At 61.9% G+C, this 57,671-nt stretch carries 43 protein-coding genes and 1 pseudogene (1 of these 44 running past the window's edge); 29 read left to right on the forward strand and 15 right to left on the reverse strand.

Going from position 1 to position 57,671, the window contains the following annotated elements:
• The first annotated feature begins 280 nt into the window (after positions 1-280).
• Entirely contained in the window at positions 281-511 is a 231-nt protein-coding gene (locus tag CK215_RS26750; protein WP_095832698.1) for a helix-turn-helix transcriptional regulator, read from the forward strand.
• An 83-nt stretch (positions 512-594) separates the two neighbouring features.
• On the opposite strand, the gene CK215_RS26755 is transcribed toward CK215_RS26750, so the two are convergent.
• Positions 595-852: a hypothetical protein gene (locus CK215_RS26755; protein WP_095832699.1), complete on the reverse strand. Its 258-nt coding sequence runs from the start codon at positions 850-852 to the stop codon at positions 595-597.
• A 324-nt stretch (positions 853-1,176) separates the two neighbouring features.
• On the opposite strand from CK215_RS26755, the pseudogene CK215_RS26760 reads away from it, so the two are divergent.
• Positions 1,177-1,621, forward strand: a pseudogene (locus CK215_RS26760) (MucR family transcriptional regulator).
• Between the two features lie 132 nt (positions 1,622-1,753).
• Here the strand turns inward: CK215_RS26760 and CK215_RS26765 are convergent.
• Positions 1,754-2,194, reverse strand: coding sequence for a hypothetical protein (locus CK215_RS26765; protein WP_095832700.1), 441 nt, complete (start codon positions 2,192-2,194; stop codon positions 1,754-1,756).
• 96 nt (positions 2,195-2,290) lie between these two features.
• On the reverse strand, positions 2,291-3,202 hold the full coding sequence (locus CK215_RS26770; RefSeq protein WP_141245546.1) for a hypothetical protein: 912 nt from the start codon (positions 3,200-3,202) through the stop codon (positions 2,291-2,293).
• Positions 3,203-3,350: 148 nt separating this feature from the next.
• Here CK215_RS26770 and CK215_RS26775 point away from each other — a divergent pair, with 148 nt between their 5' ends.
• The 9 genes from CK215_RS26775 to CK215_RS26820 all read left to right on the forward strand — a co-directional run bounded on the left by CK215_RS26775 (position 3,351) and on the right by CK215_RS26820 (position 21,493).
• Positions 3,351-3,578 carry a helix-turn-helix transcriptional regulator gene (locus CK215_RS26775; protein WP_245418835.1) on the forward strand — a complete coding sequence of 76 codons (228 nt, stop codon included), beginning with the start codon at positions 3,351-3,353 and terminating at the stop codon, positions 3,576-3,578.
• A gap of 399 nt (positions 3,579-3,977) precedes the next feature.
• Positions 3,978-4,649, forward strand: a complete 672-nt coding sequence (locus CK215_RS26780; RefSeq protein ID WP_095832702.1) for a response regulator transcription factor — start codon at positions 3,978-3,980, stop codon at positions 4,647-4,649.
• A complete protein-coding gene (locus CK215_RS26785; protein WP_095832703.1) occupies positions 4,639-6,009 on the forward strand; it encodes a HAMP domain-containing sensor histidine kinase in 1,371 nt (456 codons plus the stop codon). The genes CK215_RS26780 and CK215_RS26785 overlap by 11 nt, the downstream gene beginning before the upstream one ends.
• 200 nt (positions 6,010-6,209) lie before the next feature.
• Positions 6,210-7,511, forward strand: a complete 1,302-nt coding sequence (locus CK215_RS26790) for a tetratricopeptide repeat protein (RefSeq protein WP_095832704.1) — start codon at positions 6,210-6,212, stop codon at positions 7,509-7,511.
• Positions 7,512-7,562: 51 nt separating this feature from the next.
• A complete protein-coding gene (locus tag CK215_RS26800; RefSeq protein ID WP_141245547.1) occupies positions 7,563-15,227 on the forward strand; it encodes a hypothetical protein in 7,665 nt (2,554 codons plus the stop codon).
• A 150-nt stretch (positions 15,228-15,377) separates the two neighbouring features.
• Positions 15,378-17,537, forward strand: a complete 2,160-nt coding sequence (locus CK215_RS26805) for a type I secretion system permease/ATPase (protein WP_095832707.1) — start codon at positions 15,378-15,380, stop codon at positions 17,535-17,537.
• Positions 17,534-19,063 (forward strand): HlyD family type I secretion periplasmic adaptor subunit, encoded by a 1,530-nt coding sequence (locus CK215_RS26810; protein WP_095832708.1) that lies wholly within the window; start codon positions 17,534-17,536, stop codon positions 19,061-19,063. Before CK215_RS26805 ends, CK215_RS26810 begins: the two co-directional genes overlap by 4 nt.
• A 1,235-nt stretch (positions 19,064-20,298) precedes the next feature.
• Entirely contained in the window at positions 20,299-20,451 is a 153-nt protein-coding gene (locus tag CK215_RS26815; RefSeq protein ID WP_095832709.1) for a helix-turn-helix transcriptional regulator, read from the forward strand.
• 49 nt (positions 20,452-20,500) lie between these two features.
• The gene (locus CK215_RS26820) at positions 20,501-21,493 is read left to right on the forward strand and encodes an IS481 family transposase (RefSeq protein WP_095832710.1); all 993 of its coding nucleotides are present in this window, start codon (positions 20,501-20,503) and stop codon (positions 21,491-21,493) included.
• 191 nt (positions 21,494-21,684) lie between these two features.
• Here the strand turns inward: CK215_RS26820 and CK215_RS26825 are convergent, their stop codons facing one another.
• From CK215_RS26825 to CK215_RS26880, 12 genes are all read right to left on the reverse strand, one after another.
• On the reverse strand, positions 21,685-23,124 hold the full coding sequence (locus CK215_RS26825) for a hypothetical protein (protein ID WP_170950410.1): 1,440 nt from the start codon (positions 23,122-23,124) through the stop codon (positions 21,685-21,687).
• Positions 23,117-23,584, reverse strand: a complete 468-nt coding sequence (locus CK215_RS26830) for a DUF5681 domain-containing protein (protein WP_095832712.1) — start codon at positions 23,582-23,584, stop codon at positions 23,117-23,119. The genes CK215_RS26825 and CK215_RS26830 overlap by 8 nt, the downstream gene beginning before the upstream one ends.
• Positions 23,574-24,920, reverse strand: coding sequence for a DNA modification methylase (locus tag CK215_RS26835; RefSeq protein ID WP_095832713.1), 1,347 nt, complete (start codon positions 24,918-24,920; stop codon positions 23,574-23,576). The genes CK215_RS26830 and CK215_RS26835 overlap by 11 nt, the downstream gene beginning before the upstream one ends.
• A gap of 256 nt (positions 24,921-25,176) precedes the next feature.
• The gene (locus CK215_RS26840) at positions 25,177-26,040 is read right to left on the reverse strand and encodes a hypothetical protein (protein ID WP_095832714.1); all 864 of its coding nucleotides are present in this window, start codon (positions 26,038-26,040) and stop codon (positions 25,177-25,179) included.
• Between the two features lie 595 nt (positions 26,041-26,635).
• Positions 26,636-28,294, reverse strand: coding sequence for a glycerol-3-phosphate dehydrogenase/oxidase (locus tag CK215_RS26845; protein WP_245307593.1), 1,659 nt, complete (start codon positions 28,292-28,294; stop codon positions 26,636-26,638).
• A 2-nt stretch (positions 28,295-28,296) separates the two neighbouring features.
• Entirely contained in the window at positions 28,297-29,064 is a 768-nt protein-coding gene (locus CK215_RS26850) for a DeoR/GlpR family DNA-binding transcription regulator (protein ID WP_095832715.1), read from the reverse strand.
• Positions 29,061-30,587, reverse strand: coding sequence for an FGGY-family carbohydrate kinase (locus tag CK215_RS26855; RefSeq protein WP_095832716.1), 1,527 nt, complete (start codon positions 30,585-30,587; stop codon positions 29,061-29,063). The genes CK215_RS26850 and CK215_RS26855 overlap by 4 nt, the downstream gene beginning before the upstream one ends.
• A gap of 77 nt (positions 30,588-30,664) precedes the next feature.
• Positions 30,665-31,537 carry a DeoR/GlpR family DNA-binding transcription regulator gene (locus CK215_RS26860; RefSeq protein WP_095832717.1) on the reverse strand — a complete coding sequence of 291 codons (873 nt, stop codon included), beginning with the start codon at positions 31,535-31,537 and terminating at the stop codon, positions 30,665-30,667.
• A 144-nt stretch (positions 31,538-31,681) separates the two neighbouring features.
• Entirely contained in the window at positions 31,682-32,629 is a 948-nt protein-coding gene (locus CK215_RS26865) for a D-ribose ABC transporter substrate-binding protein (protein WP_067326966.1), read from the reverse strand.
• A gap of 115 nt (positions 32,630-32,744) precedes the next feature.
• Positions 32,745-33,797, reverse strand: a complete 1,053-nt coding sequence (locus CK215_RS26870) for an ABC transporter permease (RefSeq protein WP_067326969.1) — start codon at positions 33,795-33,797, stop codon at positions 32,745-32,747.
• Between the two features lie 20 nt (positions 33,798-33,817).
• On the reverse strand, positions 33,818-35,356 hold the full coding sequence (locus tag CK215_RS26875; RefSeq protein ID WP_067326972.1) for a sugar ABC transporter ATP-binding protein: 1,539 nt from the start codon (positions 35,354-35,356) through the stop codon (positions 33,818-33,820).
• Positions 35,353-36,009 carry a DUF2291 domain-containing protein gene (locus CK215_RS26880; protein ID WP_095832718.1) on the reverse strand — a complete coding sequence of 219 codons (657 nt, stop codon included), beginning with the start codon at positions 36,007-36,009 and terminating at the stop codon, positions 35,353-35,355. The genes CK215_RS26875 and CK215_RS26880 overlap by 4 nt, the downstream gene beginning before the upstream one ends.
• 768 nt (positions 36,010-36,777) lie before the next feature.
• On the opposite strand from CK215_RS26880, the gene CK215_RS26885 reads away from it, so the two are divergent.
• The 18 genes from CK215_RS26885 to CK215_RS26970 form a co-directional block, all read left to right on the forward strand.
• Positions 36,778-38,370 (forward strand): FGGY-family carbohydrate kinase, encoded by a 1,593-nt coding sequence (locus tag CK215_RS26885; RefSeq protein WP_245418837.1) that lies wholly within the window; start codon positions 36,778-36,780, stop codon positions 38,368-38,370.
• Between the two features lies 1 nt (position 38,371).
• Positions 38,372-39,889, forward strand: a complete 1,518-nt coding sequence (locus CK215_RS26890; RefSeq protein WP_095832720.1) for a glycerol-3-phosphate dehydrogenase — start codon at positions 38,372-38,374, stop codon at positions 39,887-39,889.
• Positions 39,889-40,821 carry a TIM barrel protein gene (locus CK215_RS26895; protein WP_095832721.1) on the forward strand — a complete coding sequence of 311 codons (933 nt, stop codon included), beginning with the start codon at positions 39,889-39,891 and terminating at the stop codon, positions 40,819-40,821. Before CK215_RS26890 ends, CK215_RS26895 begins: the two co-directional genes overlap by 1 nt.
• A 41-nt stretch (positions 40,822-40,862) precedes the next feature.
• The gene (locus CK215_RS26900) at positions 40,863-41,825 is read left to right on the forward strand and encodes a sugar-binding transcriptional regulator (protein ID WP_067326986.1); all 963 of its coding nucleotides are present in this window, start codon (positions 40,863-40,865) and stop codon (positions 41,823-41,825) included.
• 7 nt (positions 41,826-41,832) lie between these two features.
• A complete protein-coding gene (locus CK215_RS26905) occupies positions 41,833-42,600 on the forward strand; it encodes a triose-phosphate isomerase (RefSeq protein WP_095832722.1) in 768 nt (255 codons plus the stop codon).
• An 11-nt stretch (positions 42,601-42,611) separates the two neighbouring features.
• Entirely contained in the window at positions 42,612-43,067 is a 456-nt protein-coding gene (locus CK215_RS26910) for an RpiB/LacA/LacB family sugar-phosphate isomerase (RefSeq protein ID WP_067327218.1), read from the forward strand.
• A gap of 110 nt (positions 43,068-43,177) precedes the next feature.
• The gene (locus CK215_RS26915; protein WP_095832723.1) at positions 43,178-44,185 is read left to right on the forward strand and encodes a dihydroxyacetone kinase subunit DhaK; all 1,008 of its coding nucleotides are present in this window, start codon (positions 43,178-43,180) and stop codon (positions 44,183-44,185) included.
• Between the two features lie 4 nt (positions 44,186-44,189).
• Positions 44,190-44,798 carry a dihydroxyacetone kinase subunit DhaL gene (gene dhaL / locus CK215_RS26920; RefSeq protein ID WP_067325515.1) on the forward strand — a complete coding sequence of 203 codons (609 nt, stop codon included), beginning with the start codon at positions 44,190-44,192 and terminating at the stop codon, positions 44,796-44,798.
• A 408-nt stretch (positions 44,799-45,206) separates the two neighbouring features.
• Positions 45,207-46,229 (forward strand): ABC transporter substrate-binding protein, encoded by a 1,023-nt coding sequence (locus CK215_RS26925; RefSeq protein WP_067325517.1) that lies wholly within the window; start codon positions 45,207-45,209, stop codon positions 46,227-46,229.
• Between the two features lie 73 nt (positions 46,230-46,302).
• On the forward strand, positions 46,303-48,786 hold the full coding sequence (locus CK215_RS26930) for an ATP-binding cassette domain-containing protein (RefSeq protein WP_095832724.1): 2,484 nt from the start codon (positions 46,303-46,305) through the stop codon (positions 48,784-48,786).
• Positions 48,783-49,823: an ABC transporter permease gene (locus CK215_RS26935; RefSeq protein WP_095832725.1), complete on the forward strand. Its 1,041-nt coding sequence runs from the start codon at positions 48,783-48,785 to the stop codon at positions 49,821-49,823. The genes CK215_RS26930 and CK215_RS26935 overlap by 4 nt, the downstream gene beginning before the upstream one ends.
• 109 nt (positions 49,824-49,932) lie before the next feature.
• Complete coding sequence (locus CK215_RS26940; protein WP_067325526.1) at positions 49,933-50,760, forward strand: phosphogluconate dehydrogenase C-terminal domain-containing protein; 828 nt, start codon at positions 49,933-49,935, stop codon at positions 50,758-50,760.
• A 242-nt stretch (positions 50,761-51,002) separates the two neighbouring features.
• A complete protein-coding gene (locus CK215_RS26945; RefSeq protein WP_067325557.1) occupies positions 51,003-51,944 on the forward strand; it encodes a D-ribose ABC transporter substrate-binding protein in 942 nt (313 codons plus the stop codon).
• 81 nt (positions 51,945-52,025) lie between these two features.
• Positions 52,026-52,691 (forward strand): DUF2291 family protein, encoded by a 666-nt coding sequence (locus CK215_RS26950; RefSeq protein ID WP_067325529.1) that lies wholly within the window; start codon positions 52,026-52,028, stop codon positions 52,689-52,691.
• A complete protein-coding gene (locus CK215_RS26955) occupies positions 52,688-54,232 on the forward strand; it encodes a sugar ABC transporter ATP-binding protein (RefSeq protein WP_095832726.1) in 1,545 nt (514 codons plus the stop codon). Before CK215_RS26950 ends, CK215_RS26955 begins: the two co-directional genes overlap by 4 nt.
• Positions 54,229-55,293, forward strand: coding sequence for an ABC transporter permease (locus CK215_RS26960; RefSeq protein WP_067325535.1), 1,065 nt, complete (start codon positions 54,229-54,231; stop codon positions 55,291-55,293). Before CK215_RS26955 ends, CK215_RS26960 begins: the two co-directional genes overlap by 4 nt.
• A gap of 2 nt (positions 55,294-55,295) precedes the next feature.
• Positions 55,296-56,330 carry a Gfo/Idh/MocA family oxidoreductase gene (locus tag CK215_RS26965; RefSeq protein ID WP_067325539.1) on the forward strand — a complete coding sequence of 345 codons (1,035 nt, stop codon included), beginning with the start codon at positions 55,296-55,298 and terminating at the stop codon, positions 56,328-56,330.
• Positions 56,327-57,671 carry the 5' portion of a hypothetical protein gene (locus tag CK215_RS26970; RefSeq protein WP_095832727.1) on the forward strand. It continues 560 nt past the right edge of the window, so the window shows 1,345 of its 1,905 coding nt (coding positions 1-1,345); it begins with the start codon at positions 56,327-56,329; its stop codon lies off the right edge, out of view. The genes CK215_RS26965 and CK215_RS26970 overlap by 4 nt, the downstream gene beginning before the upstream one ends.

A 57,671-nucleotide genomic window follows, 5' to 3' on the forward strand; every position in this document is an offset into this window, starting at 1 on the left:
ACACTGTCCTTGAATTTCGTCTGGCTGGCTGGCGCCCATTCCGAGCCGAGGGCAGCGGACCATACCCGCGCTTCCAGTGGCAGAAAGCGATTCGCAAACATCGTCGCCAAGTCTGCCTCCTTGATCGGCCCGCGCTGCGTTCCGTTTTCTTCATAGTACCAGTCAGTCATGCGTCCCCCGAGGTGATTTTCAAATGGGCTGGATTTGCCAAGCGACGGTCGGCGAGGAATGACGAGTATACTCCGTGGAATATACTCTGCAACTGGCTGCTGTACGTCTCATGGACATACGCCAGCTTTTTGCCCGGAATCTTCGCGCGGCCCGAGAGGTAAAGGGGCTCTCGCAGGAGGCGCTTGCCTATGAGGCAGGGCTCGATCGAACCTATATCAGCTCGCTCGAGCGCGGCCGCTACTATGCGAGCCTGAAGGCGATCGAACGGATCGCCAGGGTGCTGGAGCTCGATCCAGCCGAATTGCTGCGCAAGGACGAGGCATCCGCGCGAAGCCAGTGACGACTTGCGACAGGCCTGATCGAGTGTATCGGCGCCGCTCTGCTTGCAGTTTACCGACGGCAGTGTTCGCTCGCACAACAGGTTCATTGTGGCCGCGCCTCGCTCGCGAAGGCGGTCATGGCCTCTCGCCACATTGAGAGGATCTTTTCGACCGCCTCTCCGCTCAGATGGGCGAGCGGAGCAAGGGCAATGGGTTCGACTTGATCGGCCGTAGTGCTAAGGGCGTGGAGTATTGCTACCAAACCCTCAAGCGTTCTGAGCTCCGGCTCGATGTCGAATAGATGCTGGCGAACTACGTCGATTGCGACTTTGTCTTCTGACTTGTCTCGTTTCCTGGCCATCGTGGGTCTCGCTTCGTCACGAGACCAATGCTTGCTAATAATAGGAAGTCCAGTCGGATTTATATCGAAACCTCGGTATTATTGTAAAAATATCCAACCAGATGCGCAAAGGTCAGTACTGAACATGCGCTCGGAACCTGAGCGCCGTCGTCAAAGCGATCGAATGTATGGAGGGAGTTCTGCTCGTATGCATTTGTATATTCTTCGGCGTGCCTATGAAGGTGTATTAACTGCCGGCAGGCGTTGACGATAACCCTGTTTGTCTCTTATTCAGAAATGAACAAATGTATCGCATGCAAATCCTGCAACCAAAGGAGCCGGCCGTTGTCTGACGAAAGCCAACCCAATCTGATCGAACTCACGGCCGACATTGTCTCAGCCTATGTTCAGAAGAACGCCCTGCCGGTTGCGGGTCTGCCCGATCAAATTGCGAATGTGAATTTGGCTCGCTCAAATCAGAAACCCCGCTGCCTCGGAACAAGAGGCGCAGAAGCCAGCGGTTAATCCGAAACGGTCTGTGTTCCCGGATTACATCGTCAGCCTGGAGGACGGCAAAAAATACAAATCTCTCAAGCGCCACCTCCGCACGGCCCACGACATGTCGCCGGAGGAGTATCGTGAGAAGTGGGACTTGCCTAAGGACTATCCAATGGTCGCACCGAACTATTCGGCGGCGCGCTCTGCCTTGGCAAAATCGCTAGGGCTTGGGAAGAAAACAACGTCGGTTCCCGGGAAGAAGGCAGCGACGAAGCGGAAAGCCAAGGTATAGATCTGTTTGACTAGTTGATAACCGGCCGCTCGAGAAGGCTTGGGCGACCGCTTTATCTGGTAGGTTTGGGGGTCTTAGATGTGGTCTGGCGTCTAATGAAGCGGGACGCGTCGGCCCCGCCTACCGTATTGCCTAGATGCCGCTTGGTGCCGGCCGGTAGTGACCGTCACGATCGATATCGACGTCGAGGTCGCCGAGTTCGAACATGGCGCGCACCAAGTCGATGCGGGAGGTTGTCATGATGCGCGGATCGGCCAAGAGCAGGAACCGGTTCGTTTTGGGAAAGAAGTTCACCCTGCCGCGCGGCCAGTCCTCGTATTCGGTGGATAGAAGCGCGCCGCTCACGTTCCTTGCCCGCAGCCACGCTGGTCCGCGTGCTTTCATATTCTCCCAGAACTCGTAGTGCCCGCCAGGATGGGTGAGGGCCTCGCCGTAGGTCTCCGCATTGGTCAATTCGATACCGTCACCCAAGATCGCGTCCTCTCCAGGTCGGTTGGGAACGATCCAGAAGAAGCCAACCTTGCCTTTTGGCGCGCCTTGCTGAGCAAGGGTGTTGGACTTGCGTGTTTCCATGTCATCTTTCTTGCCGGCAGCCGGACTAGAGATCTGCCTTCCCCGCCGAGCGGCTTCAGCCTGTGGACTGGACAGGGTTCTGCCCCAAACGCTCGGCTATGGCTCGAGCGTCACCATAACTTGACCATCATCCATCATCTTGATGCTGTAATCGATGTTTCGGTCTCCAATAACGCCTTGCGATTGCAGCAAGGGGATTGCCAGTGGGCTGATAGGCGGACTGCCTGAAGCGTCCAGATTCGCCGCCACGACCGCTGAACAGGAGTAGCCATTCAACAACTCCCCTTCGGTGCGTACAGCTTTGACGGTGAAGATTAGCTTATGCGGCCTCACCGGTATCATCGCGTAGATCTGTCCAGGGTCTAGAGGAATTGACGCCACGAGGTTTGAAACGGTCTCCTTCACCGCATCTGCGCTGCATTTAGGAAGTTGACCATTGGGCTGTTCGTCGACTGCGGTTTGGTCGGTGCCGTCATCTGCCTCGTTGTCGTCGCCGCTATCATTGGGGGTCGCAGCTTCTGGCTCTGCTGCGGTAGTAGTAGGCGTATCTGGCAAGCCCTGCTCGGCCCCGACAAACACTAACGAGCCCGCATCGCCATTTGCACAATGGCCATCGAACGCCAGAAGGGTAGCGGGATCGTTTTCTGCAGCTGCCTTGTAGAGCGCCGCGCATTCCAGGTCGGGGTCAAAGGGGTTGTTGGGCAGACACAGTTGCTCCATGCCGCCAGAGTTAGGTCTCACCTCCCACGTCGCCTTGGTCTCTCGATTGTCGAGGCGGTCCTGGTAGATGGCCACGCCGTCGGGCTGCACCCTTAAGCGCACCTTGCCGAAGTCCACGGTGGGATGTCGGGCTGCCCACGTCGAGACGTCGAACCGGGGCATCCATTTTCCTTTTACGAAGAAATCCAGGTGAACGCAGTTCTCCTCGGCATGCGCGACAACGGGCAACATTGCGAGAAAAACTGCTGCACCAATTGCTAGGCCGCGATGTCGGATCTCGTGATCCATGCAATAACCTCCACCACGCCCAGAGATCGCTGAGCCCGAATGCACCCAGTAGCTAGCGCAGCAAAGCGCTTGGCGTGCGGGGCAAGTCAAGTAAAAATGTCCCTTATCGTCTGTAGACTGATCAGATGCATAACTGAATGTCGCCGACGTGGACATTCGGAAACGCCTCGGTCGAAATCTGCGGCGCCTGCGCAAGGCTAAAGGCCTGTCGCAGGAGGCATTTGCTGACGATGTTGGCATCCACCGCACCTATATCAGCGACCTCGAGCGGGGCAGGCGAAGTCCACAGTCACGATCGTGGAAAAGCTGGCGGTTTACCTATCCGTTAGGCCCGGCGAACTGTTGGACGAGTAGTGCGCGGTCGCGGACAACCTGATAGTATCAGAAAGGCGGCCGGATTTCGCTGCGGGACGGCCGCTATGCGCCTCATGTCGGTCATCGGAATCGGCCCTTCACCGCCTAAAAGCAGACATCTTGGGTAACCGCGATGTGGTTGCGCACGTGAGCCGGGCAGCATGGCTAATGATGCCCAGCACAGCCGTCGGACCTTAGGTCGTGACCGTCGAGGGTATCCGTCAGCGAATGGAAGGTTCAGGTAGCGGCCTGATAATACGCCCGTGCGCCTGGTATTCTCAAGTGTGGTTTGGCTACAGTTCACAGCAGTCATTCACGGATATGTGTCCAACATGCCTGCTGCAAGTATCAACGGAAGCTTGTGACGCCGTTGACTTGGCTGCGCTGTCCATTCAGCTTGCCTGCCTTGCGGAGGTGATACGTGGCGAGGCTTTTGGTCCTTGAGGATGAGCGCACGTTGGCGCGGCATGTCCAGGCCACGCTGGAGCGGTCAGGTTATGCGGTCGACGTCGTGGATACCGTCGCCGGTGGTATGCATGCGCTCGGCGTGGCCGCCTATGACCTTTTGGTTCTCGACAGACAATTGCCGGATGGTGACGGCTTTCTGTTGCTGGACTTTGCCCGTCAAACCAGGCTGGCCATTCCAGTGCTGTTCCTGACGGCGCGTTCGGGCCTTGACGACCGAGTCGGGGCGCTCAATCGTGGGGCAGACGACTATCTTTGCAAACCTTTCGAAGGCGCTGAACTTGTTGCGCGCGTGGGTGCGCTGCTGCGTCGCCCGCGAGAAGTAGTCGTTTCGACGGTTGAAGCCGGAAACATCGTCCTCGATAAGGCAACGCATTCGGCGATGGTCGGCGGCAAACCGCTGATGATAGCCCGAAGGGAAAGCATGCTTCTGGAGCAACTGGTCTGCCGCTCCGGCCAGGTCGTCACCCGGGAGATGCTGGACGCCAAGCTTTTCGGTTTCGGGGACAGCGCATCGCCCAATGCGATAGAGGCGAGCGTCTACCGGCTGCGTACCGCGCTCGGCAATCTGGGGGCGGATCGGCAGATCCACACGGTCCGCGGCATCGGGTATTGTCTTGCGCCTTAGCGAGCGCCTGTTTGGCTCGATCGGGTTTCGCCTGAGTCTACAGCTCTCGCTGCTGTTCATACTCTTTGCGGCGGCTTGCGCCTTGCTGATCGGCTACCAGTTGTCCAACATCGACGAGACGGCGAGATCGCTTCGTCTGCAGCGCCAGGCGCGTGAAATCAGCCAGGCCCTCCGCCTCGGTGATGGAACAACCCCTGCCGTGGACTTGCCCGCGGATCGCAAAGCTCCCTATCAGGGTGATGCACCGGCTTTCTTCTACGCACTGCGCGACAGAGCCGGCAATCTCGTCATAACGTCCTCGAAGGCTCTGCAGGACAGGTTCGGCCCGCAGTTTATCCGCGAGATACCCTTTGGCGAAACCGACACGGAAGGCAGGGATGGGCTCGACAATGCCTACTACTTCCTGACGCAGCCGGTGGATGCGGCGGGAGAGAACCTGCTTCTGATCGTTGGGCAGCATTCGTCGGAGACTGACGCTCTGCTGCGCGACGTGGAGTGGCGGCTGCTGACCGGCACGCTTTTTGCGGCTATCCCGATCTGCCTTATTGTGTTCACGGCTAGCCTTGCGATCGTCCGCTCCGGCTTTGCCCCGGTGCGAAGGTTGTCTCAGGCGACTGAAAGGATCGGACCCGGTGATCCGCAAGCGCGTATCGCGGAGGCCGACCTGCCGGTGGAGTTGCGCGGCCTGGCCGAAGCCGCCAATGCGGCGGCGGGTCGGCTGCAGCAGGCAATCACCAGCCAACGTCGTTTCACGGCGGATACGGCTCATCAGCTTCTGACCCCATTGGCGCTGCTGTCGGCCCGGATCGAGCAAAGCGCGGTGCCGCACCCGGATCCCGGTCTGCGCGGCGATATCGTGCGCATGCAGAACCTCGTGAGACAATTGCTCAACCTGTCGCGGCTTGCCGCAGTGCCGCTGCCTCAAGAAAAAGTGGATCTCAGGACAGTTGCCAAGGATGTCGTCGCGGCCATGGCTCCTCTCGCCATCGCCGAAGGCAAGAGCCTCTCCTACGAGGCGTCCGAAGCACCTTGTCTGACGACGGGGGACGCATCGGCGATCGGCGAGGCGCTTGCGAACGTCATTCGCAACGGTCTCCGCCACACCGCGCCCGGTACCTGCGTCGAGATAGCGGTCGAATTGCCGGCCAACATCTCTGTCGCCGACAAAGGGGATGGTATTGCTGAGGCTTTTCGGCAACGCCTGTTGGAGCCGTTCTTTACCACTGAGGCGGCCAAAGGCGGCTCGGGCCTTGGCCTGGCTATTGTCGACGAGATCATGCGCCAGCATGGCGGCGCCGTGGAGGTGGAAAATCGTATAGAGGGCGGCGCCCTGTTCCGCCTGAGGTTCAAGACTGCGTAGAGATTTCACAGCGGGCGAATGCGCTCAGCATCGGTTCAAGCTGGACCTCCATAATAAGGTTCGTAAAAAAATTCGTATCGGCCGAAGTTCGTCAGGTTGCCGTCAGTTTCTTCTTGTAGGGTGAATAGTGCCAGGAGGCGCTCGGGCAGTTGTAGCCTCCTCGAGTCAGGGATTGCGACATTACCTTGAGACAGCTCATAATGATTAATCCGGACAAGCGGACGATAGTAATCCTGGCTGCGGCTTGCCTCGGGATATCAATTTTCATTCCTTCGTCACGCTCTAACGCGGAAGAGTTCATTGTCACCCAACAAATGTCATGTGGAACGCTCGGCGATTCAGAGCGAAAGGAGTGGGAAAATGATGCTGTCTTGGGCAAGACGGCGGCGCTAAACAATCTCGGGTTTATGTACATACTGGGTTGCGGTGTGAAATCGGACGCTCAACGCGCGAGGGACTACTTTGAGCAAGCGGCCGACAAGGGCGACGCGCAAGCGGAGCACAATCTGGGATACCTCTACGATAAAGGCGGCATCGGCGTGGCTCAGAACAGTGCGCTCGCTTTTGCGTGGTATGCAAAAGCCGCTGCCAAGGGATTTGCTCAATCGGAGTTGAGTCTGGCCACAATGTATCAGGCTGGCAGGGGGGTGACAAAGGACCCAGTCAGGGCCGTTGAACTCCTCCGTCAGGCGGCGGACCAAAAGCTCCCCTCCGCCCAATATCAGCTCGGTGCAGCCTATGACAGCGGCGAGGGCGTTGGGCGAGACTATACGCAGGCAATGATGTGGTACCAGAAGGCGGCGGCCCAGAACGATCCCAATGCGCTGGCAGCAATTGGCTATTTGTATGAATATGGCCGGGGGGTCGCGCAGGACTTCTCCTCCGCCATGCGCTGGTACCAGGCTGCCGCAGCGCTAGGCGGCGCCGTCGGTCAGAACAATCTAGGCGGACTTTATGAGACCGGCAAAGGTGTGGCGCCTGATGCGGCACAGGCCGCGATTTGGTATGCAAAGGCGGCGGCCCAAGGATTGCCCACGGCCAATGCCAATCTTGGAGCCCTCTACGCAACTGGGCGAGGAGTGCCGCGGGATTATCAACGCGCCACAGAATTGTTTTCGGCCGCAGCGCGAGGTGGGAATGCTAAGGGCGAGTATAATCTCGGCGTAGCCTATTTAACCGGTAAGGGTGTCGGGCAGGATTATGTCCGTGCTCGTCAGCTATTCGAAGAGGCGTCCGCTCAAAACAATCCTCGAGCTCAGTATGATTTAGCAGTGATGTATCTATCAGGCGTTGGGATGGAAAAGGATTTTAGCAAGGCGCTAGAACTCCTTAGGAAAAGCGCGGAAACAGGTAATGGCGATGCCCAAAACGAGCTTGGATCGATGTTTGAAAACGGCATTGGTGTTAGTAAAGATATTTCGACTGCGGTAGTTCTTTACAAAAAAGCTGCAAGTAACGGAAGCTTAAAAGCAAAAGAGGCTCTCAGGCGTCTTTCGTACTAACTTTTGCGACTTTGAAAAGTATTTCTATAAAACGAAGCGATGGAGGAATCTATGGGCGGGACGCGATTTGGCATTGGAGCGCAAGTCGATGCAACCATAGATGGATACGGCGTTTCGGCGCAAGTAGAAGTTGGCGATGATGGTGTGACAGGGGAACTCGGAGTAAATGTCGGCCAGATAGAAGCGTCCAGCCCGCCCGGTACTTCACCTTCTGCGGGAGTAGCTATAGGAGCTTTCGACGGCCCAGGGGTTGAAGTAGATGTTGGCCCAGACGGTGCAACGGTCAAGCCTGGTTTTGGGCTCGAAGACGTCGACGGCCCCACAAAGATTGGGGCGGCAGTTTATGGTTTTGGCGAATACGCCCCGGAACCTGATCCTGTTGAGGCATCCCATACATATCGAGAGCCTGATCCCATTGGGCCGGTTGACCCGTTATACGGATCTGACATCGACAATCCCAACAGGCCTAACATTCCCGACACACAAAACCCATTTTCAAACGACTTCGACAAAAATTTCGATGATACCCCTGACGACGCCGCTGACACGGATGGTCCTATTGGGCAGGATACATACGGCGGCGGCTACGCTAACACCGGGAACAACCCGGGCAACTACAGCTCTCCCGGCTATCAAGGCGATATCGGCGGGGGTTACGACGACACCGGGAACAACCCAGGCAACGCGGCAGCGCCGGGCTATCAAGGCGATGGCAGCGACGACGGCGAAGATGATGGGGGTGACGAAAGCCCCATCCTGCTCGATCTCTCTGGCAAGGGCATCAACATCACAGAGTTGACCCGGTCGAGTACCTTCCTCGACACGACAGGCTCCGGGCTGTCGCATAGAACGGCTTGGGCTGGCGCGGGGACGGCGGTGCTGTTCTACGATCCGAACAACCTCAACAAGATCGTAGACCGGAACCAGTACATCTTCACGCAGTGGGACCCGACCGCCAAGGACGATATGCAGGCTCTTCGGGATGTGTTCGACAGCAATGGCGACGGGGTGTTCAATGCCTCGGACGCCAAGTGGTCGCAGTTCAAAGTGATGGTCACCAATGCCGACGGCACGACGACAGTCGAGACACTGGCGCAGGCAGGGATCACGTCGATCAACCTGACGGCGGATACGACGGATATCCAATATGCGGATGGCTCGGCCATCACGGGCGAGACGACGTTCACGAAGAGCGACGGCACGACGGGCACGGTGGCTGCTACAACTCTTGCATCTGGTACAAGTGGTCATGCAGTCGGCACCAACACCAGTACATCTACAGTGGGTGGTGTCACCACCACGGTGATCACCAATACTGGCACCAATGGCGACGGATCCATCGCCTTCGTGGACGTGCAGACGACGGTGGTCAATGGCAGCAGCGTGACCAGAACCACAACCTATGACGACAACGGCGATGGGGTCGTCGACCGCAAGCAGGTGATCGCCACGACTGTGGATGCGTCGGGCAACACGACGGAGATGTGGACCAACTACAATGGCGGTGGCACCAAGCTCTCGGCGGTGCAGACGGTGACCTCGGCCGATGGCAAGACCATCACCATTTCGCGGGATGCAACCGGTGGCGGTTGGTTCAGCCAGGTAGAAGTGCAGGCCACGGCTGCCGACGGCTCGCGCACCGATACGATCACCAATCTCAATGCCGACGGCAGCGAAATCAACAAGAGCACGACTAGCTATTCAGCCAATGGCCTGACCAAGACCGGAGCTACTGACATCGACGGCAATGGCACCACCGACCGGATTGTTATAGATAGCCTTGTTGTGAACGCCGACTCCTCGCGTAACGAGACGGTGGCTACCACTTCGAACAACGGATCGGACCTGGGCACGGTATGGACGGCTATAAGCGCCGACGGCAAGACCCAGACGGTCTCGACCGACCATATGGGAACTGGCACGGTCGATCGCGTGGTCAAGACCGTGATCACAACCAATGCCGATGGCACTTCGACCTCCACCCTTCAGAACTATGGCGGCAACGGCACCTATGTCGATGGCCAGACCGTCACCAAGAGCGCCGATGGCCTTTCCACCACCACTGTCCAGGACCTGAACGGGACGCATGGCGCGGACCGCACCACCACCGACACCATGACGCTGAATACCGATGGTAGCCGCGACGAGGTGGTGGCTATCACTTCGCTCAATGGTAGCCTGGTCAGCCAGATCACCACTCACCTGGGCGCCGACCAGATCAGCAAGACAGTCTCCATCGATAGCATGGGCATTGGCCACGCCACGAGCACCGAGACGGTGAGCATCAATGCCACGACCGGGGTCAAGACCGACACGACCTCCAGTCTGGCCGCCAACGGCTCGCTGCTCAACCAAAGCGTGGTCACCAGCTCGGCGGATGGCTTGTCCAGGACCACGACGACGGATGTGAATGGCGATGGCACCACCGATACCAAGCTGACCGACGTCACGGTCAAGAACGCTGATGGCAGCGCCACGGAGACCATTGGAAACTATGCCAGCAACGGCACGCTGCTGAATCAGACCATCATCACCACAAGCGCCGATGGCCTGACGGTGACCATAGCGACCGATGTCAATGGTGATGGGGCGACCGATACCACGGTCAAGGACCAGAAGGTCAATAATGCCGATGGCTCGGTGACAGAGACGGTGACCACGACCAGCGCCAATAGCAGCCTGCTACACCAGGCGGTGACTGTGACCTCGGCCGACCGGCGCACGCAGACGATCACCGACTATGGCGTGCAGACGGTGAACGGAACTAATACCGCCTATGTCGATGAGACCGAGTCGATTACCACGGCTTCCAGCGGGACGGTGACCGACCTTACCAGCCGGTTTGCCATGAATGGCAGCCTAGTCAACCGGGCTGAGACGGTAACCTCTGCCAATGGGCTCACAACAACCATCAATATTGACGCTACCGGCCATGGCAATGCCTGGGACAGCACGACAACTGTGAGCACAACCTACAATACGGACGGCTCGATCGGGACCGATCGAACGGCTTCGGCACCAAATGCGACGGTGCTCGATCGTGCCGATACATCTGTGAATGGCACTGGAACGTCGAACAACGCCACCCAGGATGTCAATGGCGATGGCATCAACGACCTCGATACCAAGACGTCAGAAGCCTATTCGACGGACGGCAGCCTGACCACCACCGTCGGCAACTACAATGGGTCAGGATCGACACTGCTCGACCAAACCAAGACAACAGTCTCCGCGAATGGTCTGAGCAAGACTGTCAGTCATGACTTCAATGGCGATGGGACCACCGACCGGACCACGACCGACACTCTGCAATACAATGCCAATGGCAGCACCTCGGAGACTGTCACGGACTACACCGGAACGAGTTCGGGCACGGTGCGTGATGTCAGCACCACCACGGCCAATGTGCTGGTGTCCGGCGTCGGCCGGCAAACCACGACGACCTTGCAGTCCAACGGTTCGGTGCCGTTTTATTCCACCGACACGGTGACCCCGCTGGCGACCGGCGAGGTGGACGAAACGGTGCAGACCTACGCCTCGCAGGGCGGCGCCCTGCTGCGGCAGACCAAGCAAGCGGTAAGCGGCAACGGGCTGACGACGACGCTCTATACCGATGTGAACGGAGACGGGACGTGGGACTTCTGGAATACTGACGCCAAGAGCGTCAATGCCGATGGCAGCGTCACGGATACGGCTTCACGGAATAACACCAGTGGCCTGATTTCGGAGAAATTTACGACCGTATCCGGCAATGGTCTTGCAACTACGACGTCCTACGACCAGAACGGCGCAATGAGCGGCGGTGCCGCGGTGTTCAACAAGGTCGTCACCGATGTGACAGCAGTCAATGCCGATGGCAGCGTCACGGAAACCGTTACCGCCAAGGCCCAGAACGGATCAACCGAGACCCAGTCCGTCACCACCACCAGCGCCGACCGGCTCACGGTGACCACCAACCGCTACCTCAATGAGACGGGAACGCTCACCCATCTGGACCAGTCCGACGTCGACCAGACCAATGCCGATGGTTCACTCACCGAGACCTTGACCAGTTGGGGTGCCAATGCGGTGCTCCTCAGCACGATCGTGACGGCGACCAGCGCCAATGGCCTGGCCAGCACACTGACCTACAAGAATGGGTCCGGTGTGGTCACCGATACCCAAAGCAGCACCAAGACCCTCAACACAGATGGCAGCGCCACCATAGTCTTTGGCGACGGTGATGTGGTGGTTTCGGGGACGACCCTTGCTACATCCCGCACCACGAATGTGAGTGGCAACGGTCTCACGTCCACCACGTCTCTTACACTCAGCGGCCGGTTGAATTCGGCCATGGCGGCAAGCACAACCGCGTCGGAGACCAGCAGCACAGCGATTGCGGCCAACGGCACTGAAACCACGACCAATGCGGATACAGTGGGTGGAACGGCCGCCGACACCGAGACCATCACGGTCTCCGGTAATGGTCTTTCCACCACCACGTCGCTGCAGCAGCAGGGCGCGGCCAGCGCCCTCTATACAGACCAGAAGACCATCAATCTCGACGGCTCTACCACCGAGACGGAGACCTACTACGACCAGAGCGCGCTGAGCACCATCCTGGCGCAGACCATCACCAATGTGAGTTGGGACGGGCGCACCACCACGACGACGACCAAGAACGCTTATGACGCGTCTGGGCAGACCATCACCGCTTCCGCCGAGGATTTGCAGGGGGGCCAGGGTGCTGACCCGGCTACCCTTACGCCCAGCTTTGCCAGCGCTTATAACCTGGCAACGGATGTCTATGTCCGGAATGCCGATGGCACAACGACCGAGACTAGGAGCGGTACCGGTGCCTTTGGAGCTTCTGCATACGGACAGGCCATCAACTGGTCGACTACGGCTGATGCCGGACAGCTGCTCGCCATTACCGACCAGGACGCACGCGGCGTGACGGTCAGCCAGAGCGTGCAGGAAGTCTCGGCCTCGGGCCTGAATACAGTCTTTGCCTTGGACACGACCGGGCTTGAATCCAAATCTACGCTGACCACGGCAGCCTCGGATCTCAAATCCGGGTCCAGCTTGCCTGGCTCTATGCTGGCGACCGACATTATCGGTTCGAGTACCACCGTGCTCAATGCCGATGGCAGTCAGACCACGACGACACAGAGCGCGTTCGACAACAGCTTCAGCAATCTGCGCCAGAAGATCGTCCTGACGGTAGGCGCCAATGGCCTAGTCACCGTCAAGCAGGTCGATAACGATGGAAATGGCGTCGTCGAACAGGTGGACACCACAACTGTCAGCCCGGATGGTTCCTCGACCCAGGTTGACAATTACTACAGCAATACGACGGGGCCGAGCGGGGCCATCACCGGCAGCAATACCTATATCCGCAGCGCCAATGGCCTGATCACCACCTTGGTCGCCTCGACCGGCATTACCGATACCACGGTGGGCTTTGCCAATGCCTATGGGAGCTATCAATGGTCGCGGAGTGTAACGGCGGGCAGCGTGGCCGCAAGCAATGGTTCGGCGTCTGGCTGGTCAACTCATAGCATTGACGCCAACGGCATGGACACCTGGACGATCAATGATGGCTTGGGCGATGCCCAGAAAACCATCACCATCTCGGTGGGACTTGAAAATCAGTATATCGCCCAGGCAAATGATTTGTATCGCGTTTTTCTGGGGCACGCGATGGACGATTCCGAAACCCAATACCTGTCAAAATACATCACGAATGGCGTCTTCAACGAAGAACAAATGGCCTATGACATCTACCAGAATTCACCGGAATTTCACGACAATTTTGCTTTATGGCAAACCTATCAAGGCATAGCCGGATATATGAATAGCCCTATTCCATTCTATGAGAATGCTTTCGGGCGATTGCCGACGGCAGAAGAAATGGCCAATACGGGATATTATATCGCGCAAGAAAACTCCTACGGCGTTCAGGGCCTTGCTGACGATTGGGCACAAGCCGCCGTGCAGGTGGCCCAATATGCGGCGGATTATGATTTCAATGCCAGTCGCACCGCCACGGACCCTAATGTCAGCCTGCTCTTTGCCGGTGTGGGTACCAGTGCGACCTCACCAAACTGGATCAGTCCGGGTTCAAGCTCGATCCAGGTCGGAACCGCCGGCACTTATTCCTATTCGCATGACTTTATTGTCGACATGAACGCGACGTCTGGTAACGCGGTGGCGATGACGATCAATGGCAGCGACGATCTCGTCCAGATCCAGGGAGAGGGCGGCAGCGTCACCATGAACGGCTTCAACAACGCGGTTGAAGTGATGGGGTACACGGTAACGGTGACGGCCTCAAATGCCGATGTGCTACTTGATTACAACAGCATCGCCACGGTGACCGGTAATTATGACCAGATCGCCCAGGCCGGGCCTTCGAAATTGACGCTTAACGCCGGCTCCACGAACGACGTCATCTCTGTTGGTGCTGGACCGTCGGGCTTTGGGGACTATCCAAACAGCGATACTTATTCCACCACCAGCGCCTCGAATGCTTCGATCACACTTGCGGCCGGCGTTGCGGATGTGTTGACCGGTTCGGGCAACCAGATCTCTCTCGCCAATGGCGACACGTTGACGGCCTCGAACAATACGATCTCCATTGCAGCCGGTGCCAGCGTGACCCTCACTGGCAGCAGCGACACGATCAATGTCAGCAGCGGCTCGGTCATCAACTTTGGAGCGAGTTCAACCGACACGTTGTCGACCACGGGCCTTACGCTCAATCTGACGAACGGCGATGTGATCACGGCGAGTTCGGATGCGGTAAGTGTCGCCGCATCGGCCACAACGACCGTGACGGGGTCTGGCAACACCATCACCCTCGCAAATGGCGCCAAGCTTACAGCCTCAAACGACACAGTTTCGGCTGCCGCCGCGGCATCAGTCACGGTGACGGGCAATGGTGACACGATCACCGGCGGTAGCGCAGCGGTCATTAACCTCGGGGCCAGTTCGACCGATACGGTCGCTACGACGGGGTTGACCGTGAAGCTCGTGGCTGGCGACAGCCTGACGGCGTCAAGCGACACGGTCAGCGTGGCAGCAAGCGCCACCGTCACCGTCACCGGCAACAGCGACACGATCACCGGGGGCAGCGGGACGGTGATCAATCTCGGAGCCAATTCCACTGACACGGTATCCACCACGGGTCTTACCGTGAAGCTTGTAGGTGGCGACAGCCTGACAGCGTCGTCCGACACCATCAATGTTGCCGCCGCAGCCTCCGCAACGGTTACCGGCAACAGCAACACCATCACTGGCGGCGCCGGCTCAGTCATCAATTTCGGAGCCAGTTCGACCGACACCGTCTCGACGACAGGGCTCGCCCTCAATCTCGCCAACAGCGATACGATTACCGCGAGTTCCGAAACCGTGGGCATGGCAAACGGCGCGACGGACAAAGTCACCGGCAATTCGAACGTGTTCAATGTGGGCTCCGGTGACACCCTGACGCTGTCCGGCACATCCGAAACTGTTCAGTATGGCACCGTGACGGGTGCGGACACGCTGAGCGGTTTCGCCTCCAGTGATATCATCCAGCTCTCGCATCTCGACTTTGCCAACTGGACCGCATTGCAGGCAGCCATGACTCAATCGGGTTCCAACACGGTGATCAGGCTCGATGCCAGCGACACGATCACGTTGACGGGAGTCACCAAGACAAATCTGACCTCGAGCGAGTTTCGCTTCGCCTAGATCTCATACGGATGGGGATTGGAGCGACTATGAGGGTCGGTTTGGCGCGGGAGAGCTGTTCCTTCCCCGCAGGGTTGCACGCGCTGGGCGACATCCCGGCGTGGGCTGACCTTCATTCCAGTTTGATCTGCTCAAGGCGGGTTTGATCCTGTGAAGCACGCTGACGCGCCTGAGCCTGGTTCTGCTTTCGATATCGGCTTGGCCAATCTCTGCCTGATCGCAGGCTATTACCGCATTCCCGCCGACCAGGCCCAGCTTCGCCACCAATTGGCGCTATCGATTCCCTCAGAGCCCGAGGATCTGATCCGCGGCGCCAAGCTGCTGGGCTTGAAAGCCCGTACTGTGAAACTGGTCAAGCCTGAGCGTCTTGGGGCTATTCCGTATCCCGCCGTGCTGTTCTTGAGGGATGGGGGCAGCGCGGTATTGGCGGCTGCTTCGGAAAAAGGAAAAGTGCGGCTGGTCGATCCCTTGCGCCGTTCGGCCCATGAGGCAGAACTCGAGGAGGCATTTGAGCTTTCCACCGGCAAGGCACTGTTGGTCACCCGCAGACTGGGAGGTGCTGGCAGCGATCCCGACCATTTCGGGTTCTTCTGGTTTTTGCCGTCGCTGTGGCGCTACCGCAAAGCTCTGGCGCAGGTCTTCACCGCCTCGCTGTTTATCCAGATTTTCGCGCTAATAACGCCGCTATTCTTCCAACTCGTGGTCGACAAGGTGCTGGTGCACAAGGGAGTTTCCACCCTGACAATGCTGGTGGTGGGTCTTCTCACCTTAGGCTTATTTGAATCCATCCTTCAGTTTCTTCGAAGCTATACACTCAACCATACCACCAACCGCATCGACGTCGAGCTTGGACGACGACTGTTTCACCATCTATTTCGCCTGCCGGTTGGTTATTTCGAGACAAGACCAACCGGTCAAACGGTGGCGCGCATGCGCGAACTGGAAACTATCCGAAGTTTCCTGACGGGGCAGGGGTTGACGGCGGTGCTGGATTTTTTGTTCACCCTCGTCTTCATCGCGGTGCTCTTTGTCTATTCCAGCACTTTGACCTTCGTCATTCTCGCTTCCGTCCCGGTCTACCTGCTCATTGCCCTGCTGCTGCGACCGATTCTGCGGCGTCAGATCGACGAGAAGTTCAATAAGGGGGCAAGATCCCAGCAGTTCCTGGTTGAATCGATCGTTGGAGCCCAAACGCTGAAATCGGCCAGCGTGGAACCGATGATGCAGGCGCAATGGGAGGAGCGCCTTGCCTCTTATGTCAGCACGTCGTTTGACGCGACGGTGACGGGCTCTCTCGGCCAGGGGTTTATCCAATATGTGAGCAAGGCGGTTAATGCGCTGATCCTGTTCCTTGGCGCAAGCGAAGTAATGTCCGGCAACATGTCGGTGGGCGAGCTCATTGCCTTCAACATGATCGCCGGTCAGGTGGTTCAACCCGTGCTGCGGCTTTCGCAATTGTGGCAGGACTTTCAACAGGTCCAGGTCTCGGTGGCAAGATTGGGCGACATTCTCAATGCCCCACCCGAGCCCAGCCCGCAGAGCGTGCTGACGCTCCCGCCTATTCGCGGCCACATCGAGTTCCGCAGTGTCACCATGCGCTACCGTCCCGATGCGCCGGACGTTCTGCGTAGCATCACACTTGGCATTGCAGCCGGCGAAGTCATCGGCGTTGTCGGGCTTTCGGGATCCGGCAAATCGACACTGTCCAAGATGGTCCAGCGGCTCTATAGCCCGGTTGGTGGACAGATCCTGCTTGACGGTGTGGATATCGCTCAGCTCGATCCAGGCTGGCTGCGTCGGCAGATCGGCGTGGTTTTGCAAGAGAATATCCTCTTCAACCGCACCATCCACGAGAACATTGCGCTCAGCGATCCCGCGATGCCACGGGCCCAGGTGATGCAGGCGGCGCGTCTTGCGGGCGCGGACGAGTTTATCGCCCAACTGGCGCAGGGCTATGACACAATGATCGAGGAGAGAGGCGCCAATCTCTCCGGAGGGCAGAGGCAACGCATTGCCATCGCCCGGGCCCTTTCCACCAATCCCAGGATCCTGATCCTGGATGAGGCCACGTCGGCTCTCGATTACGAAAGCGAGCGCATCATCCAGGACAATATGCAGGCGATCGCGCAAGGGAGGACGGTGCTCATCATCGCCCATCGCCTGGCGGCCTTGCGCCCCTGCAACCGGATTATCGGCATGGCAAAGGGAGAGATCATAGAGAGCGGCACGCATAACGAACTCTTGCGCAATCCAAAGGGCCTCTATGCGGGGCTCTGGGCGTTGCAAACGGAGCAGGCACGACCAGCATGAAGCGCGGTTCGGGAACTTCGGACAAGGAGAGGGCCGGCCAAGCGCACCAGTCAGGCCAGATCAGGGGCCGTGATCTGCAGTTCCTGCCGGCTGCTTTGGAAATTCTGGAAACACCGACGCCGCCAGTAGCAACAGCCTTCATGATGACCATTTGCGCCTTTGCTGCCGCAGCAATTCTCTGGTCTTTCATCGGCCATTTAGATGTAGACGCGGTTGCCCCAGGCAAAATCGAAGCTTTGGGGCATGCCAAGGTCGTTGAAGCCATCGATCCGGGCAAGCTTGCTTCCATCCATGTGGAGCCTGGATCAAATGTTCATTCCGGCGATCTTCTTGTGGAATTCGACCCCACTGAGAGCCGGGCCGAACTCGACGCGGCCCAAAGCGAACTCTACGCAGCCCAGGCTGAAATAGTCCGCAGGCGCTTCGCCATCGGAGAGGTTCAGGGATTGGCGGTGAAGTTGCAGGCTGCTTCGGACCAAACGGCGCCCGCCGCTGCTTTGGTTCCAATCATTCAAGCCTCAGCAGATGTGGGATGGACGGCCTCAATTCCATCGGAGACCCGTCAGCGTGAGCAGGCTGTGCTTCAAGCCGATTTTGCGGTTTTGGCCTCGACATTGGAAAGTCTCGACAAGCAGTCAATGGCTAGACAGGCCAGCCTGACACGCCTGCATATGAGTATCGCCCATGAGAATGACCTGATTGAAACCCTTTCGCAGGCCGCCGCAATGCGCCAAGAGTCTGTGGTTAGGGAGGTCGATAGCAAGATCAATCTTTATGATGCCCAAGCGGAGCTGGAGAAATCTCAATCGCAACTGGCTTCCGACACAGGACAGCTAGCCGAGGCACAGGCGGCGCTTGACGAGACTTTCAGCGACAAGCGCAAGGCGGTGGAACAATTCCTCGCCGATTACGCCGGCAAGCTGGCCGACGCTGAGAAGCACGGCGATGACGAAGCCCAAGCCGTCAACAAGGCCGAAGCGCAGTTGGCGCACACAAGGCTCACCGCGCCGGTCGACGGGATCGTTCAAGATCTCGCTGCCACCACGCTCGGCCAAGTCTTTACCACCGGCCAGCAGATCATGACCATAGCGCCGGCGAAACCTAGCCTTCAGGTGGAGGCTTTGGTTCCCAACACCGACATCGGATTTCTGAAACTTGGCCAGGAAACTGTCATCAAGGTGGATGCCTTCCCGTTCACCCGCTTCGGCACCGTGCGCGGTCATATCGTCCGCATCGCGGCGGGCGCCATTGAAGAACAGGAGGCCAAGCGGCAGTTGGCCGATGCGGTCGCAGCTGCGAACGAGGCCACTGCTTCCGCCGGCGCATCGCCGGGGGCGGCCCCAAACTTTGTGTTCCCAATCACGATAGAACTCGATCAGAGCAGCATTGCCGTCGACGGTGCCGACATCCCGCTGGCCTCCGGCATGAGCGTGGTTGCCGAAATTCGCACCGGCGAGCGCCGCATCATCGATTACCTAGTCTCGCCTTTGGCTAAAATTTCCAGCGAGGCCTTCAAGGAGAGATGATGCGGTAGCGGCAGCAAGCGTCTCCACCAGCGTGCAAATGTCAACAACCGAGGTCCAGTCGTTCGACAAACGCAACCCCGCGAAACAATACCCTCTGCATTAATCTTCAAAGCTAGCCGGAAAGGCTTTCTCATTAATTCCAAAAAACTCGCCGTCGTCCTTCCCTTCGCCAGTCTTCTAAGCTTGAGCGTCGTACCGCTCGCGAACGCGGACCCATGTCCGTGGCGGTTACGTTTCCGTTTCGGGCAAGACAGTACCGGCAGCGCAATGGCCCATAGCGGACAAAAATGCGCGTTCCCCGTCTACGCCCATGGCACCAGTAGCAACTCAAGTTTGAAAATCACTTCCACTCCTCAACACGGCGTCGCTAGCGCCACAAGCCGATCGGGCTTCACTTATCAATCCCAAAACGGTTACAAAGGTATCGACACCTTGTTTTCGCTGTTACGGGAAAAAGCGCTGAACGCTCGGGCACCTCGAATATTACCATGAACATCAAGGTTGACTGAATAGAGGCCCGCACGGCAAACGGCCTAGCAGCTGACGGCACCGGATGATCCTTGGCGATCGTTCCTGAACCAGGTTCGCAATTCGACTTTTCCGGCGGGGGCTGTGTCTGGCTCGGAGAGCTCAGTGAGCCGAATGCAATGTCGGATTTCCTGGCAAAACTAGGGAGTACGCCAGCAGCATTGTCGCTCCGGACTTCAAATCGCAGTCGCAGGGGGAGTTCGACTAGCAGATCGTCGGCGCCGGATGCAAAGGACGGCTCTGATCCTAGTTGTCCCGAAATCCACGTCCGCATTCGGCGCCATTGACTGCTAGTCGAGGTCGGGCGCGGCGGTTGTGTTTCCTGGGGCAGCGCGGTTGGACTGACGTATGCTCGACGGCCACTTCTCAACCAGTATCATTCGACAAAATCGGTGATTCGAAAACCGTGAAGCCAAGCCGCTTACTGACAGCTCCGTGCGGCCCATAGTCTCTGCGGCCCAAGTCGTGCAGAAGGCTTCATCGTATGCACTGGATCGCCCTTCGCCTCGTCATGTAAGCTGCCCAATACCACTTTGGATTCTTGCTTTCGGCGGCCTGGGCGAAGCTTTTTGCAGCTTTAGTCAGAACCGATTTTGAATTCGCAAAACACTGCTCGGCGACGCCCACGAACTGCCCGGCTTCGAGCGCGCCTGCCTTAGATTCTGGACGCATCGCGGCATGCGCGGGCAAGGGAACGCAGTCGAAATTTGCGGCGGCCGCGCAAGGTGAAAGGCCTTTCGCAGGAGGCGTTTGCTGACGATGTCGGCATCCACCGCACTCTTGTTAATGACCTCGAGCGTAGCAGGCGAAACTCTACCATCACGATCGTTGACAAGGCGGCGGCTTTCCTAGATGTTTGATCCCAGGCTTTGATGGGGCATCCTTGTCCTCCGAATCGAAGGAGGCACTATGGGCCAGGTTCTCCATGGCAGCGCCACGACGACAGAGGCGGTCCGTCGAGCGATACAACAAAGTCAAGAGAGCCTGAGAGCCCTGGCCAAGCGCTACGGGATCAACCAGAAGACGGTCGCGAAGTGGCGGGAGCGAACCTCAACAGCCGACCTGCCGACGGGGCCAAAAGAGCCGCGGTCGACGGTTCTTTCCGTCGAGGAGGAGGCGGTCATCGTCGCCTTCCGGCGCTACACGCTACTGCCGCTCGACGATTGCCTCTATGCGCTGCAGCCGACGATTCCGCACCTGACGCGATCTTCATTGCACCGCTGCCTGCAACGCCATGGCATTGGCCGTCTGCCCGATGTCGAGGGCGACGGGCCGGCGAAGAGGAAGTTCAGGAGCTACCCGATCGGCTACTTCCACATCGACGTTGCCGAGGTGCGAACCGAACAGGGCAAGCTGCATATGTTCGTCGCTATCGACCGCACCTCGAAGTTCGCCTTCGTCGAGCTGCACGAGAAGGCCACCACCGCCGTCTCCAGAGACTTCCTGCTGCGCCTGATCGCGGCCGTCCCCTACAAGATCCATACTGTGCTCACCGACAATGGCATCCAGTTCACCACGCCTGGTGCAGGAGGGTCGGCCGTTCCCCTCATCAAGGAGGCCATCGCAAATGGCGAGCGCTTCCGGGCGCATGCTTTCGAATATGCCTGCGCCACAAACGACATCGAACACCGGACCACCAAGGCCAGGCACCCGTGGACCAACGGTCAGGTCGAAAGGATGAACCGCACCATCAAGGACGCCACCGTCAAGCGCTTTTACTACGAGAGCCACGACCAGCTTCGCAGCCATCTCTCCGATTTCGTCGCGGCGTATAACTTCGCCCGCAGGCTCAAGACCCTCAAGGGCCTCACACCCTACGAGTACATCTGCAAGGCGTGGGCCACTCAACCCGAACGCTTCAGGCTAAATCCGCTCCATCAAATGCCGGGACTAAACATCTAGCTGTGAAGCCGGGTGAGTTGTTGGATGAGTGAAAAAGCAGGGGCGAGTTGAGGGGATGATCTGGCTCGACTCAGGGACAGCCGCTGCTCTATCGGCGGCCGTCGATGAGGGTCTTGGTTGAGGCAAATCAAAGGCGCAAGGGTGCACATGGACGCACATGGCGAGAAGGCGTCACGCCTCCGTTTGCCTGGTCAAGTCTTGGGCCGGTAGCGATCGAAACGGCTGGGCCGAGGCTTGATTCTGTGGAAATACGGGTCGGGTACGCCCGGCGGCTCCGAGCCGGTCAGCCATCGCAGATATTGCGTAAGAGCGTCGACCTGATCATCGTTCGAGCCGAATGGAAAGGCGGTCAGTTCATCCAGAAAATCATCGATGCCGGGAATACCAGCGAGAATATGGACATACTGCGCGGTGATCTTGCCCATGACGGCGTCAAGGCGTTGCTCCTTGGACAGGCCTCCGGTTCCAGTTTCCTGCACGTTAGCACCACTTGCCCTGAGGTCGGCCGCCAGAGAAATGCCGGTCGACGTGGGTTCGATCAGGTGACGCGCTGGTTGATATTGTTCATTCAGTGCGAGAGCTTGAGCTTTCAACGCGAGATAGTCGAGCCGGTTTCGGCTGATGCGTTTCAGATAGCTTACTGCGGAATGCCTTTGGAAGACCAGGCATACGGAGTAGGACGAGCCAGGGGTGGTGCTTGATGCACAGTCCCAGGAAAAGATCGTTTCGCCGCCGCTGGGCAGGTTGGGAGCAATAGGGAAGTACGCCGCCTTGAGAACGCCGGATTCACGCGCCGTGGGACGTTGTTGGAACTGGGTCGCATAGACGTGGGGGGCCAGCGTATCGACCTCCTTAGCGATAATTTCAGGCGGGTACAGGCTAGGTTGTAAGACCTCGCCTTTTCTGCGCCGGAACCGAATGTCGCCGCGAATAAAGAACTCATCCTCTTCCGCTCGGAACGGGAGCTTGAGATGCTCGAAACCAAGTGAAAGCAGGTAGCCGGGTAGGTCACCGGTATGAAACCGGTGGCCGATGGAGACCACGGACTTACGCGCCGGGTTGTTGCCGCGGGTCGAAATGACAGACTGAAACGAATTGATGACTCGATCTCGGGAGGCTTGCGAGTCTGCATCCTGTCCCGAGATAGCGTCGTCGAGGAAAGCAACGTCTGCGCCTCGTCCCTGCATTGCTCGGCTGTCGAAGCTGGTGGCCAACAGCCCGCCGCCAGCCGTCGTGCGGAAGTCCATTGTGGCATGCCTATGGTCATCGATCTGAAGTCCGGGGAAGATTTCCGCGTATTCCTTCATGCGCATTATCACTCGGCATTTTCCAGCCAGGTCCTTTGAAAGGCTGTCAGAATGGGTGACCAGCATTACCTCTCGATTCGGGAAGAGGCCAAGGTACCAAGCGATCGCTGCAATAGACGTAGAGGACTTGAGATGACGCGGAGGCAAGTTGACCACCAGCTTGCCGTCCGTTCGCCGCAACATTGCGTCTTCGATATATTGCGACATAAGGTCCATGTAAGGGAATTGCTCATAACCTGACACTGCAATCCGCAGGATCCTGTCATTGAACGCCCATAGGTGAGTTCGACACAGCGCAAGAATAGTTTCTCGTGGCTCAGTCATTATTGGCCCCCTTATCTGTGACCTCACTACCATTTGCTTCGGTCATTGGCGGATCGCTTGGGTTCTGGTTGCTAGTGAGGTTTTCCAGCCTGCGAGCGACGAAGCGCTCCAAGATTTCGGCTTCTTCAGCCGAAACAGGGGCCGCCGCGACAGACTGCGAGCTTTCAGGAATGCGAAATTGATCAGGCACGAGGCTCATCAGCACCTGAATCAATCTGACGTCCTTCTTCAGGGCCCCTGAGACAATCGTCTTGGCCAGCGCTTCGCGTTTGGTGAGGATGCGCTCTTGGCCGTTCTCGTGCACCGTGATGCGCCGCTTGAGTTCATCCAGGATCTCGAGCGCGACGGTGCCGGATTTTTTCGGGCGACCCTTCGGGTTTCCCGACTGTCCCGGTTTGAATCGGGACTTTTTCGGGGGCTTGCCGTAGCCGACCTTTTCGTCTCCGCCCTCAGTGCTCATTGGCAACCTCCTGCGACGTCTTGCCTGCCTCGGTCGCGGGGGCGGTTTGGGCCTCCTCGAATGATAGGCAGTCGAAGGACCGGACGGCTGAGCGGCCGGTTTCGGCCTGCCAGCGGCGAATGGCCAGATCGACGAAACGGGGCTCGATCTCCACCCCAAGGCAGATCCTCTTGCAGCGCTCGGCGGCTAGCAGAGTGGTGCCAGATCCCAAAAACGCGTCGAAGACGATGTCGCCAGGTTTGCTGGAATCACGCAGCGCGTCTGCGACCATTGCAGACGGTTTGACGGTCGGATGTTCGCTCAAAAGGTAACGTTCGGGCCCCATCACGTTGACACCCCGGTACTGCCAAACATTCGAGCGTGATCGGCCGTGTTTGCCCAATTCTACGTTGTTGCGATGCTTCTCGCCGGCACGTTTGAAGATGGCGATCAGCTCGTGTTGGCTACGATAGAAAGAGCCCATGCCGGGATTGGTCTTGACCCAGACGGCAAGGTTGACGAGTTCAAGACCGAGTGTTTCTCCGGCTGTGATGAGATCGGCAGCGTGGCGCCAATCCATGCACACATATGCCAGCCCACCGACGGCAAGTCGCCCGAAAATCCCAGTGAGGATCGCCAGCAAAAACGCCGCGAACTGCGCCTTCGTCATTTCTCCGGAGGCCATCGCGAACTCTTGGTGACTTGCCTTACCAAGGCCAGACACGAACCCTTCTATGGGAACGTTATAGGGCGGGTCCGTGAAGCAGACGGACGCCATCATCCCGTCAAACAGACTTTGCAGCAGGCTTTCATCCCGGCAGTCGCCACACGCCAAGCGATGTGTGGAGGTACCATTATCAAGAATCCAGATGTCGCCGAGTTTCGAAACCGGCGCGTCAACACACAGGCTCGCATCGAGCTGTTCGACATCGCCAGGAGCGTCGACGTCCAACTCCAGGGTGTCTTCGATTTCGAGGGTATCAAAGCCAGTTAGATCGAGTTCGTACCCGATCTCCGACAGGAATTTGAACTCTTGCGCCAGCGCCTGCTTACTCCATATTCCATCCTCGCCGAGCCGGTTCATCGCTAGCTTTAATGCTCGCCTGTCTGCTTCCGATAGATGAGATATGTCGATCGTAGACATATGGCTGAGGCCAGCCATCTGGGCCGCCTCTAGCCTCGCATGGCCGTCGACCACATAACCGCCTTGCTCTATGAGGATGGGAAGGATCTGCCCATACTTCTCAAAGTGTTTGAGGAGCTTGCGAATTTTTCGGATGCTGTGGTTCCGCACAGCGTGTGGTGAACGCCTAAGTTCCGAGATGGCAGTGAGGTGCATTTCGAGGTGGTTTTTCATTGGGCCGCTCCCAGGTCAGTGCGGTGTTGGTGCCGACAACAAAGGAGAGATCTCGCCAACAGCGGGACGGCAGTTTGATTGCATTGAGAAAAGGGGATCGATGTGTATGCCATGGGATCCTAGTCCTCGGTTCGTGCCGCAGACAGGGCAACCCCAGTCTCGGCGTTGATTATGGGTCAGGGGCAGGGCCGTTGGCCGCTGTCCCCAAAGTTGGTTTTTGAGAGATTGCCCGTGCCTTGTGGCGTCAAGACTCGCGTCAAAGGAGCCGCACGAGGACACCAGGTCGAAAATCGTTTGGCTCGCTTCCCAAGTGGGGATTTCGGGTTTCCGGGATCTCGAACCTGACAAGCCCTCCTAGGACGCTCAGCCGCTCGGTTATGTCCTCGACAATTCCGACGTACCAGGACCCGACCTCATAGATCACGGAGACAATCCATCGATTTTCGCAGCCGATCGCCTTTTCGATCCGGAAGCAGTCGCGGAATGGGTACGAACCTCGATAGTCATAGTAAGGAGGCCAATGACGGTGAGGGGCGCCGTCTGCCGTCCGCTCGATGAGATCCATGTCTTCACGGGGATGATCGGATTCGTCTTCGCGCCGGGGGTATCCAAAAATTTCCCAGAGCCGGGGGCTGGCTTCGAACCAGCTAAGGTCTTGATAGCAGCGCCACCTCGCCTCCCGACTTCCGTACCCCTCCCACATTGAATGTTCGTCGGGCCTAACCGAATTGCTGACGTCCAGAACCACGAATGCATGTTCATCCAAGCGGGGCTTGGGAGTGTTCACGCTCTCGCTTTCACCGGACTGCGCAAGGGGCGCTATGTCCGAGATCGGAATGAGTCCGAACTCCGGCTTGCCTTTCTTCGATCTTCGCGGGTTTAAATGCGGAGGCGGGGAAGTGACCAGGGCGTGGGTGATGCCTGCTTTGCGTGCCAATCGCAGAGAAGATTGAATTCCGGTCGCGTAGAAGTTACCCTTGACGGGGATTGGAACGAGACTACTGTCTTCATCCAAGCGAATGTGTTTTCGGTGTTGCGGTAAGCCGAAACTGGCGCCGTTCAGGACCGTCGCACCCGCAGATGCGATTGCGGAAAAGAAAACTCTGAGTTGTATGTTCATTTGTGAGATCACCTCGCGTTATGCGAGGGATCCCAGGGGCGGGGCCTCGCATAGGTAATAGGCTCGGCGAGGACACATGCTCACCCGCTAACCGGAACGAAAAGGGAACGAATCTGTGGTGGCTTGGTAGCCACAATGCGATTGGGTTCGTGGTGTTACGAGAATGTCACGGTTTTTTGCTTTATGACCTTCTTCTTGAGACAACGACGTCTATGGCTAATGGATCCTCGTTGCGAAGGCAGGTGCAACTAATGGTAGTGCGCTAGCCGAGTGTGGCCAACCGTGAAGGTGCTCAAAAGTCGCATAATATGCAGTCTGGAACTGCCCTGCATTGGGTCCATCTGAACCACGGAAAAACGGTCCGACTGCTTAGCGCGCCATGTCGGTTGTCAGGTGGGGCGCTATCGAATAACAGATATGCGAGCGAACACGGTGACGCTTCGCATCGGTGGCAAGGAGTTGTTGGCAGGCCGAGCGAGCTCAAAAGGCGCTAGCACAACGGCCCATTAGTGCATAACGCACTTGGTCGGCCCTGGTGGACATCCACCGCCGTGGCCGGCTGTGTCGTCGACGTCGACTGGCAATGGGATCCTGGCTATTCAAACCAAAATCGGTGCCGCTCCGTGAGCTCCTTCGACGTCGCTTCCAGCTCCTTCTCGCGCTGCCCCGCATCCCACCCCAGCGCGGCCGCCGCGGCGTCGGCGATTTGTTCGAGATTGCCGCGGCTGAGCCGGCCGGTGATCGCCAGCGCGGTGCGCCGCATGACTATGTCGACCAGGTGGGCGACATTTTCGTTGCGCGCCAGCCAATCGATTTCCGCCAGCGTATAATCGGACGCGCCGGCAAGCGACTCCGTCTGCTGTTCGGCTTCGTGCGCCAGGATGAGGCGGGCGGTCGTGCCATAGCGGTCGAGCAGTTTTTCGGCGCGGGCGGGCGATGCACCCGTCTCGGCCGTGATAGCGGAGATCCAGCTTGCATGAGCGGCCGCATCGGCCGGAAAATCGCGGCCGCCGCCGATGGCGAGGCTTTGCGTGCTTATCCGCCTCGGCTGGCCAAGCCTGGACAAGAGCATGTCCGCCACCTCTTCGGCGAAGCCGCGGAAGGTCGTCCACTTGCCGCCCACCAAGGACACGATCGGCCAGGTTCGGTTGCCCTCGATCTCCATGACGGGCGCCGAGTGGTCGCGGCTGATCAGGCCAGGCGCGGTGCCGTCCGACGCCGGCAGTGGGCGGATGCCGGAATAGGCGTAGACGATCTGCTCGCGGCAAAAGGCAAGACCGGGCAGAAGCTCGCTGAGGCTCGCCAGGAAATAGTCGATCTCGCCATCCTCGCAGCGCACCGTCTCGGGGTCGGCGGCGCGGATATCGGTCGAGCCGACCAGCGCCCGGCCGAGATAGTCGAACACCAGGCATATGCGGCCGTCATTGGCCTCGAAATAGATCATGCGGCCGTTCAGCGCCCGCAGCAGGTCGGGATGGTCGAGCAAGATGTGCGAGCCCTTGGTGCCGCCGATCAGCCGTGACGGCACGCCGAGTGCAGTGTTGACATGGTCGATCCATGGCCCGGCCGCGTTGACGACGATGCGCGGCCGGAAGCCGAGCTCGCCGCCGTCGGGCAGGGCGAAGCGCACGACGCTGCCGTCGCTGTCCAGCAATCGCACATAGTTCAAGGCGTCGGATTCGGGGCTCGCCCTGATCCCGTCCTGGAGAAGCTCGAGCACCAGCCGCTCGGGATGACGGACGGTGGCGTCATAGTAGGTGCCGGCCGCGACGATGCCCGGCGTCAGCGGCGGTATCTCGCTCAGCGCCCGCGCTTTAGACCACATACTATGCCGGGGCATGACCCGGCGGCGGGCGCCGTAGAAGTCATACATGGCAAGGCCGATCTTGATCAGGAGAGCGCCGCGGCCGCGCGGAGCGGTCGTGCTGCCGAAAAGGGTGCGCAGCGCGTCTCCGATGCCCGTCAGCCAGGAAAAGACCGGGATGACGGTCGGCAGCGGCCGCACCGCATGCGGGGCATTGCGCAGCAACAGGTTGCGCTCCAACGTCGATTGCGCGACGAGGCCCAGCTCGCCCGTTTCGAGATATTTGATCCCGCCATGGATCAGCCGCGACGGCGCGGCGCTGGTGCCGGAACCGAAATCCGCCTTGTCGACGATCGCGACCTTGAGGCCCTGTTCGCACAGATCGCGAAACAGGCCGGCGCCGTTGATGCCGGCGCCGATGATGAGGACATCGACATCGCGTGTCGCCACGATCATTGCACCGGCACGATCTTGAGATTGACCCCGGCCGCCTTCAGGTTGCCGGCAACCTCGTCGGGAAGGCCGTCGTCGCTAAGCACGAGATCGAAGTCGGTGAGGTCTGCAAACAGGTGCAGCGCTACCTTGCCGAACTTGGAGGAATCGATGAGCAGCACGCTGCGCGAGGCCGCTGCCGCCATGGCCTGCTTCACGCGCACCACCTGCGGGTCCTGAATCAGCGTCGCGGTGTTGTCGATCGCCGAAGCTGAGCAGATGAGCAGGTTGACCCTGATCTTCTGCAGCGCGTTCTCGCAGATGTGGCCGATGAAGGCGTTGTAGGTCGGATGGTATTCGCCGCCGAGCAGGATCAGCTTCAGCTCGTCTTTGCCCACCAGCTGTTCCGCCAGAGACAAGCTGTTGGTGACGACGGTCAACGGCGCGATCTGGGGCAGCAGTGGGCCGAGCGCATTGGCGGTGGTCGAATCGTCGAGCAGCACGACCTGGCCTGGCTCGATCTCGGCCAGAGCCGCCCGGGCAAGCGCCCGCTTGGCCGCCGCCGCATGCGTCTCGCGGAAACGGAAGAGGCTTTCGTAGACGCCGGACGGCTGCGCGCTGACCGCGCCGTGCAGCTTGCGCAGCACGCCTTGGCGCGCCAGCTCGTCGACGTGGCGATGGATGGTCATGCGCGAGACGCCGAATGCCGTCACGAGCTCGTCGATGCGCGCCTCGCCATGCTGAATGACATAGTCGGCGATGTCCTGACGGCGGTTGTCCGCGTTCATCGCGTTCCCCCTTCCGCCAGCGCTTCGATCGACGGCCAGGCCTCGGCGAGGCGGTTGGCGATGTCGCAGTGCAGCCCGTAGCGCTTGTCCATGGCGGAGCTGCGCTCAGGGGAGGGCCGGTAGGTGCGGCCAAGCGCTGCCAAGTCGCGCGGATCGTGCCGCGGCGAGGCGAACAGGCCGACGCCGGCGCCGGCGCAGAGTGCGGCGCCCCATGCGGCGGCTTCTTCCGTCTCGGTCACCGTGAGCGGCATGCCGAGCACATCGGCGAAGACCTGCGCGAAGGCCGGGTTTCGGGAAATGCCGCCGGTCAGCCGCGCCTCGCGCGGCGCAAAACCTTCGCGCAGCGCATCGACGTGGACGCGGTGGTTGAAGGCTATGCCTTCGATCACCGCGCGCAGCATGTCGCCGCGATCATGCCAGCCGCGCAACCCGAGGAAGCCGGCGCTGGCGGCCGGGCCATGCGGCGAGCCGAACAGATAGGGATGGAAGAGCAGTGTCGATGGCCGCGCCAATGCCGCCTCGATTTCAGGACCGACGATGGCGTGGATCGAACGCCCGTCGGCTTCCGCCGCTGCCCGCTCGGAACCGCACAGCGTGTCGAGGAACCAGTCATAATTCGCCGCCGATGCCGGCGAGATCGACATGTTGTTCCATTCCCCGGGCTTCAGGCCGTTGCGGCAGAACCAGCGGGCATCGATGCGCGGCGCGGCCGAGACCGTCTCGTTGATCGAATAGGTGCCGGCGACGATAGCGACCACGCCTTCGCCATAACCGCCGATGCCGAGCGCCGAGGCAGTTACGTCGTGCAGGCCGGCCACCACCGGCGTGCCGGCAAGCAGGCCTGTGTAACCTGCCGCCTGCACTGTAATGGCGCCGACGATTTCGTCCGGCCGCGCCGCCGGCGGCAGCGCATCGGCGAGTGCTTCGAGACCGAAGATCGGCAGGATGTCCGGCGCGTAGGCCTGGCTGTCGACCGCGGTGAAGGAGGTACTCGCCTCGGTGAGGTCGGTGCCCAGGCTGTCCGTCAGACAGAAACGCAGCCAGTCCTTGCAGGCAAGCACATGGCCGATGCGGGCAAAGCGCTCCGGCTCGTGATCGCGAATCCAGGCCAGTAGCGAAGAGGGCGCCGACGCATGTGGCGTCTGACCGGTTCGCGACAGCGCCTTGCCGGCCGTCCCGTCGGTTTGCCACTGGGCGGCGACGTCTCCAGCTCGGCTGTCCAGCGACAGGATGCCGTATCCGAGCGGCCGGCGGTCGCGATCCAGCGTGTAGAGCCCGTCGCCATGCGCGGTGGCGGCGACGGCGGCGATGTCCGAGGGTGGACGTCCGCAGCCGGAGACCGCTTCCGCGATCGCTTCGGCGGCGGCGTGCCACAGCTCGTCCATGTCGCGCTCGACATGACGCGGTTCGGAGATGAACTGCGGCAAGCGGCGGCGGGCCACGGCCAGCGGCGCGCCTGCCTCGTCGAAAACCACCGCCTTGGTGACGGTCAGCCCGCTATCGATTCCCAGCAGACAGGGCATACGCTCCTCGCCATGCACATCGCGTGCATCTCTTGAGGTTTTCGCATACCATCATGTTAAATTAACATCAACGGATGTTACAATAAGCTGCCTCTAACATGTTCTTGTCGCACGGCGGCGACGACGACGCTCATGCCGCCTGCCTTCATATCCTCGACCTGTCGCGGCGGGGTTCCGTCGTCGACGACGATGACGTCGAACTCGTTCAGCGCGCACATTGCATGCAGCGCCCGGCGCTCGAACTTGGTGTGATCGGCAAGCAGGATGCGCATGGCGGCGCTGTCGAACATGGCGCGCTTGGTCTCGACCATTTCCGGTGACTGGTGGAACACCATGCCGTCGGTGATGGCCGACATCGACATGAAGACGCGGTCGGCCCGCAGCCGCCGGATCTCCGTGACCGTGACCGGACCCATGAAGGCGTTGCACCAGTGGTAAAACTGCCCGCCAAGCCCGAGCAGCGTCAGGTCGCGCGTGTCCTTGAGCTCATTCATCAGGGTGATGGAATTGGTGATCGCCGTCAGCGGCACGCGCGCGGCAAGATGCGGCACGAGCTGCAGGACGGTGGTGGAATCGTCGAAGAAAACGGCTTGTCCGGGTTCCAGGAAGGACGCCGCCGCCTGCGCAATCGCGCGCTTCTCGGCTCCCTGGCGCGAGGAGCGGTAGACGTCGCTCGATTCGATGAGGCTGGTCGGGGCGGCCGAGACGATGCCGCGCGTCTTGCGCAGCAATCCCTTCTCGACTAGTTCGTCGAGGTCGCGATGCGCGGTCATCAGGCTGATGCCGAAACGCTCGGTGAGATCCTCGATGCGCATCGTGCCCTCGGCCATGACGGCCTCGGCAATCATCCGGCGGCGCGCCAGCTGGCGCGCGTGGCGGCTGTCGGCGGGCACCTGATCCCCGGCAAGGGTCTTCAACGCCTGCTCGGGCCGAATCTCGCGATCTGTCATCCAAGCCTCTCCTGCCGATGCCATTCGCATATCTGGCGCCGATGGCAAGCGGGCACCTTGGGGGCAGGTAGGGTTTTGCGCATCGAATGTCTTTGCGCGGGAGGAAAAGGGGCGCGCAACGTTTGCGCGCCCCAATCCGGCGGTTCACTGGGAGAGCGTGAACGGCCCGGTGTATTTGTCGACATTGTCCTTGGTGATCAGGGCGCAGTCGAAGAGCTGCTTCTCGGAGGCAGCACCCGTCGAGCCGGTCTTGATGAACTTGTCGGCCTGCTTCACGGCTTCGGCCGAGAAGACCGCCACAGGCTGCAGCACCGTGTACTGCATCTCGCCCGCCTTGACGGCGGCGACCGCGTCCGGTGAGCCGTCGAAGCCGCCGACCTTCACCTGGGAGAGCTTGCCGGCTTCCTTCAGCGCCGCGATGGCGCCGAGGGCCATCTCGTCATTGCCGGAAATGACGCCCACGATGTCGGGATGGGCCTGCAGCAGCGACTGCATTTTCTGGTAGCCCTGGGTGCGGTCCCAGTTGGCCACTTCCTTGCCGGCCTTCTTGAGGTCCGGATATTGGGTGAGCACGGTCTCATAGCCGTTCGAGCGCGTCGCCGCGTTGTTGTCGGCCGGATTGCCGAACAGCTCGACATAGTTGCCCTTGTCGCCGATCGCCTCGACCCACTGCTGCGCGCCGATCGCGGCGCCCTGGGCGTTGTTGGAGACGAGCTGCGCCTTGGCGAGACCGTCCTGGTTGATCTCGGCGTTGACCAGGAAGACCGGGATGTTGGCGGCGATCGCCTTCTTGACCGCGCCGATCGAACCGTCGGCATTGGCCGGGTCGAGAATGATCGCCACCGACTTGTTGGTGATGGCGGTGTCGATCATCGTGCTTTCGGTGTTGGTGTCGCCCTTGTGTGCGCTGACATTGGCCGTGTAGCCGAGGCTCTCTGCCGTGGCCTTGGCGACCTGGCCTTCGGTGAGCCAATACGGATTGGCCGGGTCGGTCACGATGATGCTGATCAAGCCGGCCGCCCAGGATTGGCTTGCCATCAGCGGCAGCGCCGCGGCGGCGACCAACAGGATCCTTCTGGTTTTATCGATCATTTCTCTCACTCCCTCTACAGATTGTGGTTTCGGATTGCGGTTGCCGATTTGTCTCGGCCTTCTTTCCGGCACTGTCTCCTTGCGGTCCCGGAGAAGCTTTTGGCGAGGCGCGGCGTCACTGTCGGACGCCGCGGGCCCCGTATTGGATGGTGTTCATGAGCACGGCGAGCACGATGACGGCGCCGGTGAAGACGGTCTGCCAGTAGGAGGACACGCCGATGATGACGAGGCCGTCCGAAAGAAAGCCGATGACGAACGCGCCGAGCATGGTGCCGCGCACGGTACCGCGCCCGCCGGTCAGCGCGGCGCCGCCGATGACGACCGCCGCGATTGCGGTCAGCTCGTAGGTCGTGCCGGCGGTCGGACCGGCCGATGTCAACTGCGAAGAGAGCACCAGGCCGGCGATGGCGGATAGAATACCGGAGAGAGTATAGACCGTGATCTTGACCCGCTTGACCGGCACGCCTGACAGGTCGGCCGCGTTCTCGTTGCCGCCCGCGGCATAGAGCCAGCGGCCGAAGGAGGAGCGGCTGAGCATCAGCCCCGTCAGCCCGGCGAGGGCCGCCAGGACCAGCACGCTGATCGGCACCCCGAAGAGCCGGTTGAAGCCCAGCCAGTCGAAGCCGGTGTTGCCGAGGTCCGGCCGGCCGGCGAGATTATTGTAGGTGAGGCCGTTGGTCTGCAGCAGCGCGATGCCGCGCGCCATGTACATGACGCCAAGCGTGGTGACGAAGGCGGGCACTTTGAACCAGGCGATAAGGATGCCGTTGAGCGCCCCCAGCAAGGCGCCGAGCGCGCAGGTCAGCACGACCACGGCCCATACCGGCGGAAACAGGATGACGCCGAGCGGTTTCAACTCCACGCCCTGCATGAGCGCGCCGGCGACGACGCCGCACAGCGCCAGGATCGAGCCGACCGAGAGGTCGATGCCGCCGCTCAGGATCACCACCAGCATGCCGATCGCGAGTATGCCGTAGATGGCGACATGCGAGGACATGATCAGCAGATTGGAGACGGTGAGGTAGTTCGGCGACAGGAACGAGAAGACGATGATGATGGCGATCAGCGCAAAGAAGGCGCGGCCCTTCAGCAAGAGCTTGATGGGACTGGTTGTCCCCCTCATGGCTGTGGCCGGAGCAGAGATGCCGTTGGCGCTCGGTTGCGTCATAGTTCTTTTCCGTGCTCCGCTCAGGCCGCCACGGCCTCGCCCGAGGCGGCCATGATCTTTTCCTTGGTGATGTCCGAAGTGAACTCGGCCGAGATCCGCCCGCGCCGCATGATGATGATGCGGTGGGCGATCGACAGGCACTCGTTGACTTCCGATGTGGTGAAGACGACGGCCTGCCCGGCCGCCGCGTGGTGAGCCAGAATCCGGAACACCTCTGCCTTGGCGCCGATGTCGATGCCGCGGCTGGGTTCATCGAGCAGGATGACCTTCGGATCGGTGGCGAGCATCTTGCCGATGACCACCTTCTGCTGGTTGCCGCCGGACAGCGACCCGATCGGCACGTCCGGTCCGTCGGTCTTCACGGTCACATCCCGGATCGACTTCTGGATCAAGGCCCGCTCGAGCCTGATGGACGTGAAGATCCCGCGCGTGAATTCCATGATCGAAGCGAGCGAAAGATTCTGCCCGACCGACATCGTCTGGACGAGACCGTAGCGCTGGCGATCCTCGGGCACGAGCGCAAGGCCGCGGGCGATGCGCTCGCCGATGGCAAGGTGGGAAATCTCCTTGCGTTCGAGCACGATCTCGCCGGACGTCGCGCTGAGTTTGCCGGCGACGGTCTCGAGCAGCTCGGTCCTGCCGGCCCCCATCAGGCCGTAGATGCAGACGATCTCGCCGGCCCTGACGTCGAGCGACATGCGGTCGACGACGTTGTAGCCGCCGCCGGCCGGGTCCGGAACAGTCAGGTCGCGGACCGAGAGCATGACCGGACCGAAATCATGGCCGGTCGGCGGACTGCCCAGATCATAGTTCTCGCCGACCATGTTGCGCACGATCCATTCAAGGTCGATATCGGCGCGCGGCGCATAGGCGGTCATATTGCCGTCCCGCAACACCACGGCATGATCGGTGATCTGCAGGGCCTCCTCCAGATGGTGCGAGATGTAGACGATCGACACGCCTTTGGCGGTAAGGTCGCGGATCACGCTGAAAAGGACCTCGACTTCGGTGGCGGAAAGCGCCGAGGTCGGCTCGTCCATGATGAGGATCCGGCTGTCGACCGAAAGCGCCCGTGCGATCTCGACGATCTGCTGTTGTCCCAGCCGCAGTTCCTCGACAGGGGTGAGCGGATCGATGTCCTCCTCAAGCTCCTGCAGCAGTCTACGGACCTGGCGTTCCTCCTCGGCGTAGTTGACGCCGGTCGGGCCGGTGATCTCGCGCCCCATGAAGATGTTGTCGCGAACCGACAGATTGGGCGCGAGGCTGAGCTCCTGATGAATGATCGAGATGCCGTGGTTGCGCGCGTCGGTGGAGGAGGAAAACACGATGGGCTGACCGTCGAGAACGATCTCGCCGGATGTCGGCTGCACCACCCCGGAGAGGATTTTCATCAGGGTCGACTTGCCGGCGCCGTTCTCGCCGAACAGCGTCGTCACCTGGCCGCGGTGAATGTCGAAATTGACGCCCTTCAGCGCCCTCACGCCGTTGTAGGACTTGGCGATGTTGCGCGCCGCCAGAACCACTTCGCCGGCCTGCCGGGAGCTCGCAGCGCTGCTCATTTGACGGTGACCTTGACCGGGGTGATCAGCCAGTTCTTCGGGTTGATGAGGCGGAAGACGCCGAAGATCTCCAGCGTCTTGCCGGACAGGCTGGCGGTGTCGATAGCGTCGAGGGTCGCCTTCTTCATGGCGCGGTTGATGCCCGAGCCGGCGTCCTGGAATTCGATCTGGTTCTTGAACTTGCCGAAGACGATGTCGCCTGTCGCATCGCGCAGATCGGTGCCGTTGATGGCCGGGCCGGCCTGCACCCGAACATGGATGTCGGCCGGCACTCCGTCGGCCTTGAGCTCGTAAACGCCGGATTTCGCTTCGCCCGCGACCGCCGTCAACCTGACAGGGATGATCGCGCCGGTCGACGAGGCGGTTCCGTACTGTTTGGCGGCGGCGTTCTTGTCGGCCATCACCGCCGGCCCGAAGGTTGCGGCGTTGACGGCGTGCTCGACGACGAAGGCCTGGATGCGCGGGAACTCCTTTTCGCCGAAACGGTCAGGCGAAAACGCTTCCTGGCTGACGTCGGCGGACGATCCGATCTGGACCACCTTCGTGTCGAGCGCGATCGCGGCAAGGACCACGACGCCGAGGCCAACGGCGACAATCAGATTGCGGCGCGGCGCAGCCGGTGCCTTCGGCGTCGGGCTCGACATGGCGTTCATGGTTCAGAGCCTCGCCGGCGATGGAACGAGGCGGGCAGGGGCTGCGAATGCAGGACGCATCTCTGCAGCCGGACGGGGACACGGCATAGTCGGGTCGCTTGCTTGCATCGATTTCTCCCACCCTTGGCCGACGATGCAGCGTTCTCCTCCCGCCGCATCCACGCCCCATCTGTCAGTTATGTTATGTTAATGTTATCTTCTGCGTCAAGCATGTTAGATCAGAATTCCGTTTTGGTCCGGATTTTGGTTCGTTGGAAGGGGCTCTCTCGGCCAAGCGATTTACAGGACGGCATCTCCCGGAGCAGCCAGCCGCTATCCCGGATCGTTGAGATTATCCATCTCGCAGATACGGCACGGCAATGCTGCAGGAGCGAATCTATTGGCATTAAGAGTTTGATTTCAGCAGAGATTATGCTCGCCACACGGTGCTGCGGCGCAAGCTGAAAACGAGCCTGAACCATCCGGCTGCCTGTTTGCCCGCTCTCTCGTCCGTCTGCCGAAGACGACGGAGAGCAGACGTTTGGGTTCCTCCTGACTGATAACAGCGTACCTGAAAAAATTTTCGATGTCTGCAAAAAAAATCATGCATTGTGTTATTTCCATGATAATTTAGAGTGGACTGTGTAAGGCGCCGTTACGGAGGAGCGTGCAACGGCGTATTTTCGCCGCCGCCTCTTCGCGGTGGAACTTCAGGCGGGAAAATCAGGAGGAGACGGACATTGCCCTGTTGCCGATTCAGGCATGGTCGCATCGGATGCGGAGAGATCCGTGGCCGCCGCTGACGTCATCATAGGTATCGATTCCGGCACGTCGATCATCAAGGCGGTCGCCTTTGAGCTGAATGGCCGCCAGATCGCTTCCGCTTCGGTTCCGAACCGATACGCGTCCGGCGCCGACGGTTCGGCGACGCAGTCGCTCGCCCAGACCTGGCGCGACTGCGTGGCTGCGCTCCGAGGGCTCGACGACAAGGTTGAAAACCTGGCGGCGCGCACCGCGGCGCTCGCGGTGACCGCACAGGGCGACGGCACCTGGCTCGTGGGTCGGCAAGATGAGCCTGTCGCCGACGCATGGCTGTGGCTCGATGCCCGCGCGGCGCCGACCGTCGAGCGCCTGGCCGCCGGCCCGCTTGGCCGCGCCCGTTTCGAGGCGACGGGAACCGGGCTCAACACCTGCCAGCAGGGCAGTCAGATGGCCCATATGGACCGCCACGCGCCCGAGCTTCTCGACCAGGCCGAAGTGGCGCTGCACTGCAAGGACTGGCTCTATCTGAACCTGACCGGCATGCGCGCCACCGATCCGTCGGAATCAAGCTTCACCTTCGGCAATTTCCGCACCCGCCGCTACGACGACACGGTCATCGAGGCGCTCGGCCTTTCCGGCCGGCGCAAGCTCTTGCCCGAGATCGTCGACGGCACGATGGTAACCCATCCGCTTACCGCCGCGGCGGCGGCCGAGACGGGTCTGAAAGCCGGCACGCCCATCAGCCTCGGCTATGTCGACATGGTTATGACGGCGCTTGGCGCGGGGGTCTGCGGCGGCGAGGGGGATGTCGCCTGCTCGATCGTCGGCTCGACCGGCGTGCACATGCGGGCCATGCCGACGGGCTCCGTGCACCTCAACAAGGAGGGCTCGGGCTACGTCATCACTTTGCCGGTTCCGGATCTGGTGACGCAGGTCCAGACCAACATGGCAACCACGCTCAACATCGACTGGGTTCTCGGTCTCGCCGCGGATGTGCTGAAGGAATTCGGGCACGAGGACGGTCACCGCGATATGGTCGCCCGCATCGATCGTTGGCTCGGCGACAGTCCGCCCGGCCAGATCGTCTATCATCCCTATATCTCGGAGGCCGGCGAGCGCGGGCCGTTCGTCAACGCCAACGCCCGCGCCGGTTTCGTCGGCCTGTCGGTAAACCACCGCTACCCGAGCCTCGTGCGTGCCGTGATCGAGGGGCTAGGGCTCGCCATGCGCGACTGCTACGCGGCGATGGGCGACCTGCCGTCGGAGTTGCGGCTGTCGGGCGGCGCGGCCCGCTCGCAGGGATTGCGCGGCATCCTGTCGGCGGCGGTTCATGCGCCGGTGCGCGTTTCCTCGCGCGAGGAGGCGGGTGCTGCCGGCTGCGCGATGATGGCGGCGGTCGCCATCGGCGCCTACGGCGACATGGATGCCTGCATCGCCGACTGGGTCACGCCGCTGCTCGGGCCGGTCGAGGCGCCCGATCCGGCGCTGATCGGCGTCTATGACGGGCTGTTCCCGGCATTCGGCGCGGCGCGCCGTGCCCTGGGGCCAGCCTGGGACATGCTGGCCGCCCAGCGCCGCAACACGGCTGTCGCCTCCGCCGAAACGCTGGAAGGAGCATAGGATGGGGCCCGAGCCGAAAATGGTCGACCTCTTCGTCATCGGCGGCGGCATCAACGGCGCCGGCATCGCCCGGGACGCGGCAGGTCGCGGCCTGTCGGTCGTGCTGTGCGAAAAGGACGACCTTGCCGAGGGCACGTCCTCGCGCTCCGGCAAGCTGGTGCATGGCGGCCTGCGCTATCTCGAATATTGCGAGTTCCGGCTGGTGCGCGAAGCATTGATCGAGCGCGAGGTCCTGCTCAAGGCCGCGCCCCATATCATCTGGCCAATGCGCTTCGTGCTGCCGCATAGCCCGCAGGATCGGCCGGCCTGGCTGGTGCGGCTCGGCCTGTTCCTCTACGACCATCTGGGCGGCCGAAAGCGGCTGCCCGGCACGCGCACGCTCGACCTCGAGCGCGATCCCGAAGGAACGCCGCTGCTCGACCAATATACGCGCGGCTTCGAATATTCCGACTGCTGGGTGGATGATGCGCGGCTGGTGGTGCTCAACGCTGTCGGCGCCGCCGAGCGCGGGGCCGAGGTGCTCACCCGCTCGCCTGCCGTCTCCGCCCGCCGCGAGAACGGCGCCTGGACGGTAACGACGAAAAATGCGATGACCGGCGAAACGCGGCTCTTCCGCGCCCGCTGCCTCGTCAATGCCGCCGGCCCCTGGGTTTCGGACGTCATTGGCCGTGTCGCGGGATCGAACTCGTCGCGCAATGTGCGCCTGGTCAAAGGCAGCCACATCATCGTGCCGAAATTCTGGCAGGGCGCCAATGCCTATCTGGTACAGAACCACGACAAGCGCGTCATCTTCATCAACCCCTATGAGGGGGACAGGGCGCTGATCGGAACCACCGACATTGCCTATGACGGCCGCGCCGAGGACGTCAGGGCTGACGAGGCCGAGATCGACTACCTGCTTGCGGCGGTGAACCGCTACTTCAAGGAGAAGCTGCGGCGCCAGGACGTGCTCTACTCCTTCTCCGGCGTGCGGCCGCTGTTCGACGACGGCAAGGGCAACCCGTCCGCGGTGACGCGCGACTATGTCTTCGACCTCGACGAGAGCGGCGGCGCGCCGCTGCTCAACGTCTTCGGCGGCAAGATCACCACGTTCCGCGAACTGGCCGAGCGCGGCATGCACCGGCTGAAGCCTACTTTCCCGAAGATGGGCGGGGACTGGACCGAGACCGCGCCGCTGCCCGGCGGCGAAATCCCCAATGCCGACTACGAGACCTTCGCCAATGGCTTGCGCGAGGCCTATCCGTGGATGCCGCGCGATCTCGTCCATCACTATGGCCGGCTCTACGGCGCGCGCACGCGGGACCTCGTCACGGACGCGGCCGGCCTCGACGGCCTTGGCCGTCATCACGGCGGCCTGCTCTACGAGGCGGAGGTGCGCTATCTCGTCGCCAGGGAATGGGCGCGCACGCCCGACGACATCCTGCTTCGGCGCACCAAGCACCATTTGCATCTCACCGAAGCCGAACGGCACGCCTTCGCCATGTGGTTCGAGGCCGAGCGCCTTGCCGAGGCTGCGTGATGGCGCTGACGCTTTCCCTGAACACCAACCCACTGGTCAACCGCTTCGCCGATCCGGACGACCTCATCGAGACCGTCGCGCGCGACCTCAGGCTGCGCGACCTGCAGCTGACGCATGAGTTCATCAATCCGAGCTGGCCGGCGCCGGTGATCCGGCGCCTGACCCGGCAGATGGTCGCGGCCTTGCGGCGCACCGGCGTGCGCGTCACGAGCGGCATGACCGGCCCCTATGGCCGGCTCAACCATTTCGGCCATCCAGACAGCGATGTGCGCCGCTACTATGTCGACTGGTTCAAGACCTTCGCCGACATCACCGCCGATCTCGGCGGCGTCTCCATCGGCACCCAGTTCGCCATCTTCACCTTCAAGGACTATGACGACCCGGCCCGGCGCGAGGCGCTGATCCGGATCGCGGTCGACTGCTGGGCGGAGGTGGCCGAGCACGCCAAGGCAGCCGGGTTGCGTTACGTTTTCTGGGAGCCGATGAGCATCGGGCGCGAGTTCGGCCACACGATCGCCGACTGCCTGAAGCTGCAGGACAGGCTGACCAAAGCCGACATGGCCGTGCCGATGTGGATGATGGTCGACATCGACCATGGCGACGTGACCAGCGCCAATCCGGATGACTACGATCCCTATGCCTGGGCTCGCGCGGCGCCGAAGCTGTCGCCGATCATCCACATCAAGCAAAGCCTCATGGACAAGGGGGGGCACCGACCCTTCACCGCGGCGTTCAACGCCAGGGGCCGCATTCATCCCGAACCGCTGATGAAGGCATTCGCCGAAGGTGGCGCCGCCGACAACGAGATCTGCCTGGAGCTGAGTTTCAAGGAGCGCGAGCCGGACGATCGGCAGGTCATCCCGCAGATTGCCGAAAGCATAGCCTTCTGGGCTCCCCATATCGACACGGGCGTGCAAAGCCTGAATGTCTGAGTCGGCTGAGAATGGCCCAAACGCACGATCAAGGACTGCAGATGCCGAAACGCCCAGGTCAACTGGATCCCGAAGGGTCGCTCGCGATCCGTGCCGCCTGGTTGCACTACGCCGGCGGGCTTACCCAGGCCGAGGTGGCGAAGCGACTGGGGTTGCCGTCGGTCAAGGCGCATCGGCTGATCGCCCGGGCTGTCGCCGACGGCGCGGTCAAGGTCTCGATCGACGGCGAGGTCGTCGAATGCGCATTGCTGGAGAACCAGCTCTGCGATCGCTTCGGGTTGGACTTCTGCGAGGTCGCGCCGGATCTGGGCGAGGATGACCTTCCGTTGCGGGCGCTGGGGCTTGCGGGCGCCGGTTTCCTGCGTCGCGAGATGGAGCGCGGCGAGGACAGGGTCATCGGTATCGGCCATGGCCGCACGTTGGCCGCCGCGGTGCATCAGCTGCCGCGCTTCGAGGCAGCCGGCGTCCGCTTCGTCTCGCTGCTCGGCGGCCTGACGCGCAACTACGCCGCCAATCCGCACGACGTCATGCATCGACTGGCCGAAAAGACCGGCGCGCAGGCCTACGTCATGCCGGTGCCCTTTTTTGCCAATTCCGCGGAAGACCGCGAAGTGCTGCTGGCGCAGCGCGGCGTGCGGGAAATCTTCGAGATGTCGAACCGGGCGACGCTGAAATTCGTCGGCATCGGCACGGCGGATGCGGGCGCCCAGCTCGTGGCGACCGGCATGATCGAGCCGCGCGAGATTGCCGAGATCACCGCCGTCGGTGGCGTCGGCGAAATGCTCGGCCACTTTTTCGATGCGCGCGGCCGGGTGCTGGAAACGACGCTCACCGCGCGCACGCTCGCCGTCGATCTGGACGGGTCGGCGGATAGCCGCATCATCGCGATCGCCGGCGGTCCGACAAAGGTCGAGGCGGTCCGCGCGGTGCTCAAAAGCGCGCGGCTGAAGGGGCTCATCACCGACGAGTCGACCGCCAGGGCGCTCGTGAGCGAAACGGAATGACCACCGCATGACACAGTCCAAGCACGTCTGGATCGGCACGAGTTGGAAGATGAACAAGACGCTTGGCGAGGCGCGCGCCTTCGCCGGTGGCCTGCTTGCCGACCCGCAAGGCGATCCGCGCATCCAGCGCTTCGTCATCCCGCCCTTCACGGCGGCGCGAGAGGTCAAGGCGATGCTGAAGGATACGTCGGTCAAGGTCGGAGCCCAGAACATGCATTGGGCCGATGACGGCGCGTGGACGGGCGAGATTTCGCCGCTGATGCTGAAGGATTGTGACCTCGATATCGTCGAGCTCGGCCATTCCGAGCGCCGCGAGCACTTTGGCGAGACCGACGAAACCGTCGGCCTCAAGACCGAAGCCGCTGTGCGCCACGGCCTCATTCCGCTGATCTGCATCGGCGAGACGTTTGCCGAGCGCGAGGCCGGCCGCGCCCGCGACGTCCTCGACCGGCAGGTGCGCGGCGCTTTGTCGAAGCTTTCGGCTGCGCAGAAGGGCGCGCCGATCCTGTTCGCCTACGAGCCGGTCTGGGCCATCGGCGTCAACGGCATTCCGGCGACCTCGGACTATGCCGAGGCCCGCCAGGCGGAGATCACCGCGGCTGTTCAAGAGGTGCTCGGTCGCCGCGTCCCTTGCCTCTATGGCGGTTCGGTCAACCCCGACAATTGCGCCGAACTCATCGCATGCCCGCATATCGACGGGTTGTTCATCGGACGCGCCGCATGGGCTGTCGAGGGCTATCTCGACATCCTGTCCAGATGCGCCGCCAAACTCTGAAGGAGACGATCATGAAGCTCGCGGTAGCAGGCGACAGCGCTGGCGAAGGCCTGGCAAAAATCCTCGCCGATCACCTGAAGGATAGGCACGAGGTGTCCGAAGTGTCGCGCACCGAGGCCGGTCCCGACCCGTTCTACGCCAATCTGTCGGACCGGGTGGCGAGCGACCTGCTGGCCGGCAAATATGACCGCGCCATCCTGATCTGCGGCACCGGGATCGGCGTCTGCATCTCGGCCAACAAGGTGCCGGGCATTCGTGCGGCACTCACCCATGACACCTACTCGGCCGAGCGGGCCGCGCTGTCGAACAACGCCCAGATCATCACCATGGGCGCGCGGGTAATCGGGCCCGAGCTGGCGAAGTCGATCGCGGATGCCTTTCTGAAGGAGACGTTCGATCCAAAGGGGCGGTCGGCCGGCAATGTCGCCGCCATCGATCAGGTCGACGCCAAGTACAACGCGCGCTGACCTTTCGACACTTGCGCGTTGGCGGCCTCGGCTGGACCAGAAGAAGACCGTTTCCTCACAACCGCGAAACGCTCTAGTCTCTTGGCCGAGGGCGATGGAGGGAAATGCGAATGAGCGTGACGCAGAAGCTGATCAATGACGGCAATGCGGCGGTCGACGAAATGCTGGCCGGCATCATAGCTGCGCATCCCGACCATCTCTGGCGCCCCGAGAACGCTCCACGCGCGGTCATCGCCAGACATGGTCCGCGACCCGGTAAGGTGGCGCTGGTCATCGGCGGCGGCTCAGGCCATGAGCCGACCTTTCTGGGCTATGTCGGCAAGGGTCTGGCGGATGCCGCCGCGATCGGCAACGTCTTCGCCTCGCCCCCTCCCCAGCCGGCGGTCGACGCAGCGATGGCCGCGAGTGGCGACGCCGGTGTCCTGTTCATGTATGGCAACTATGCCGGCGACGTGATGAACTTCGACATGGCCGCCGAGCTGCTGGAGATGGAGGGCATTGAGGCGCGCACGGTGCTGACCACAGACGACATCGCGTCGGCGCCGCGCGACCAAAGGCAAAAGCGCCGCGGCGTGGGCGGCAACGTGTTCATCTTCAAGGCCGCGGGCGCGGCCGCCGACATGATGATGCCGCTGGACGAGGTGGAGCGGGTCGCCCGTCGCGCCAACGACCGCACCTTCACCATGGGCGTGGCTCTGTCGTCCTGTTCGCTGCCGCAGACACGAAAGCCAAGCTTCGATCTCCCTGTCGGCGAGATGGAGATCGGCATGGGCATCCATGGCGAGCCGGGCGTGCGGCGCGGGCCATTGCGTTCGGCCAACGATGTCGCCGATGAAATCATGGACGCCATCCTTGCGGAAATGAAGGCGCCGGCCGGCGATCGTGTCGCGGTGCTGGTCAACTCGCTCGGCGCGACGCCGCTAATGGAGCTCTACATCCTGAACGCCAGGATCGCGGAGCGCCTGAAGGCTGCCGGGCTGGTCGTCCATAAGACGCTTGTCGGCCCGTACTGCACGTCCCTCGACATGGCCGGCGCCTCGATTACCATTATGCATCTCGATGACGAATTGCAGCGCATGATTGACCATCCCTGTGACTGCGCCATGTTTCGGAGTTGAGCGAATGGAGTTTACGACGGGGGACTTGAAGGCCCTTTTCGACGCTTTCTCGGCGCGGATGGCGGCCGAGCGTGACAGGCTCTGCGCGCTTGATGGGGTCATCGGCGACGCAGACCACGGCATCGCCATGGAACAGGGCATGAAGGCCGCGGCCGATTCAGCCCAGGCCGCCGAGGGCACGCTGCAGGATGTGTTCAATGCCGCCGCCAAAGGTTTTCTCAACGCGGTCGGCGCCTCCTCCGGACCACTCTACGCGACCGCCCTGCTGCGCGCCGGTAAGGCTGCTGGTCCGCGGGCATCGATGCCGAGCGGCGAGTTGCGGGCCGTCATTGCGGCAATGCGCGACGGCATTGTCCAGCGCGGCAAGGCGGAACCTGGCCAGAAGACGATGCTCGATGCCTGGGCTCCCGCCGCTGACGTAGCGGTCAGCGGCCAGAAAACCGATGCCATAGCCGCTGCTGCCCGCCGAGGCGCGGAAGCGACACGCGACATGATCGCAACCGTCGGCCGCGCCGCGCGTCTCGGCGAACGCTCGCTGGGCCATCCGGATCCCGGCGCTGTCTCGGCGGCGATGCTGGTGGAGGAAATCTGCAACGCGATGAAGACCGCTTGAGCCGAGCCATGGCTTGCCGGTAGCCGGAACGGTCCAGGTGCCGAGCGCAAACGCCTCCTAGTGCCGATGGGGGTGCGGCGGACCGGGCGATCTCGCCGCGGAAGCTTGGCCGCTGAGGCGGCTCCGGCGATCTTCTGGATGAGCACGGTGCCGGCCCCGGGCAGGCCCTTCCTGAGCATCGGATCGACCGCGAAGCAGACGCGCCATACGCTTCGTCACCTCGGCTGAAGGCTGTTCTGGGCGCTTCGCGCCTGGTGCGACCGGTCGAGCTTGGCCTCTTCACATCGGATGGCTTCAATACTGGCTTGCCTATTTGGTATGCTGGTATAATGTGTACCTGACATAGCGTGATCATCTGGCGCTATGCTGAGGCTGCCAAGCCAGTCGTTTCGTTGGGAGGAGAATGACATGAGAATTTCGATTGTTGCGGCGCTCGCCGGCGTCGCACTGGCAAGTGCTGCTGCGCTGCCGGCAATGGCGTCTCCGGACGCGCCGGTCATCGCGCTGGCCAATGCCTATTACGGCAATACCTGGCGTCACCAGATGGTGGAGGCTTTCGAGGCATCGGCCAAGGAGGCCAAGGCCGCTGGACAGATCGCCGACTACATCGTCATGAACGGCGACGGCTCGGTCGCGCAGCAGAATAGCCAGATCGCCGAACTGATCCTAAAGAAGGTCGACGTGCTCGCCGTCGACGCCGCCTCGGAGACCGCGGTTAACGGTGTCATCGAAAAGGCCTGCAAGGCCGGCATCATCGTCATCTCTTTCGACTCGGTCGCTTCGGCGCCTTGCAACTACCAGCTCAATTTCGACTTCAAGGGTTACAAGGCTGCCCAGGCGGAAGCCGTGTTCAAGATGCTCGGCGGCAAGGGTAACGTCATCCAGGTGCGCGGCGTGAAGGGTTCGGCGCCCGACAACGACATGTTCAACGCGCAGCAGTCGGTGCTGGCGAAATACCCGGATATCAAGGTGGTCGCGACCGTCTACGGCCAGGCCACGGCCTCGGTGGCGCAAGCGGCGATCGCCAACGTGTTGCCCTCGCTGCCGCACGTCGACGCCGTGCTCGGCCAGGGCGGTAGCGACGATGTCGGCATCGCCCAGGCCTTCGTCCAGTATGGCGGCGACTACAAGGACAAGATGCCGGTCATCGAAGGCGGCGGCGGCACCGACTTCGTCAAATGGTGGGCCGAGGAGAATGCCAAGAACGGCTACCAGACCGTATCGATGAACACCACGCCCGGTATCGGCGGCGCCGCCTTCTGGCTCGGCCTGTCGCTGCTCAAGGGCGCCAAGGCGCCCAAGCTGATGATCATGCCGGTGGCGACGGTCGACGCCGGCAACCTGAAGGACTACGCCAAGATGCCGGGCGGCCAAATCATCAGCCCGAGCTATTCGCTGGATTGGGTCAAGCAGAACCTGCTCAGCAAGTAAGGCAACCAGTCCAGGGATCGGGCGTCGCCTACGGCCGCGCCCGATCCTCGCTTTGCGAAGAACCGGAGGACGAATGTCCCAGCTTGCCGTTGCCGCTCAGGACAGCGCCGCAACCGCGGTGCCTGCTGCGTCTGCCCGGCCAGCCGTCGTCGCGCTCAGCGGGATCACCAAGAGTTTCGGGCCGACGCTCGCCAACGCGGGGATCGATCTTTCGGTCGGCGCCGGCGACGTGATCGGGCTGGTCGGCGGCAACGGCGCCGGCAAATCGACGTTGATGCGCATCCTGTGCGGTGCAATGTGGCCGACGCTCGGCTCGATTTCCTTTGCCGGTGGAGAAATGGCTTTCGCCGATTACGACACCGGCGAAGCGCAGCGGCGTGGTATCCGCATGGTGCACCAGGAGCTGTCGCTCTGCGCCAACCTGTCCGTCGCCGAGAACTTTTTCCTGGAAACACCGGGCGATTCCGCAAGCCGGCCGGGCTGGCGCGCGCTCTACCGCGCCCGTGCCCGCGCGGCGCTGGATGCCGTCTTTCCCGGCAACGGCATCGACGCCGACGCCGAGGTCGGCCACCTCACCATCGCCGAACGGCAGATGGTGGAGATCGCGCGCGCTGCGGCGACGCCGGGCGTCAACCTGATCGTGCTCGACGAGCCGACATCCTCGCTTGATCTCGACCGATCGAAGCAGCTCAGGGCCTTCATTCGCGAGCGGGCGAAAGCCGGGCTCGCCTTCATCTTCATCAGTCACAAGCTGCAGGAAATCATCGACATCGCCACCGAAGTCGTGGTGCTGCGCAACGGCCGCACCGCTTGGCAGGGCCATGCCGCGGACGCTTCGATCGGCAAGCTGGTGCAATTGATGGGCGGCAATGCCGACCCGGTCCACCAGCACGCCGTCGCGGGCGCATCCTCCCAGGACGTGCTGGTGCGGCTCTCCGGGCCGCTGACAGCCGAGCTCGGCCATGGCATCGACATCGTGCGCGGCGAGATCGTCGGGCTTGCCGGTCTCGAAGGCAGCGGGCAAAAGGAATTGCTGCACGCGATCTTCAAGCCCGACCGAAAGCAGCATGCGGGCGTCTCCAGGGGGGCGGAGGCAGGCTTCATCGCCGGCGACCGGCAGAAGGAAGGCGTGTTCCCGCTGTGGAGCGTGCTCGGCAACATCAGCATCGGCGCGCTTGCCCGCCGCCCGGCGCTAGCTGTCGTTTCCGACCGAGCCAACCGAGACACCGCTTCACGTGCGGCAAGCCGCCTGCGGCTGGACGAGAAGCGCTTTCAGTCCAGCATCACCGAGCTCAGCGGCGGCAACCAGCAGAAGGCGTTGGTGGCGCGGGCACTGGTCGCCGACACGCCGGTCATCCTGCTCGACGATCCGACGCGCGGCGTCGACATCGCCACCAAGCAGGATTTCTACCGGCTCGGCAACGAGGTCGCGCGCGGCGGCCGCGCGCTGATCTGGCACACGACCGAAGACGCCGAGCTGCTCGCCTGCGACCGCGTGCTGGTCTTTTCCGGCGGGCGGATCGTCAAGGAACTGGCAGGCGAGGCGATCACCGAGCAGGCGATCGTCGGCGCCTCCTTCGAGCAATCGGCGGACCGGCAGGCGAGCGCCGCGAAGGACCGGACCGCTATGGCGAGGCTCGGGCGCCGGCTGGTCAATTCGGCGCCGTTCATCGGGCTTGCCGCCGTGCTCGCCATCATGATCGCGATCAATCCCGCGGTCGCCTCGGCTTTCGGGCTCGACCTTTTGTTGATGCCGGCGCTGTCGCTGGTGCTGGTGACGGCAGCGCAGATGTTCATCGTCGGCGGCAGCGAGATCGACCTCGGCGTCGGCGCCTTCGCAGGCCTGGTTAGCGTGCTCTGCGCGACGCTGCTCTACGACCAGCCCTGGCTCGGCGCGCTGGCGCTGGTGGCAGCGCTTTCCGCCTATGCGGGGCTTGGCGGCATCATCCAGGCGCGCAAAATCCCGGCGATCGTCGTCACGCTCGGCGCGTCCTTCATCTGGGTCGGCATCGGCTATGCTCTGCAGCCGACGCCGGGTGGTGCCAGTCCCGAGTGGCTGTCGACGCTGTTCGGCTGGTCGATCGGATTTATGCCGACGTCGATCATCTTGATCGCCGCTGTGGCTCTGATCGTGCTCGTCATCGACCGGCTGCCGCTCGGCGTGGTGTTGCGTGGCTTCGGCAACAATCCGGCGGCGATGATCCGCTCGGGATGGTCGCCGACGCGCTACGCGCTGGTGCGCTATCTAATCGCCGGCTTGTTTGCAGGCGCCGCGGGCCTGTCGCTGACGGCCATCAACACGGCGAGCGACATCAATTCCGGCAATTCCTATACCTTGCTCAGCGTTGCCGCCGTGGTGATGGGCGGCTGCTCGCTGCTCGGCGGCACCATCTCGCCGATCGGCGCCGTCGCCGGTGCGGTGACGCTGTCGCTCATCGGCGCGCTGCTCGGCACGGTCAGCGTCAGCAGCGACTACAACGCCGCCACGCAAGGGTTGATCCTGATCGCGCTGCTGACGTTGCGCAGCCTGACCGCCGACCGCAGGAGCGAGCCATGAGCGCATTCGCCGGCTTCGGCATCTGGGCGCAACGGAACCGTTGGATCTGGTCGGCGATCGGCGTGCTTATTTTGTGGCTGGTGCTGTCCGTCGTCACCAACCGGTTCAGCCTGTCCAGCCTGTCCGGCGTCATTCTGTCGGCATCCTTCCTGACGGTCGTCGGCATCGGCCAGATGTTCGTGGTGACGACCGGGCGCGGCAATATCGATCTGTCGGTCGCCTCCGTGATCACGCTCAGTGCCTTCGTCGCGCTGCTGACCATCAAGGGCCAGGACGCCAACCTTGCCATCGGCGTGCTCGCCGCCATCCTGCTCGGCCTTGCGGTCGGGGCGCTCAATTCGCTGCTCGTTGTCGGTCTCGGCATTCCGGCCATCATCGCGACGTTGGCGACCGGCTATGTGTTGGCGACGGCGACGCTGCTGTCGAACAAGGCGATACCGGGCTTCGCCGTCAGCCCGGCACTGAAGGAACTGGCGACCGGGCGCATTTCGGGCGTGCCGATCATGGCGATCATCGCCATCCTCGGCGTAGCGGCGACTGCCTTCGTGCTGCGCTACACCGTCTTCGGGCAATTGCTCTCGGCGGTCGGCCAGAACCGCGCCGCGGCACGGCTCGCCGGCATCCGCAACGGGCGCGTGATCGCGTCGGCCTTCATCATCTCGTCGGTGCTGGCTTCGCTAGACGGGCTGCTGCTCGGCGCCTATATCGGCGGCGCATTCCTCGAAATGGGCCAGCCCTATCTCCTGCAGTCGATCGCCGCCGTGGTGCTTGGCGGAACGCTGATCTTCGGCGGCTCGGCGACCGCGCTCGGCACACTTTTCGCCAGCATCCTGCTCGTCCTCATCGTCACCACCATGCAGATCATCGGCCTTCCTCCGGGCGCGCAGGACATCGTGCAGGGCGTTGTCGTCATCTTCGTTCTGGCGCTGGCCGGACGTCAGGCGCAGGCGCGGCGCGCGTTTGTCGAAATTGCAGACGGCGACGATGATGCAACGGCCGACGCGGAAGCGAGCGCGGCAACGGCCCACCCGAAGTGAGGGAGCGACAAATCAGCGATTTCTCTTGCCAATTTGGTAGAGTGATTATACCAGTATACAATGTGACGATCTGCATTGGCCGTCGTCTAGAACATCAGGAGCAGGTTAGATGACAACGATTGCGCTGTTCGGTGCGGGCGGCAAAATGGGCTACCGGCTGTCGACCAATTTTCGCGCTTCCCCCTATGCGATCCGTCACGTCGAGATCAGCGAGGCGGGCAAGGAGCGGCTGAAAAGCGGTCTTGGCATCGACACGCTCAGCGTTGACGAGGCGCTCGCGGGCGCCGAAGTCGTGATCCTGGCGGTTCCCGACACGCATATCGGCAAGGTCGCAGCGAGCATCGAAAGCAAGCTGGCGCCGGGGACGATGGTGATCGTGCTCGACGCCGCGGCGCCTTTTGCCGGCCATCTGCCCAAGCGCCCCGACCTTACCTACTTCGTCACGCATCCCTGCCATCCGCCGATCTTCAACGACGAAACCGACATGGCGGCCAAGAAGGACTTCTTCGGCGGCGTCAAGGCCAAGCAGCATTTCGTCAGCGCCCTTATGCAGGGCCCGGAGGAGGACTATGCCAAGGGTGAGGAAATCGCCCGCATCATCTGGGCGCCGGTGATGCGCTCGCACCGCGTGACCGTCGAGCAGATGGCCCTGCTCGAACCTGGTCTTTCTGAGACTGTCTGCGCGTCGCTGCTCGTCGTCATGAAGGAAGCCCTCGATGAGGTTGTGGCGCGGGGCGTCGACCGGCAGGCGGCGCTCGACTTCCTGCTCGGCCACATGAACGTGCTCGGCGCCGTCATTTTCGGCGAAACCAAGGGCGTGTTCTCGGACGCCTGCAACAAGGCGATCGAATTCGGCAAGCCGGTGCTGATGCGTGACGATTGGAAGCGCGTCTTCGAGCCGGAGGAGATTGCCGCCAGCATCCAGCGTATCACGTGAGATCGCCGCTTATCATATACACATCACCTTAATTAGTGATTGACTCATCATACCAGTTAGCTTTAGCTGTTCAGGCTCGGATCGCTGGACGAGCGAAGGAGGATGGCGGGGAGCGACAGCCAGGCCCGCTTCGGGCGAAAGCAGCCAAAGGCTTTCAAAATCCGAGCGGCGCAGCCTGCACCGCCGGCGAATTCAGACAAATGGCCTCGGTCTCCGAGGCAGGTTTTCAATGGGAGGACTTCATGAAGCTTACTCGAAGAATGACGCTTGCGGCTTTCGCCGGCATGCTCGCACTCGGCACCGCGATGCCTGCTTATGCGGCGGACCTGATTGCCATCATCACGCCCTCGCACGACAATCCGTTCTTCAAGGCGGAAGCGGTGGGCGCCGAAGCCAAGGCCAAGGAGCTCGGCTACGACACCTTGGTGCTGGTGCATGATGACGACGCCAACAAGCAGTCGGAACTGATCGACACGGCGATCGGCCGCGGCGCCAAGGCCATCATCCTCGACAATGCCGGCGCCGACGCCACCGTCGCCGCCGTGCAGAAGGCCAAGGACGCCGGCGTTCCCTCGTTCCTGATCGACCGCGAGATCAACGCCACCGGTGTCGCCGTGGCGCAGATCGTCTCCAACAATTACCAGGGCGCCCAGCTTGGCGCGCAGGAATTCGTCAAGCTGATGGGCGAGAAGGGCAATTACGTCGAGCTGGTCGGCAAGGAATCCGACACCAATGCCGGCATCCGCTCCAAGGGCTATCACGACGTCATCGACGACTATCCGGACCTGAAGATGGTCGCGCAGCAGTCGGCCAATTGGAGCCAGACCGAAGCCTATTCCAAGATGGAATCGATCCTGCAGGCCAACCCCGACATCAAGGGCGTTATTTCGGGCAACGACACGATGGCGATGGGCGCCTACGCGGCATTGGCCGCCGCCGGCCGCAAGGATGTAATCGTCGTCGGCTTCGACGGCTCGAATGACGTGCGCGACTCCATCACCTCCGGCGGCATCAAGGCGACGGTGCTGCAGCCGGCCTACGCTCAGGCGCAGATGGCGGTCGAGCAGGCCAACGAGTACATCAAAAACAAGAAGTCGCCCGAGAAGGAAAAGCAGCTGATGGACTGCGTCCTCATCAACGGCGACAATGCTCCCAAGCTGGAGACCTTCGCGCTCAAGAACTGAGCCGGCGCGATGCACACTGCGAGGGGCGAACGCACGTTCGCCCCTCGCCTCCATTTCACTTTCCGGGTGCCCTTGATTGTCATGACCAAGCCGACTTGTCCGACCAGGCAGACTTGGCTGATCCTCGCGATAACCGCCGGCATCGGCCTCAGCGCCTGCAAGATCCTGCCGACACAGTCGGCGCAGGGCGGCGACAGCGCCAACAGCTCGGCCTTCAATCCGGATAGAATGGTCGAGGAAATCTGGGCCTCGAAGGTCATCCCCTACCTGCAGCAGAAGGCTGGACCGTTCGCCGAGGTCCATGCGCTAGCGAAGACCGATCCCGCCGCTGCCGGCGCAAAGTACGGCAATCCTAAGAAGCAGGCGAATTCGCCATGGACCTTCGCGGTGCGCGTCGAAGGCAAGATCGTTGCCGCCAACACGCAGTCGCGCGCGGCCACCGTCGACGTCGACGTCGACGGCGACGGCAAGGCGGATGCGCGGGTGCAGATCGGGCCGGCCATGCGTGGAACCGCCATTCGCGACAGCCTGGATTTCGTGCAGTTCAACGACTTCACCAACCAGATCGACTTCGCCCAGTTCGGCAAGGCCTTCAATGCCTATGCCGGCAAGACGGTGCTGTCCAAGCTGCCGCGTGACGGGCTGGAGGGCCGGACCGCGAAGGTGCTCGGCGCCTACACCATCGAGGGCGGCCAGGACCTGCCGCTGGTGACACCGGCGGAGGCCGAGATCGGGCCGAAGCCATGAGCCCCGCGCCCGGTCACGACGTCATCTTGAAGCTGGAGGACATCTCCAAGGTCTATGCCGGCACGGTGGCGGTCAAGCACGCGAATTTCGAGGTGCGCAAAGGCGCGGTCAACGTGCTGGTCGGAGAGAACGGTGCCGGCAAGTCGACGCTGATGAAGATCATCGCCGGCGTCGAAAGGCCGACCGCCGGCCGCATCCTGCTCGACGGCAACGAAGTTTCGTTCTCGTCCTCCGGCGACGCCGTCAGCCGCGGCATCGGCATGGTGTTCCAGGAGCTCAACCTGTTCGGCAATCTGTCGGTCGCCGAAAACATCTTTGCCACGCGTGAGCTGACCAACGCCCTCCGCAAGATCGACCACAGGGAGCAGGAACGGCGGGCCGCCGAATTCCTCGAACAGCTCGAAGCCGGCATAAGGCCAGACATGCTGGTCGAGGATTTGCGCATCGGCCAGCAGCAGCTGGTCGAGATCGCGAAGGCGGTCTCGCTCGACGCGCGCATCCTGATCATGGACGAGCCGACCTCGGCTCTGAGCGCGGCGGAAGTCGAGATCCTGTTCAACGTGATCGCCGACCTCAAGGCGCGTGGCGTCGCCATCGTATACATCTCGCACCGGCTGGAAGAACTGATCCGCATCGGCGATTACATCACCGTGCTGCGCGACGGCCGCATCACCGGCCAGGAGGAGATGAAGAACGTTGATACACAGTGGATCGTACGGCAGATGATCGGCTCGGACGCCAAGGATTTCGCCAAGGCCGACGGCCATCAACCGGGCGAAGAAATATTCCGCGCCGAGGAGATCTGCCTGCCGCGCGTCACCGGCGGACTTGCGGTCGACCATGTGTCGCTCTCCTTACGCGCCGGCGAGATCCTCGGCATCTACGGCTTGATGGGCGCCGGACGCAGCGAGTTGTTCGACTGCATCATGGGCCGCCACGGCCAGGCGAGCGGCAGGATCTTCATCGACGGACACCAGGTCAAGGAGCGCGACACGACGCGACGCATCCAGCGTGGTCTGGCGTTGATCCCGGAAGACCGCCAGCGCGAGGGCCTCGTGTCGATCCTCTCCGTCGCCAGCAACCTGACGATGGCCAGCCTGTCGCGCTTCGTCAGCCTGTTCCATATCCGCGGCGGCGCCGAGCGGCAGGCGGTCACGCAGATGGTTCGCGAGCTGGCGATCAAGGTCGCCGATCCGGCGCAGGAAGTGTCGTCGCTGTCGGGCGGCAACCAACAGAAGGTGGTGATCGGCAAGGCGCTGCTCACCGGGCCGAAAGTGCTTTTGATGGACGAGCCCAGCCGCGGCATCGATGTCGGCGCCAAGGCCGACGTCTTCCGCACCATGCGCAAGCTGTCGCGCGATGGGCTGGGCATCCTCTTTGCCACCTCCGACCTCGACGAGGTGATGGCGCTGTCTGACCGGATCGCGGTGATGAGCAACGGAAAATTGACGGGCATGTTCGATCGCGCCGAGGCGACGGAGGCGGCCATCGTCGCCGCTTCGGCGCTTGGCCACGGACCCGTGCATGGAGACTCCCGATGACCGACATTCCAGCCAAGGCTGCCGCGCCATCCGCATCCAGCGGTTCCGTGCTGCTGACGCTGATGAAGCTCCGCACCTTCATCGCGCTGATTGCGGTGCTGGTGTTCTTCTCGATCGCGGCGCCGAATTTCCTCTCGGCCGCCAATCTGATCCTGATGGCCAAGCATGTGGCCCTCAACGCCTTCCTGGCCATGGGGATGACTTTCGTCATCATCACCGGCGGCATCGACCTGTCGGTCGGCTCGATCGTCGGCCTGTGCGGCATGGTCGCCGGCTATCTGGTGCTCAACGGCATCGATCTGCAGATCGGCTATACCGTCTATTTCAACGTCGTCGAGATTGCCTTCATCACGCTGGCGGTCGGCATACTGATCGGCGCCGTCAACGGCTTGCTGATCACCAGGCTGAACGTCGCGCCTTTCATCGCCACGCTCGGCACGCTCTATGTCGCGCGCGGCTTTGCGCTTTTGTCGTCGGACGGCCGCACATTCCCCAACCTCGTCGGCAAACCTGAGCTCGGCACCACCGGTTTCGGCTATCTCGGCGCCGGCAAGCTGCTCGGCCTGCCGGTCTCGATCTGGATCCTGGTCGTGGTGGCGCTGGGCGCGGCCTATCTCGCGCGTTACACGCCGCTCGGCCGCCATATCTTCGCGGTCGGCGGCAACGAGCGCGCGGCGCGGATCTCGGGCGTGCGCGTCAACATGGTGAAGATGTTCGTCTACATGTTCTCCGGCTTCTGCGCGGCGATAGTCGGCCTCATCATCTCGTCGGAGCTGATGGCGTCGCATCCGGCGACGGGCGAGAGCTTCGAGTTGAATGCAATTGCTGCCGCCGTGCTCGGCGGCACGTCGATGTCGGGCGGCCGCGGCACGATTGGCGGTACCATCGTCGGCGCCTTCGTCATCGGCATCCTCTCCGACGGGCTGGTGATGATGGGGGTGAGCTCATTCTGGCAGATGGTGATCAAGGGCCTCGTCATCATCGTCGCGGTCGTCGTCGACCAGGCGCAGCGTCGTCTGCAGAGTCGCGTGACGTTGATGCAGATGGCGAAGGTGGGCTGACCATGGCGGCATTGCGCGGAGCGCTGATCGGCTGCGGCTTCTTCGCCGTCAACCAGATGCATGGCTGGCGCGACATCGATGGCGCTTCGATCGTCGCCATCTGCGACCGCGATCCGGAGCGGCTCAGGATCGTCGGCGACGAGTTTGGCATCGAGCGGCGTTACCGCGATGCGGTCGAAATGTTTGCCGCTGAGACGCTGGACTTCGTCGACATCGCCACCACCGTCGGCAGCCATCGACCACTGGTCGAGATCGCCGCTGCCAACCGTGTCCCGGTGATCTGCCAGAAGCCGTTCGCGCCAACGCTTGCCGACGCCAAGGTCATGGTGAAGGCCTGCGCCGACGCCGGCGTGCCGCTGATGGTGCACGAGAACTTCCGCTGGCAGTCGCCGATCCAGGCAGTCCGCGCCCTGCTCGACAGCGGTGAGATCGGCAGGCCCTTCTTCGGCCGCATCTCGTTCCGCTCGGCCTATGACGTGTTTTCCGGCCAGCCCTACCTTGCGACAGGCAAGCGCTTCATCATCGAGGATCTCGGCATCCATATCCTGGACATCGCGCGCTTCCTTCTCGGCGATGTTTCGAGCCTCACCGCGCGCACCACGCGCGTCAACCCCAACATCGCCGGCGAGGACGTGGCAACGATGCTGATGGATCATGAGGGCGGCGCAACCTCCGTGGTCGATTGCAGCTACGCGACGAAGCTTGCCGCCGACCCGTTCCCCGAAACCCTGATCGAGATCGACGGCAGCGACGGCACGATCCGGCTGGCACAGGGCTACCAACTGACGGTCGCCGGCAAGAGCGGCACCACAGTGCGCGACGTGTCACCGCCACTGCTTTCCTGGGCTTCGCGGCCATGGCACAACATCCAGGAAAGCGTCGTGGCGATACAGAAGCATTGGGTGGACTGCCTGGCCACCGCCAAGGAACCGGCGACATCCGGCGCCGACAACCTCAAGACATTCGCGCTGGTCGAGGCTGCCTATGCCGGTGCCGCCAGCCGGCAGCCCGTGCGGATCGACGACCTGCTCAAATGACCGCGCATCCCTTCCTCCTCTACGGTACGCATGCGGTCGAAGCCGAACCGGTCCGGCTGAGCGCAGGCCCGCTCAGGGCCGATTTCCTCAACGGCAATCTGCGTGGAATCCGGTACGGCGGCATCGAGGTGCTGCGCGCGATCGCCTATATCGTTCGCGACCGCGACTGGGGCACCTATGAGCCGACGCTGGAAGGCCTTGTCATCGAACAGAGCGATGAGAGCTTCTCGGTGCGCTACTCGGCAAATTGCGAGGGTCCGGGTGGAAGCCGGCTCGGCTTTGACGCCAAGATCGAGGGCTACGCCGATGGCCGTCTCAGCTTTGACGTCAAAGCGCTGCCCGAAAGCGATTTCGAGACCAATCGTTGCGGCTTCTGCATTTTGCATCCGATCGCCAGCCTTGCCGGCAGTTCGGTCAAGGTCGAGCACACGGACGGCCGCGTGGTGGACACGAAGCTGCCGCTGCTGATCGACCCCTGGCAGCCGTTCAAGGATATGCGCGCCATCACCCATCAGGTCGCCCCCAGCGTTACCGCCGAGTGCCGGATGGAAGGCGACATTTTCGAAATGGAAGACCAGCGCAACTGGTCCGACGCTTCCTACAAGACGTATGTGCGGCCGCTGGCTCTGCCATGGCCCTATGTGCTGCCGGCGGGACAGACCAATCGGCAGACGATCACCCTGCGTATAACTGCCGACCCCAAGGTGACTGCCGCGGCGACCGGCGTTGAGCCGGTCCGCATCGAACTTGGCGAGACCGGCGCGAAACTGCCCGATATCGGCGTCGTCATCTATCCGGAAGATGTCGAGGCGGGTTTGGGCAAACTGCCGCTGCTCAATAAGCTTGGCCCGCAGCAGCTTCTCCTTCACTACGATCCGACCCGCGGCCATGGCCTGGAGGCCTTGCAGGCTCATGCCAGGCTCGCCTTCGCCTTCCCTGTCAAGACGACGCTCGAATGCGTGGTCGCCTGCGCGGGCGATCTCGACATGGAACTGTCCGGCGTCGCGGAGATGGTGCGCCGGGCAGGTTTGCGGCTCGATGCCATCGCGGTCTCACCTTCGGTCGACCGGCAGTCGACACCGCCCGGCAGCGTCTGGCCGGCCTGCCCGCCACTCGAGAATGTCTATGCCGCGGCACGCCGCGCCTTCCCCGGCATCCGGCTCGGCGGCGGCATGTTCAGCTATTTCACCGAACTCAACCGCAAGCGCGTTCCGGCCGAGCTGCTGGATTTCGTCAGCCATTGCACCTGTCCGATCGTGCATGCGGCCGACGATCTCAGCGTCATGCAATCGCTGGAGGCGCTGCCATTCATCACGCAGTCGACGCGGGCGATCTATCGCG

It is taken from the genome of Mesorhizobium sp. WSM3864 (assembly GCF_002294955.1).
Classification (GTDB): Bacteria; Pseudomonadota; Alphaproteobacteria; order Rhizobiales; family Rhizobiaceae; genus Mesorhizobium.

Coding starts and splice junctions, on each gene's coding strand:
- CK215_RS26880 (WP_095832718.1), bottom strand. CDS start 36,009: ATGAACGCCATGTCGAGCCCGACGCCGAAGGCACCGGCTGCGCCGCGC.
- CK215_RS26895 (WP_095832721.1), top strand. CDS start 39,889: ATGGCGCTGACGCTTTCCCTGAACACCAACCCACTGGTCAACCGCTTC.
- CK215_RS26870 (WP_067326969.1), bottom strand. CDS start 33,797: ATGACGCAACCGAGCGCCAACGGCATCTCTGCTCCGGCCACAGCCATG.
- CK215_RS26900 (WP_067326986.1), top strand. CDS start 40,863: ATGCCGAAACGCCCAGGTCAACTGGATCCCGAAGGGTCGCTCGCGATC.
- CK215_RS26960 (WP_067325535.1), top strand. CDS start 54,229: ATGACCGACATTCCAGCCAAGGCTGCCGCGCCATCCGCATCCAGCGGT.
- CK215_RS26825 (WP_170950410.1), bottom strand. CDS start 23,124: ATGACTGAGCCACGAGAAACTATTCTTGCGCTGTGTCGAACTCACCTA.
- CK215_RS26810 (WP_095832708.1), top strand. CDS start 17,534: ATGAAGCGCGGTTCGGGAACTTCGGACAAGGAGAGGGCCGGCCAAGCG.
- CK215_RS26790 (WP_095832704.1), top strand. CDS start 6,210: ATGATTAATCCGGACAAGCGGACGATAGTAATCCTGGCTGCGGCTTGC.
- CK215_RS26945 (WP_067325557.1), top strand. CDS start 51,003: ATGAAGCTTACTCGAAGAATGACGCTTGCGGCTTTCGCCGGCATGCTC.
- CK215_RS26955 (WP_095832726.1), top strand. CDS start 52,688: ATGAGCCCCGCGCCCGGTCACGACGTCATCTTGAAGCTGGAGGACATC.
- CK215_RS26890 (WP_095832720.1), top strand. CDS start 38,372: ATGGGGCCCGAGCCGAAAATGGTCGACCTCTTCGTCATCGGCGGCGGC.
- CK215_RS26940 (WP_067325526.1), top strand. CDS start 49,933: ATGACAACGATTGCGCTGTTCGGTGCGGGCGGCAAAATGGGCTACCGG.
- CK215_RS26850 (WP_095832715.1), bottom strand. CDS start 29,064: ATGAACGCGGACAACCGCCGTCAGGACATCGCCGACTATGTCATTCAG.
- CK215_RS26765 (WP_095832700.1), bottom strand. CDS start 2,194: ATGGAAACACGCAAGTCCAACACCCTTGCTCAGCAAGGCGCGCCAAAA.
- CK215_RS26950 (WP_067325529.1), top strand. CDS start 52,026: ATGACCAAGCCGACTTGTCCGACCAGGCAGACTTGGCTGATCCTCGCG.
- CK215_RS26750 (WP_095832698.1), top strand. CDS start 281: ATGGACATACGCCAGCTTTTTGCCCGGAATCTTCGCGCGGCCCGAGAG.
- CK215_RS26910 (WP_067327218.1), top strand. CDS start 42,612: ATGAAGCTCGCGGTAGCAGGCGACAGCGCTGGCGAAGGCCTGGCAAAA.
- CK215_RS26865 (WP_067326966.1), bottom strand. CDS start 32,629: ATGATCGATAAAACCAGAAGGATCCTGTTGGTCGCCGCCGCGGCGCTG.
- CK215_RS26925 (WP_067325517.1), top strand. CDS start 45,207: ATGAGAATTTCGATTGTTGCGGCGCTCGCCGGCGTCGCACTGGCAAGT.
- CK215_RS26855 (WP_095832716.1), bottom strand. CDS start 30,587: ATGCCCTGTCTGCTGGGAATCGATAGCGGGCTGACCGTCACCAAGGCG.
- CK215_RS26860 (WP_095832717.1), bottom strand. CDS start 31,537: ATGACAGATCGCGAGATTCGGCCCGAGCAGGCGTTGAAGACCCTTGCC.
- CK215_RS26800 (WP_141245547.1), top strand. CDS start 7,563: ATGGGCGGGACGCGATTTGGCATTGGAGCGCAAGTCGATGCAACCATA.
- CK215_RS26930 (WP_095832724.1), top strand. CDS start 46,303: ATGTCCCAGCTTGCCGTTGCCGCTCAGGACAGCGCCGCAACCGCGGTG.
- CK215_RS26755 (WP_095832699.1), bottom strand. CDS start 852: ATGGCCAGGAAACGAGACAAGTCAGAAGACAAAGTCGCAATCGACGTA.
- CK215_RS26935 (WP_095832725.1), top strand. CDS start 48,783: ATGAGCGCATTCGCCGGCTTCGGCATCTGGGCGCAACGGAACCGTTGG.
- CK215_RS26915 (WP_095832723.1), top strand. CDS start 43,178: ATGAGCGTGACGCAGAAGCTGATCAATGACGGCAATGCGGCGGTCGAC.
- CK215_RS26905 (WP_095832722.1), top strand. CDS start 41,833: ATGACACAGTCCAAGCACGTCTGGATCGGCACGAGTTGGAAGATGAAC.
- CK215_RS26835 (WP_095832713.1), bottom strand. CDS start 24,920: ATGAAAAACCACCTCGAAATGCACCTCACTGCCATCTCGGAACTTAGG.
- CK215_RS26965 (WP_067325539.1), top strand. CDS start 55,296: ATGGCGGCATTGCGCGGAGCGCTGATCGGCTGCGGCTTCTTCGCCGTC.
- CK215_RS26875 (WP_067326972.1), bottom strand. CDS start 35,356: ATGAGCAGCGCTGCGAGCTCCCGGCAGGCCGGCGAAGTGGTTCTGGCG.
- CK215_RS26770 (WP_141245546.1), bottom strand. CDS start 3,202: ATGGATCACGAGATCCGACATCGCGGCCTAGCAATTGGTGCAGCAGTT.
- CK215_RS26820 (WP_095832710.1), top strand. CDS start 20,501: ATGGGCCAGGTTCTCCATGGCAGCGCCACGACGACAGAGGCGGTCCGT.
- dhaL (WP_067325515.1), top strand. CDS start 44,190: ATGGAGTTTACGACGGGGGACTTGAAGGCCCTTTTCGACGCTTTCTCG.
- CK215_RS26830 (WP_095832712.1), bottom strand. CDS start 23,584: ATGAGCACTGAGGGCGGAGACGAAAAGGTCGGCTACGGCAAGCCCCCG.
- CK215_RS26840 (WP_095832714.1), bottom strand. CDS start 26,040: ATGAACATACAACTCAGAGTTTTCTTTTCCGCAATCGCATCTGCGGGT.